The sequence below is a fragment of the Flavobacterium psychraerolatum genome (assembly GCF_025960985.1).
Classification (GTDB): domain Bacteria; phylum Bacteroidota; class Bacteroidia; order Flavobacteriales; family Flavobacteriaceae; genus Flavobacterium.
Genome location: NZ_JAOQMX010000001.1, coordinates 56,820 through 114,490, shown reverse-complemented (window position 1 = coordinate 114,490; position 57,671 = coordinate 56,820). Strand labels below are relative to the sequence as shown.

Here is a 57,671-nt window from a genome sequence, read left to right as displayed (position 1 = left end):
CTTTTGTTGCTTTGGTTTGTGAACGAAATCGCGCTAATTTAGCCCCGATTGAAGCGGCATCCTTGTGGGGGCTTGGCTTTTGCCCCCACAAGATACAGCGTAAAGCGGGAGCCCAACTTTCTGATGAAAACAAATTTTCTGCTCCTAATTTTGATCAAATTATAAAACACAAAACCCCGTTAAGTCAGACCTAACGGGGTTTGTTTATTGTAATGACTCAGAGATTATGCAAGCATAGTAACTGGGTTTTCAATGTATTGTTTCAATGTTTGTAAGAACTGTGCTCCAGTTGCTCCATCGATCGTACGGTGGTCGCAAGCTAGTGAAAGCATCATAGTGTTTCCTACTACAATTTGTCCGTTTTTAACAACTGGTTTTTCAACAATTGCTCCAACAGAAAGGATTGCAGAGTTTGGTTGGTTGATAATTGAATTGAATTCAGTGATACCAAACATACCTAAGTTAGAAACTGTAAAAGTGCTTCCTTCCATTTCTGCAGGTCCTAGTTTTTTGTTTTTAGCTCTTCCAGCAAGATCTCTTACACTAGCGCCAATTTGAGATAAACTCATAGCGTCCGTGAATTTCAATACAGGAACAACCAATCCGTCTTCTACAGCAACAGCAACACCAATATTTACATGGTGATTGATTGTAATTGCATCAGCAGACCATTGTGAGTTTATTTTTGGGTGTTTTTTCAATGCTAATGCACAAGCTTTTATTACCATATCGTTGAAGGATACTTTTGTATCAGGCAAGCTATTGATGGTAACTCTAGATTTCATTGCATCATCCATAGTCACTTCGATTACTAAGTTGTAATGAGGTGCTGTGAATAATGATTCAGCCAAACGCTTCGCAATGATTTTACGCATTTGCGAGTTTTTAATTTCTTCGGTAACTACTTCTCCAGCAGGTACGAATAATTTTGGTGCGGCAGCAGCAGGAGCTTCAGATTTTGCAGGAGCAGGTGCGGCAGGTGCGGCAGCAGCAGCAGGAGTGAAGTTTTCGATATCGCTTTTCACGATACGTCCATTTTCACCTGAACCTTTAACTTGTGCTAAATTAACACCTTTATCACTTGCGATTTTCTTAGCAAGAGGAGAGGCGAAAATTCTTCCACCATCAGTTGCGACAGTAGTAGCAGGCTCTTGAGCTTGTGCAGCGGCAGCAGGTTTAGCTTCTTCAGTTGCAGCAGCAGGAGCAGATCCTCCAGCAGTGAAACCTTGTGCAATTCCTGAGATGTCAGTTCCTGCAGGCCCGATGATAGCTAATAAACTATCAATAGGAGCAGAATCGCCTTCTTCAATTCCGATATATAAAAGAGTTCCTTCGTTGAAAGACTCAAATTCCATTGTCGCTTTATCTGTTTCGATTTCAGCAAGGATATCACCTTCAGCAATAACATCACCTACTTTTTTCAACCAAGTTGCAACAGTACCTTCTGTCATAGTATCGCTTAAACGAGGCATCGTTACTACGATAACTCCTTCTGGCAATGCAGCTGGAGCAGCAGCAGCAGTTTTAGTTTCTGTTGGTTTTGTAACCTCAGCAGTAGCTGCGGGAGCTTCAGCAGCAGCGGGAGTAGCGTCACCTGCAATAAGTGCAGAAACATCTTCACCTTCTTCACCGATGATTGCTAATAAAGAGTCGATTGGAGCAGTTTCTCCTTCTGGAATTCCAATGTACAAAAGAGTTCCTTCGTTGAAAGACTCAAATTCCATTGTTGCTTTGTCAGTTTCAATTTCAGCAAGGATATCCCCTTCGCTTATTTTGTCACCTACTTTTTTAAGCCAAGTCGCTACCGTTCCTTCCGTCATAGTATCGCTCAAACGAGGCATTGTTATAATTGTTGCCATAATTGATTTTATAGTTTATGAGGTAAAAATGGATAATCTTCTTGTGCGTACACTACATCATACAATTGTTGAACTTCTGGGTAAGGAGAACTTTCAGCAAAGTCAACACATTCTTGAACTCTGTCTTTTACTTTTTGGTCAATTGCAGCGATTTGTTCTTCTGTAGCGTATTTTTTATCCTTAATTACGTCTAATATTTGTGTAATTGGGTCAATTTTTTTGTATTCTTCAACCTCTTCTTTAGAACGATACAATTGTGCATCAGACATTGAGTGTCCTCTGTAACGGTACGTTTTCATTTCTAAAAATGTTGGTCCATCACCACGACGAGCTCTATCAATAGCTTCAGTCATTGCTTCGGCAACTTTTACAGGGTTCATTCCATCTACTGGTCCACAAGGCATTTCGTATCCTAGACCTAGTTTCCAGATATCTGTATGATTTGCAGATCTCTCAACTGAAGTTCCCATAGCATATCCGTTGTTTTCAACGATGAAAACTACAGGTAGTTTCCACAACATAGCCATGTTGAAAGATTCATGTAGAGAACCTTGACGGGCAGCTCCATCTCCAAAGTAGGTCATGGTAACTCCGCCAGTATTATTGTATTTGTCTCCAAAAGCCAATCCGGCTCCTACAGGAATTTGTCCACCTACAATACCGTGTCCGCCATAAAAACGGTGTTCTTTTGAGAAAATATGCATTGATCCTCCCATACCTTTGGAAGTACCTGTTACTTTTCCCATCAGTTCTGCCATTACTCTTCTTGGGTCAACACCCATACCGATAGGCTGTACGTGATTTCTATAAGCAGTAATCATTTTATCTTTAGTCAAATCCATTGCATGTAATGCACCCGCTAATACTGCTTCTTGACCATTATACAAGTGTAGAAAACCTCTAACTTTTTGTTGAATGTATAATGCTGCAAGTTTGTCCTCAAACTTTCTCCAAAGTAGCATGTCTTCGTACCACTTCAAATAAACCTCTTTTGTAACTTCTTTCATCTAGATTATTCTTTTGCTAAAGTTTTTATTGTATTGTCAATTGTGATCTTGTCGCAAAATAGTGTAATGGTACAGAATTGCGAATTGCAAAAATAGAACATTAGAGTTAAGAACTAAAATTTTAATGCTCATTTTTAGTATTATTACAACATGTTTTTGTTAAATAATAATGGGAGTAGGTTTTTTAACGAATCTGACTTGTAAATATCACCTGTTTCTCCTGTGAAATAAATCTCTATATCAGTATTTTGTCTAATTTCATATTCAGCAATAGATTGTCTACAGGCACCACAAGGAGGGATAGGAGTTGTTGTTGTATTCTGATCCGATGCTGCAGTAATAACAATCATTTTAATTATTGCTTCTGGATATAATGCTCCTGCTTGAAAAATAGCGACTCTTTCTGCACATAGTCCCGATGGATATGCTGCATTTTCCTGATTTGATCCTAAAACTACTTTCCCGTTGTCTAACAGTAGTGCAGCTCCAACTCTAAAGTTGGAATAAGGAGCGTATGCTTTCTTTCTAATGGCAATTGCTAGTTCTAGTAATTCTTGTGTTTTTTGTGGTATTTCTTGAATGTTTTCAAATACCGTAAATTCAGTATTTATGCTAATTTTTTTCATGCTTAAAGATATAAAAAAAATCCAAATTTCATTTTAAAGAAATTTGGATTTTTTATAATTTGTGAAATTAGAGACTAATATTCTTCGTATTTATCGCCAAAATTTAGTGTAAGAGAAAAACGTAACGTATTTTCTAATGGATTTTTTATTTTCGATGCAGAAAATAGATAGGAAACATCAATTTTAACTGTGGTGTATTTGAATCCTGCACCCAATGAGAAATATTTTCTATTACCTTTCATGGCGCTTTCGTTAAAATAGCCCATACGCATTGCAAACGAATCTTGGTAGGTATACTCAGCACCTGCAGCATATGTTATTTCTTTTAATTCTTCACTTACGCCCCCTGGAGCATCTCCAAAAGATTTGAAAATTCCAGAAGTCCAACTGATGTTGCGGTAATCTTCTTTTTTTTGATCTGTTTCTGCTTGTGTATCGGTACTTGCAAATTGTGGTGTTGGAACTAATAATTTGTTGAATTCTAAATTAAGGGCTACTTTATTATAGTCATCAAAAATAAAATCAAAACCACCACCTACTTTTAAGTTTGCAGGTAAAAAGTTCGAGCTAAGGTTATTATTGTCATAACTGATTTTTGGACCTAAATTTTGAATGTTAAATCCACCTCTCCATCTCCCGTTGAAATCGTTGTAGGCCATTTCTTCCGATTGATAAAAACCAGCTATATCTATTGCAAAGGTACTTGCGGCCGTTGCATCATTATTGACATCGGGTACTTTTAGAGCTGAGCGAATATATCTTCCGGCTACTGCCATAGAGAAAGTTTCACTTAATTTAAGAGAATAGGATCCGTCAAGAGCTAATTCACTAGGTGATACTTTTCTAGTTACTTCATTAGGGTCTCCGGTTTGTCGGAGTTCAATTTCACCAAAGCTAAAATAACGTAAACTAGTTGCAAAAGCTGAGCGTTCATTTATTCTATTATAATAGGTAAGTTGCCCAAGTGCAATGTCATTTGCCAAATCAGTTAGATAGGGAGTATAGCTTATAGAAACACCTTGTTGGTCTGTAGCAAAAGCATATTTAGCAGGATTCCATTGTTGAGAAAAAGCATCTGATGATGTAGCGACACCAATGTCAGCCATACCTGCAGCCCTTGCGTCAGCTGAAACCATTAAAAATGGTACTCCTGTCGTTATTACATTGTTGTATTGAGCTTTTCCGCTCCAAAATGCTAGTAAACAGCTAGTAAAAAGTATTATTTTTTTCATTTTTAACATAAAAATTTATTTGACAAATATAGTATTTTATTAAAGTATAACAAGTTTTTCTATTTTTTCAGCCTTTTTATTCGTTAGGCTTGATTTGACGGTCAATTTATAAACGTAAACACCTTTTCCTATTTTATTTCCAAAATCATCTTTTCCGTTCCATGTTATCTCTTTCGATAAAAAACCATCTGTTGTGATAATTTGGTTTTTTGTCCAAACTACTTTTCCAGTTATTGTGTACACTTGAATTTGAACTTCTAAAGGTTCAAAAGGTCTATTATGTGTAAACCAAAATTCAGTATAATTTACAAATGGATTAGGGTAGTTAAGAACATTGGTTAATGTTATTGCTTCGTCCCCTACCATTAAAAATTGAATTTCTGTTATGGTAGGATTATTGTATACATCCCAGGCTTTAAATGTAATTGTATGCAATCCAGGTGCAATATCACGTAGTGGAAATCGTAATGATCCCTTGGTGTAATCATCTAAATTGGTTTGGTAATAATCATTTAATACATAAGGTGCACTTTCGTTACCGTCCAAAACTGCTGTGATGTCATGTCCTATTCCACTTGCGGTATTTATTCCATTTTCATCTTCTAATATAGCAAGTATAATTGGAGATGAGTTGGTGATTCCGCCAGAGACAAACGTTTCATCATTCATATATAACTTTACAATTGGACTTATATTGTCCTCAGGAGCATCTTCATTTACTCCTCCAATCATGATACTTGTATTTTGACCTGCTTTATCTTCTAGTTCTAGATTTTTTGTTCCGTAAAAGCTGACTTTTCCATTGCCTAAAGGGATTCGGATATCACGAGGCACGATAAAACTAAATTCAAATTGTCCATTAGTGATGGTTGCATTTCCTCTAAAAATTGATTCCCCCAACATGTTGAAATTTATTGGTGGACTAAATCCATCATTGTTCAGTGTTGTTCTTGTGATTGTTTTATCGAAGATTCTAGTAGAAACCTCACCATTGTAGCTTGAAAGTAAATTATTACTTTCGTCTCTCACTTCACCTGTTAGTTTCATTTTTGATAAAGATTTGAAGTTATCAAATGTTTCAGTAATAGGTACGTCATTTACTTTAGTTAATAAAATGGTAGGTTTAGGTATTGCTAATGTAAGTGCTGGATCTCCTATGTAAAAAACAACATTTGAGGAAGAGCTAGGGGTGTGGTTTTTTGCTAGTCGTAATGCTTCTGCTATTGATGTGTATTGGTTTGAATCATAAGATAGTAAATAGGAGAAGAGGTTGTCATTGAAGTTTTCGGCTGGGGTTTGAGAAATCGAACGAATGGTTGTTATCATCGCAATGGCACCTCCTTTTGGGTTCCAATATACAAATTCACCAGCAGTTGGCTTGTTTGGGTTGTCAAAGCGAGAAAAGTCGCAAGTTATCGTCACAAAAAGTGGGTATTTGTATTGATTACTTAAGTTTTGCCCATCTGATTTTTCCCAAATTCGTTCTCCAGAAAGGCCGTCTTCTCCTCCATGTCCTAAGTAGTTTACAAACAAGGCTCCTTTTTCAAAGGCATTGAATAAATCTGTTCTTGCTTTTGGATATCGATTACCACCTGCTGATGTTTCTTGAGTGTACGAATCTAATAGTATTTTATCTGCATTTAGAAAAGGTTTTTTACTGCTGATTGTGTCTGATAATCTATTTTGCCTAAATTGTAAACTAGCATCTGATGATTTGTCTGAATCATCAGAAATCATCATGAAATTATTTCTCCAACTTCCATAAGAGCTGGTGTCGTAATACTCGAGTACTTTGTTAACCATTTCTTCGGCCTGTTTATTGTCTGCTATTAGCATTCTTCCTACTGCAATATCGATTCCTCCAAAAGAATTGGTGATATTACCTTCGTCTTCATCCATATAACAAAAAAAGTCGTCTGAAGCAAATGAAGACTCACCTAAGGTATTGCCTCGCAACGCATGATAAATAGGTACAATGTTTGTATTTGTGGCTACTTTGCTTTTATAATCATAAGAAGCATCTCCAAAAAGATTGACATATTTTACACATTTGTCTCGGACAGGAAAGGTGGAGCTGTTTTGAAAGATATATTTTACGCAATTTCGAATAGCAGCGATATCTTGCTTACCCGAGGAAAACTCTTGGTATATCTTTTCTAACGTTATGACTTTTGTATTTAGTTTAGAATAGGATCGGTGAAAAGCAGCAAGTTTTTCGGCTTGATTTACTAAGAAAGCAGGTGCGATAATTACATAATCAATATCTTGAAATTGGCCTTTATCATCATTGAAAACTGTTCCTTTAATGTCTTGATTCGCAACGTTAGTATTGTTTTCTTTTAAAGGTGTTAAGAAGTCGGCTGTGTCAACCGCCATATACTTTCTGGTTTCCCCTAGATTTACTTTAAAAGAAAATAAATCTAAATTTGGATTGGTATATTTAGTCGTATTATATATATCAGTGATGTCCCAGATCTCTGATACTGTTTTTGCACTTGATATAGTATATTGGGCGATTCCTAATTTAGAAGCTGCAGCATTGTATTGGAATTGGAACTGCTTGCCATTGGATTTTAGTTCTCTTGTAGCGGAAAGTTGAATGTAGTCAAGGTAGCCTTTAGAACCTGCTACACTATTGTTATCGAAGGTAAGTTTTATTTTTATGTTTTCTTTCCCTGTGAAGGTACCGCTAAAGTCGTTATAAGTATATTGGATATCGGTATTGGTAGTGGTTAATGGGGCTAAATTTAATGATCCAACCTCTATTTCGTTTGCTTGTATTCTGAAAGATGTTGGGGTAAAAGCTGCGGCTCCAGCGGCTATTTTTATGGATACTGGTACTGTTGTTTCAATATTAGGAAAGTCAAATGAAAATTCTTGAATGTTTTTTATCTCAAATGATTCTCCAAACCACTGTCTTCCTATATTGGCGATATTATAGAGGTCAACTTCGTGAAATTGAATATCATCAAATGTACTTATGGATAATGTTGAAGATCCGGTTGGTTGTGACTCTTCAGGGATTCGTTTTCCGTTATCTCCTTGTGTGGTTATATAATAATAGGACTTGTTTTCAAAAAGATTCACAAAGGTGTTGCTCTCTACGTTCCAAGTGTCAGTACCTTCAGCATAAAATAGTATGAAGTCTCCATTGTCAAATTTACCATCGTCTTCGCCAATAATTTGAATAGCGTTTTCTGTTAGATCGTTTGGATAGTATATTTTGTTTGATAATGGGAGCATCCTTCCTCCATTACCAAATATTTTTATTTTTTTTGGGTCAACAGTATTCAGATTTAAACCTAGTTGCTGTAAAAATGTTTTACTGATTTTATAAACACCCGATTTTTCAACATAGAATCGATACCAGTCGCCATTTGCTAATACAGAATTTGTAATTGCCTTCGTGGTGCTAGTTTTAGACGTTTGTTTGTACAGTGTTCTAATTTCATTTTGAGGAAATAGAATGTAAGTAAGGGATGTTATTCTTTTATATCCAAATCCATCTTTGATAATTGGTGATATTGAAAGAAACGACTGAGTTATGTCTCTTGATAGAGTTGTTATAATCTTAGTTGTTATTTTATTAGGGATATTTTTGAGGTCAAGCTGACCTAATTGTTCATTTGCGATAGCCTCGTATTGGATATTCGTTATTTGAGTGTAATTATCATCGTAACGTATGTTCTCTGGTAGAGGTAGAGTGTAATCGATGGTTTTGTTGCTAGTATCATACCTGAAGTTATTTCCAGAAAACTGCGGTATATTTATTTTTGTTGTTCCATAATTCATTTCAGTTTTGTCAAGCCAGCTGATCGAGATTTCTCCCTTAGTTTGAGAAAATAAAATGAAACTAGACGAAAGAATGAATAAAAAAAGTAATTTTTTCATTTTTGTACTAAATTGGATTGGTTTAATTAATATTTAAGGGTAAAAATAAATCAATTAATATGAAAATAAATAATAAATAGTATATTTTTGCGTTTGATTTGTAGAATATATTAAAATTTGAGTCGTGAATTTTTTTATTAATGGTGTTGTGCGTTAATGGTTAATTATTATATTGCACCACTTTAAATTATTACCTTATAAAAGAGTATGAAAGTAGTTAAAAATAACATTTTACAGTTTGTTTTGTCATTTGCAATTGTTGTGGTAGGTTTTTCTAGTTGTAGCAAAAAATCAAGTTCTAATGGTTCTTCAAGAGCAACAGGATGGAATGTAAGCGGTAAGAAAGCTGGAAGCAGTAAGACACAAGTTGCTGGTCCAGGGTTAGTTTTTGTTGAAGGAGGAACTTTTACCATGGGTAAGGTACAGGACGATGTAATGCACGATTGGAATAATACACCAACTCAGCAACATGTACAATCCTTTTATATGGATGAAACGGAGGTAACAAATTTCATGTATTTAGAGTACTTGGACTGGGTGAAAAAAGTTTTTCCTCCAACTGATGAAAGTTATAAACATATTTATACTGGAGTTTCTCCAGATACTTTAGTGTGGAGAAATAGATTGGGGTATAATGAAACCATGACTAATAATTATTTGAGGCATCCTGCATATGCTAATTATCCTGTAGTTGGAGTGAATTGGATTCAAGCTGTGGAATTTAGTAAATGGAGAACAGATCGTGTGAATGAAGCGATTTTAGAGAAAAATGGTTATTTAAAGAAAAATGCAAAATCAGATGAGGTAGATGGTGAAAGTTTATTCAGTACTGAAACCTATATTGATTCTCCAACTTCTACTTATGGTGGTAAAAATGAGGAAATTGCATTAAAAAGAACTAAAGGCCGTAAAGTGTCTTCAAGATCTAATGCGGCTACTCCTGCAACAAATGTTTATGCGCAACGTAGTTCAGGGCTAATTTTGCCAGAATACCGTTTGCCTACTGAGGCAGAATGGGAGTATGCGGCGGCTGCAGATGTTGGACAAAGAGAATATAATACTTATAAAGGGCAAAAAAAATATCCTTGGTCGGGTAGTTATACACGTTCAGGTAAAAGACAAACTAAGGGGGATCAGTTAGCTAACTTTAAGCAAGGTAACGGTGATTACGGTGGGATTGCAGGATGGTCTGATGATGGTGCTGATATTACTAATGCTGTTAAACAGTATCCAGCAAATGATTTTGGCTTGTATGATATGGCGGGTAACGTTGCGGAATGGGTAGCAGATGTTTATAGACCGATCATTGATAACGAAGCAAATGACTTTAATTACTATAGAGGTAATATGTATACCAAAAACAAAATTGGTGAAGACGGTAAAATTTCAATTGTTACTAAAGATAATATCAAATACGATACTTTGAGTAATGGTAAAATTATTTCTAGAAATTTTCCAGGTCAAATCGCTCAAGTTCCTGTTGATGAGCAAGAAACTTATTTGAGACAAAATTTTGATAAGAGTAATAATGTAAATTATAGAGATGGTGATAAGCAATCTTCTATCTATTATAACTTCGGAAATTCAGAATCGAATGATACTAAAGATGGTAGGAAAATGTATAACTCTCCTAAGCATAATGTAACTACAGATAGTTTGGGTCAAATGGAAAGAAAATTTGATAAGTCTAGTAAAAGAACAACATTAGTAAATGATGAAGTAAGAGTTTACAAAGGTGGTTCTTGGAGAGATAGAGCGTATTGGTTGGATCCAGCGCAAAGAAGATATTTTCCGCAAGATATGGCAACAGATTTTATTGGGTTTAGATGTGCAATGTCTAGAGTTGGTCCGAAGTCAAATAAAAAGAAGTCAGCTAGAAATTAAGTTAAAAATATATAATATTGTAAAAGCCCTTTGATTAGGGCTTTTATGTTTTTAAATCCTTTTGAAATGAATATTAGTGCAATTCATAATTTGTTTTTAAAATGTAGTTCGGTTTCGATAGATACCCGTAAAATTGAATTGAATTCGATGTTTGTGGCTATTAAGGGAGAGCGATTCGATGCTAATACTTTTGCAAAAGAAGCCTTAGATAGAGGGGCGTCATATGTGATAATTGATAATGATAGTTATTATATCGACGAAAGAACTATTATAGTTGAAGATAGCTTGATTGCTTTGCAAGAGTTATCAAAATTCCATAGACTTTATCTTAATCTGCCTATTGTTGCGCTTACTGGAAGTAATGGGAAAACAACTACCAAAGAATTAATTCAGGTTGTTTTGGCTCGAAAGTTTAAAACTAAGGCTACTGTAGGGAATTTTAATAATCATATTGGTGTTCCTTTGACTTTGCTTTCGTTTACTAAGGAAACGGAAATAGGTATTGTTGAAATGGGAGCAAATCACCAAAAAGAAATTGCTTTTTTATGTGAGCTCGCTATGCCGAACTTTGGATATATCACCAATTTCGGTAAAGCCCATTTAGAAGGTTTTGGAGGGATTGAAGGAGTGATTAGAGGAAAAAGTGAAATGTATCAATATCTTAATAAAGCGAATGGACTTACTTTTGTGAATTTAGAAGACCCTATTCAAGTGGATAAGAGTATGGGTTTAAGATCTTTTTCATTTGGGATTCAAAAAAAGTGTGCTGATATTACTATAGCTTCTGTTAACGCAAATCCTTTTGTTGAAATAGTATTTGATGATGTGGTTATTAAATCAAATATGATAGGGCTTTATAATGCTAATAACTTAAATGCAGCACTTGCGATAGGGAAGTATTTTAAAGTGGCAGATTTGGCTATAAAAGAAGCTTTAGAAGGATATGTTCCGGAGAATAATAGGTCTCAGTTGTTGACTAAAGGTTCAAGTCAAATTATATTGGATGCATATAATGCTAATCCAAGTAGTATGGCGGTGGCTATTGCAAATTTTGTACAACTTGATGGTGGTAATAAAGTGATGGTTCTTGGGGATATGTTTGAACTTGGTGAGGAAAGTTTACAAGAGCATAAGGCAATTGTTGAGTCGGCTGTTATTACCAACGATGTGAAGTGTTATTTCGTTGGGGAAGCTTTCTTTAGGAATAAGATCGAAAAATCTAATTTTGAATTCTATCAAAACTTTGAATGTTTTGCTGCAGCCTTTAAAGAATTAAAATTTGAAAATAGCATGTTATTGATTAAGGGGTCAAGAGGGATGGCATTAGAGCGAACGCTTGAATTCTTATAAGGTTTTTTTAAAAATATATATGCCATTTCGTTTATTTGAAATGGCTTTTTTTTTGGTCTTTTTTCAAATATTTGGAAGAAATTAGTCCAAAAAAAAAACTCCAACATTTCTGTTGAAGTTTTGTGGGCGATGAGGGGTTCGAACCCCCGACCCCCTCGGTGTAAACGAGGTGCTCTGAACCAGCTGAGCTAATCGCCCTATTTTACTAGGTCGCTATCATTTTGTGATTGCGAGTGCAAATATAAGACTCTTTTTTGATTACACAACTATAAAATGAAAAAATATTTAAATTATTTCTGCTACAACAAATGTACTGCCGCCAATATAAATAAAGTCCTCTAGGTTTGCTGCTAACTCGGCTGCTTTGTAAGCTTTTGGTATAGAGTTAAATGCGGTTCCATTTAATCCAAATTCTGTTGCTTTTTGGTGAAGTATATCCACTGGAAGTCCTCGTTGATTATCCGGTTTTGAAAAGTAATAAATAGCATTTTTTGGTAGTAAAGGTAGAATTGCTTCAAGGTTTTTGTCATTGACCACTCCAAAAACAATGTGTAGGGTATTAAAATTTTCTTTTTTAATTTGGTTGAAAACTATAGATAGACCTTCTTTGTTGTGTGCAGTATCGCAAATCGTTTTTGGATTTGCTTGTAATTGTTGCCATCGCCCTAATAGGCCAGTATTTTTGACAGTATTAGCCAACCCAGAGATGCAGTTTTCTTCTTTGATTTTTAAAATTCCTAAATCGTTTAAAACGGCAATTGTTTTTAAAACGGTTTTCTTATTTTGGAGTTGGTAATCTCCTAATAAGTCTGAAGGATATACATCAACTACGTCTTCAGATGCAAAGTAAATAGGTGCGTTGCACTCCAATGCTTTTTGAATAAAAACTGTTTTAGTCTCAGGAGTATATTCCCCGATGATTACCGGAATAGTTGGTTTTATTATTCCAGCTTTTTCAGCAGCAACGAGTTCGAGGGTGTTACCCAAAAAGTGCGTGTGATCCAAACCGATATTGGTGATTACTGATACTAGTGGTGTGATTATATTTGTAGCATCCAATCTACCGCCCATGCCGACTTCGATGATGGCGAAATCTACCTTTTCGGCTGCGAAATATTCAAATGCGAGTCCAACACTCATTTCGAAAAAACTAATGTCGTGGCTTTTAAAAAAAGGTTTGTTTTTTGATATAAAACTGCAAACAAAATCTTCGCTAATTTCTTGACCATTTATTTTGATGCGTTCGCGGTAATCTCTAAGGTGCGGGGAAGTGTAGAGTCCGATTTTGTATCCTGCTTCTTGCAAGATAGATGCTAGCATGTGTGATGTCGATCCTTTGCCATTTGTACCCGCTACATGTATGCACTTAAGGGCATGATGCGGGTTACCTAGGTGCGCTATGAGTTCCAATGTGTTTTGCAAGTCTTCTTTGTAAGCAGTTGCTCCCTGTGTTTGATACATGGGTAACTGATTAAACATCCACTGGGTTGTTTCTTGGTAATTCATTGATTGTAATTTTGAATTCAAAAGTACGATTTCTTTTGGTGGTGCTCAAATTCAATTTCAGGAAATAGATGCGAAATTTTTAGAATTGCCCCCGTTGAAAGGCGCGGGTCAGGCTTATCGTTCCTGCTTTTTTTATTTGGAGAAAAACCAAATAAAAAAAAGCTCCACTGTAAACGAAGCTCACTGAACTCCTATGAAAAATAAATGTAAAGTGAAGTAATTCTTCACGCAAAGTAGCGTGACAATTCAGTTTGTGATACTAAACGTGAATCAAGTTTAGTTTTGCATTTTTCATGTTTGGGATTCGGGTAATTTTCTCGATCTAGTTTGTCATGCTGAAAGTATCTCCTTTTTTGTCGAGCAACGTTGCTGTGATGCTTTCAGCGTGACAAATTGTTGTGAGTAGTATTTCTTGAATAAGAAAGAATTCGTGTCACTCCAGAGGTTTGCGTGAGAGATAGAAATAAAAAGCCCGCAGACAAGTGCAGCGGTAGCGGAACTTGTTGAGGAGAGTAATGGATAGCTCGACAGCAATACAAAAGGTTAGGCGGTAGCAAGATTTGCCTTTTGTATTGGTGGCACGCCCTAATTATTTTAATAAATATTATTCTCCTAATTTGAAATTGACGGTAATGAATCCAACTTGAGTTTCTGGTGCATTACTATCGGGTTGCCATCTGTATTTGCGGGCAGTTGCGATTGCTGGTTCAACCAAACACGGATTTGTGTTTGTAGTTCCTTTGGTGTATTTGGCGGCGATTACATTTCCATTTCGGTTTACTGTAATTTGTACGACTACGGTTCCAGATTCGTTGCATTTTTGTACCACTGATCCTCTTGAACTGATGCTTCGTCCATTAAGTCCCCATCCGCTGCCGTTGCCAGAACCAGTCCCAGATCCATAATAGGAGCTTGCGTAGGGGTCGCCATTTATGCTTCCTTTGTCACCTGCTTTGTTATCATTTCCTTCGCCTCCTTTGGATTTACCATCCGATTTTGGGCCATTAATCAAACTAGACAAAGCATCGGTGGTACTTTTGGAAGGTTTTGGACTTTCTTTTGGTTTTTGTTTTACTTCAGCTTCAGCAACTTGCTTGGTAGGCTGTGTTTTTTTGGCAGTTTTCATCACAGGAGCATCTTCTACGTCTTGGGAAAGTACTTCCTCTATTTTTGAAGCAGCAGGTTGAGCAGCAGTAGGTTTTGGTGCCGACTGGATTGCTTCTGTGGGTTGTACTTTTCCATTGCCAAATTCGGTGGTACCAAAATTGATAGCGATGCCGTTCTCGGGTGGTGGATCAAGTGAGGTTAGTCCTAAATAGAAGAACAATACAAGTAGTATCCCGAAAATGATCGCGGTGATAGCAAATGATTTTTTTTCTTCTTCTGTTTCTAAATATTTCATGTATAAAATGAATCTTGTGTTTTTAAAAGTAGTTGGCTTATTTTGGTCTTACCGCTAGTACCACTTTTATTTGATTTCGATTGGCAATATCCAAGACGTTTACCGCTTTTTCTATTGGTACTCCTTCTTCAGCTCTTAAGATGATCGCTTTTTCTTTGTCTGCCGTGAACATTCCCAATAATCTGGCTTCTAATTCAGATTCTTGAACAGGCTCTTTGTCAATAAAAAACTCTAATTTTTTGTTGATGCTTACAGAAATGTTTTTGTTGCTGTCTGTTTTTCCTTTTGCTTTGGGTAGTACCAAATCTAGTGCGTTGGTGGTAACCATGGTGGATGTAAGCATAAAGAATATCAATAACAAGAACACAATGTCTGTCATGGATGACATGTTGAACTCTGCGTTTACTTTGTTTCTTCCTCTAATATTCATAATTATGCGGGGTCGTTTAATAAGTCTAAGAAATCTACAGCATTGGCTTCCATTTGGTGTACAATTTTGTCTGTTTTGACAATAAGGTGGTTGTACCCAATAAAAGCAATAAGTCCAACTACCAATCCTACAACTGTAGTGGTCATGGCTGTGTAGATTCCTTCGGAAAGTGCTCCAACCTCGATTTGTCCACCAGCTGTTGCCATTTTATGAAAGGCTTGAATCATACCTACAACAGTACCTAAGAAACCAGTCATAGGTCCAGCTCCAGAAATGGTAGCTAGCATACTCACGTTTTTTTCTAATTTGTAAATTTCTAGTTTACCTGCATTCTCAATTGCTGTATTGATATCGTCTAATGGTTTCCCTATTCTCGAAATTCCTTTTTCAATTAATCGTGCCACAGGAGATTTGGAGTGCGCGCAGGTCATTTTTGCATTATCGATACGTCCATTACGGATGTTGTCTCTAATTTGGCTCATGAAGCTGCTATCTATTTTTGAGGCTTCGTTGATGGCCATTAATCTTTCAAAATAAAGATATAATGCTACAAAAAGCATTAAGAATAGTGCGGTCATAATGATTTGACCAGCAAGTCCTCCGCTAGTTAATAACTGTATGATAGAAAGGGTTTTTTCTACAGGAACTGCTTCGGCTAAATTTTCATTTGCAACAGATAAAGTGTCTGCTTGTAACAATAAGCTCATATTGATTTTTCTTTTTTTATTGAAACGCTAAGATATTATAAAAATTGTAAGTGTTGGTCAAAAATTTAGAATGTATTCGTTTAAGTTTGCATCCAGATCCAGTCCTATTTTTTTGCGCAATCGGTTTCTGTTCTTTTTTACGCTTTCGTTTGATATTCCAAGGATTGTAGCGATTTCTTTATTTTTCAGATTTAGCCTAAGGCATAAAAAAAGGCGCTCCTCGCCAGCTGTTATTTTTGGGAAATTATCGCGAACTTTCTTGATGTAATTAGGATACGCATTTTCAAAATAAGTCTTGAAAATAGACCAATCGGCATCGGTTAAGATTTTTTTATTTAAGAATGTTTCTGATGATTGCTCTTCTGTGGTGTCAAATTGATCATCCGATTTTTCTTGTAATACCGATTTATTTTTTTCGATCAACAAAGCGGTGACTTCATTTAGAGCGGCAATTTTTGTTTTCAATTGGTACCGCGTTTCTTTTTTTTGCTTTTTTAATAACAAGGTGATAGTGGCAATAGCGATGAACGAAATGGATAGCACCAACAATAATAGGATAATGCGTCGTTCAGACTCATGTAGCTTAATTTGGTTGTCCTTAATAATATTTTCTTTTTTCTCGTTTAAAAATTGTTTTTCTAGCTCAGACATCTTTTCATTGACTTCATTTCCCTCTATTTTGTCTTTTAATTCATAGTGTTTAATGTAGTATTGAATAGCTTTTTGATATTTGCCCCAAGACTCATATAGGACCGCTTGTGTGAGAAAGTTTTGAACTTGCCTATCTTTCCAATTATTATTTTTATTTTGAATTTCAAGCTTTTTGAACAAAATTTCTGCTTTGTCGTATTGCTTCATTTCGGTCCAAATGATCGCTTTATTATTCTGGTACATACTTTCAATGTATGGGTCTTTCAATTCTTTGATAACTGAAATTGCAATTTCGATATATTTTAAACCCGCTTTTTGGTCGTTTTGATAGCATTTTAGGTTGCTATAATTATTATACGCTTGTGCAATTTGCTCTTTATCGGCAAATTTAGGCATCATCTTTTCTGCTTGGGCAAAGTATTTTTCTGCTTCGGGATAGTTATCGATTTCTCCGTAAGTAGCACTTATTTGTTCTAGAATTTCTGCCATATATAAGCTATCCTTGGCAATAGCTGCTTTGTTGTAAGCTAATAAATATTCTTTGAGTGCTGCTTTTGAATTACTTTTTATATCGAATACCAATGCTTTTCGAATATGATAGGCGGCTTGCCAGTCAGGGCGATTGTATTTCGATATTAAAATTTCTGCTTGTAGTAAATAATCATTAGTGGCTAGATATTCACTGTTGTTGTAGTGGTCTGCAAACAAAAAAAAGTAACCATATAATTGGTGTACTTCGTTTTTTGAAGCTATAGCATTTTTGAGATAGGCTTCGTGAATTGTTATTTTTTGACTCGCGCTAAGTGCCGATTTTTTGGGTATAGGGTCCTCTTTCATCATTTCTCTTTTGAAGAAAGGTTGTGCTTTTGAATTTGAAATGGATAAAAATATTAAAAGCAGGTACAGGTGTCTAATCAATTGTTTATTAGCTATTTGTATTGTTTAATTATCGTTGTCACCCTTTTTGTCACCATACAAAAATAGTCTAAAATTGATGAAAGTGTACATTTGTATAAATATAATTTAAAACCTTATAAATAATCCAAAAAATGAAAAAAACATTACTTAACGTGGTCTTTGTGTTGTCATTTGTTGTGCAATTACAAGCTCAAACCGTTTCTTATTGGACGGAAGTGCAAACCTCAAAAGTGTCTAAATTGGCTCGAAAAATTACGAGCGATAAAAAAGAGGGTGAGAAATATTTTCAATTAAATACTGCTGTTTTACAACAGAAGTTAGCTGCGGTAACTGGTAAGGCGGTAAAACCTGCTGCTTTGGAAATTACAGTGCCAAACACTAAAGGAACAATGGAAAGTTATAAAGTGATCGAAAATTCTAATTTTGATCCAGAATTGCAAGCGAAATATCCAAGTATTCGTGCGTATGTTGGTCAGGGAGTTTCGGATAAAACGGCCACGATTCATTTTAGTATGTCTCCATTAGGTTTTCAATCTGTAGTTTTTAGAGGTGAGAATGCAACTGAGTTTATTGAAGGTTATGATAAATCGGCTGCAGCTTATGTTGTTTTCGATTCGAATAAAAGTATTTCTGGTAAAGCAGGTTTTAAATGTACAACGCCAGAAGCAAAAGTAAATACGAGTTCAAAAAGTAATACAAATAGAATAACCTCTAGCGCACAGTCATACAAAACAGTACGATTGGCTTTGTCATGTAACGGTGAATATGCACAGCATTTTGGGGGAACAGTTGCTGATGCTTTAGCGGGAATGAATGCTTCGATAACAAGAATCAATGGGATTTTTGAAAAAGATTTTGCAGTTCACATGAATTTGATTGCCAATAATGATCAATTGATTTATTTAGATGCTGCAACAGATCCTTATTCTGATGCTGCCATAGGAACAAAGAATGATGTTTGGAACAAAGAAGTCCAAAACACGATTTCGTCAAAAATTGGTAATGCAGCTTATGATATAGGTCACTTATATTGCAAAACTGGTGGTGGAGGAAATGCAGGTTGTATTGGTTGTATTTGTGTTGACGATGATATAAATAATTTGACAGATATTAATAAAGGAGGAGGATATACTTCACCAGAATCGGATACAGCTGCACCAGAAGGAGATGTTTTTGATTTTGATTTTGCAGCACATGAGTTTGGACATCAGTTGGGTGCCAACCATACTTTTAGCTATAATTTTGAAGAGTCAATAACGCAAGTTGAACCAGGAAGCGGATGCACTACAATGGGGTATGCAGGAGTTACTGATTGGGATGTACAACCGCACAATATGCGTAACTTTGCTTATGTGAGCATCAAACAAGTTCAAGAAAATTTAGCAACAAAAACGTGTCCAATTTCTATTCCTACTAGTAATACTGCACCAATAGTTAACGCGGGTACAGATTATACAATTCCAAAAGGAACTGCTTTTATTTTGACAGGAACTGGTACAGATGCAGATGCATCAGATGTGTTGACTTACAGCTGGGAACAAAATGATGCGAGTACAGACAATACAAGTCAAGCAAATAGTATGACCTATGATACCAAAGTAGAGGGGCCAACTTTTAGAATGCAAGAACCGTCTTTTTCTCCCGTGCGTTACATGCCAAAATTGACTAGTGTACTAATGGGTAAATTGGGTAGAACTATTAATGATGTAAAAGATGTAGAATATGAATCGGTTTCAAATGTTGCAAGAGATTTGAACTTTACTTTTACTGCAAGAGATAATCATCCAGGTGAAGGACAAACAAAAACAGCTTCAATGAAGGTTTCTGTAGTTACAACTGCTGGTCCGTTTGCGGTTACTTCTCAAAATATTGAGGGGCAATCATTTCCTGGTGGATCATCGCAAACTATTTCATGGGATGTGAATAATACAACTACTATAGCTGGTTCGGCTATGGTATCTATCATGATGTCAACAGATGGTGGAGTCTCATTTACTACAACTTTGGCTTCATCTGTTGCAAATTCAGGAACAGCAGTAGTTACTTTGCCAAATGTCAATGCTGCTAGCTGTCGTATTATGGTGAAGCCTACAGCAAATATTTATTATGCTGTCAATGCAAAAGCATTTGAGATTACAAATACCTTATCAACGGTTGCTAACGCATTAGACCAATTTGCTTTGTACCCAAACACAAACCATGGAACTTTTACAGTGAATTTTGATTCTAAAAACAGTGATGATACTTTAATTACAGTGTCAGATGTTTTGGGTAAACAAGTGTACAGTCAAAGTTTTAAAAATAATTCTACTTCATTTTCTGAGCATATTGGACTTTCAAGTGTTCAAAATGGTTTCTATTTTGTAACTGTTCAAAATGGAAAAAATAAAGAAGTAAGAAAGATTTTAGTTAATTAATATTTTTTTTATTTGTTGCTAAACCTCCAGGTAAGTGGTATTATCTGGGGTTTTTTTTGTGCTAAAAAATTACCCCAGCGCTATGGTCCTTGTATGCTCCTGTGACACTACTCAAAACATTAATTTCATTGCGAAGTTTTAAAACACCCAACAATCCAAATATCACGGCTTCCTTATATTCTAATATTTTATTCTCAGGGATAACGATTTCCATATTCGGTAGGTATGCTTTAATTCTTTCGATTAAAAAATCATTATAAGCACCACCACCAGTGACCAAGAGTGTTCCAGATTTTGTGGGTAATACACAACCAGTTTGAACAGCAATATGTTCTACAAAAGTGGCTAATTTATTTTTTGGCAAAATAGAGTAAGACTCCATAATAGGTAAAACAATTTCTTTTACAAATTCGAAACCTAGCGATTTTGGATAGGTTTTCTGGTAGAAATCCAAAGCATTTAATTCATCGAGTAAGGATTGGTCGATTTCACCTGTTCGGGCAATACTTCCTTTATCATCATAATCCAGTTGTAATTGGTTGGCATAATAATTAAGGATGGTATTGGTTGGAGAAATATCGAATGCCACTCGTTTGCCATTTTCTTCGAAAGAAACATTCGAGAAGCCTCCTAAGTTCATGCAATAATCATATTTTGAAAATAAGATTTTATCACCAATTGGAACTAGTGGAGCACCTTGACCACCTAAAGCTACATCTTGAACTCTAAAATCGCAAATTACGGTTTGGTTTAAAAGTGTTGCAATTTCGGGTAGGTTACCAATTTGCAATGTAAAACCATCTTGTGGTTGGTGCAAAATTGTGTGCCCGTGAGAACACACAGCATCAAGGTTATCGATCTTGTGTTTTGCTATAAAATCATTAATGATACCCGACAAGAGTTGTGTATAATCACGGTTGAGTTCTTTTAATTGAGGATGTGAAAATGTAATTGCATTTTTTAAGATCGAAAGCCAAACACCTTTATAATTTACTGTTTCACTCTGAAGTATTTCAAAATTCCATTGTCCATTATTGATTGTGAATGCTATTTCTGCTAAATCTACGCCATCCAAAGAAGTGCCTGACATGATTCCGACTACGTGATAATTCTGTTTGTGTTTCATTTTATAGCTATTTTTAGAAAATTAAAAATTATATGCACGCATAGTTGTTTAAGTCATGTAAATAGGTTAATTTTCTAATTCGTAAAATTAAGAATTCTAATTTAGAAATGTTATTTTTTTCGAAAGCCAATTTTCACATATTAACTATTACATTTTATGGATTTTAATTTATCAGAAGAACAGTTAATGATTCAACAAGCCGCAAGAGACTTTGCTCAAACCGAACTGTTACCCGGAGTTATAGAAAGGGATGAACATTCAAAATTCCCTATAGAACAAGTCAAGAAGTTGGCTGAATTAGGGTTTTTGGGGATGGTCGTTTCACCAGAATATGGAGGTGCAGGATTGGATAATTTATCCTATGTCTTGGCATTGGTAGAATTGGCAAAAGTTGATGCCTCGACAGCAGTAATTATGTCTGTCAATAATTCTTTGGTTTGCGCCGGAATGGAAAAATATTGTAACGAAGAACAAAAACAAAAATATTTGGTACCACTAGCCAAAGGAGAAGTTTTAGGGGCGTTTTGTTTATCAGAACCAGAAGCAGGTTCTGATGCTACTTCACAAAAAACGACAGCGATTGACAAAGGAGATTATTATTTGTTGAACGGAACCAAAAATTGGATCACAAACGGTTCGTCAGCCTCTACATATATCGTGATGGCACAAACAGATATTGAAAAAGGCCATAAAGGAATCAATGCTTTTATTATCGAAAAAGGTTGGGCTGGTTTTGACATTGGACCCAAAGAAAAGAAAATGGGAATCAGGGGATCGGATACGCATTCACTTATGTTTAATGATGTGAAGGTGCCAAAAGAAAATAGAATCGGAGCTGATGGTTTTGGTTTTCAATTTGCGATGCAAGTACTTAATGGTGGTAGAATTGGAATTTCTGCGCAAGCTCTCGGAATCGCAACTGGAGCCTATGATTTGGCTTTGGCCTATTCGCAACAGCGTAAAGCCTTTGGTAAAGAGATTTTTAAACACCAAGCAATTGCCTTTAAACTGGCAGATATGGCAACCCAAATTATGGCGGCCAAAATGTTGTGTTACAAAGCCGCTACCGAAAAAGATGCAGGTCAAGATATTACCCAATCGGGTGCGATGGCCAAATTGTATGCTTCGCAAACAGCAATGGACGTAACCATCGAAGCGGTGCAAATTCACGGAGGTAACGGATACGTATCTGAGTATCATGTGGAACGTATGATGCGTGACGCCAAGATTACGCAGATATACGAAGGGACATCAGAGATTCAGAAAATTGTAATTTCTAGAACTTTAATTTCTTAATTATAATTCATAAATTATTTACAAAATCCACCTGTACAATCGTAGGGGTGGATTTTTTGGTTTAATTTCACCTTTTATTACTTGAAGTGTACAATCAAAGTCCTTGCTTTCGATACGGAAAGAAGCAAATGAATAGGTTATTTTTGAAAATTATTTAAAAAGGCAAAAACAAAAGTTAATGGCAATTTATTATCGATGTAGTACGTTTTATTGTAAATTGATAATAATGATGTCTCTAGAGCTTTAATGGGGTAGGCAATGGATTGAATCATGTGTGTTGCTTTCGATCTGAGAAAACTACTATCTTCTTATTTTCGTATGTATAAGTTAAGATGCTAATTAATAGTAGTACAATAATAAAACAACTATCGAGTTATAAAATAAAACGTATGAAAAAAGTGATTTTCATTTTTGTGTTATGTCTGCTCACAACTTTTGCTTTCGCCCAAAAAGAAAGTCAAAGAAAAGCACTATTTAATTTAGACAAATCAGTCGCTATTCAAGGGTATGATCCTGTTGCTTATTTTACAAAATCGAAAGCATTAAAGGGGAAAAAAGAATTTACCACCGATTATAAAGGAGTAATTTACTATTTTGTAACAGTTGGAAATAAAGAATTGTTTTTGAAGAATCCCATTAAATATGAACCAGGATATGGTGGCTGGTGTGCCTATGCGATGGGGCTTTCTGGAGAGAAAGTATCAGTAGACCCTAGTACTTTTAAGGTGTTAGATGGAAAACTATATTTGTTCTACAATGCGTTTTTCAATAATACCTTGAAAGATTGGAATAAAGACGAAGCCAAATTAAAATTAAAAGCCGATGGTAATTGGACGAAAATCACTCAGTAAAAAACACTAAATTTATAAAATAAAAATTTTTGTTTCTTTTTTACTTGACGATTTGTCAGTATCAGGTATTTTATGAGACTATACTACAAGATTAAAAATACTACTAAGAAAATAATCCCCATATGCTTAAACAATCTGTAAATAATAGTTTGAATGAATTGGTTCACTTATTGGGTGAATTGACCAATGAAGAGTTTTCAAAGTCATGTGCTACTTTGAGCAACTCCAGCATTGGTGAACATACAAGGCACATCATAGAAATGTTTCAATGTTTGCAAAATAATTATGATTCAGGAATGGTGAATTATGATAATAGACTACGCAATCCTCAAATTCAGACCGACACTCAATTTGCTATTCTGCAAATAGAGCAGATTCAAAACGTGGTAGACAAATCTGATAAAAAAATGTTTTTACAGCAAATTATTGACGGTGAGGAACTTCAAATTGAAACCAATTATTATCGAGAATTGTTGTATAATTTGGAACATTGTATCCATCATCAAGCCTTAATCAAAGTAGGTGTACTGCAAACTTGTAAAATAATATTGAATGCAAACTTTGGTGTTGCTAGATCCACAATTGAATACAGACAACAATGTGCACAGTAAGTTTTGTAAAAACAGGAGATAAAGTTATTGTGACCTCCAACCGTGATGAAAGAGTTATTAGGTTGAGTGCTCTTTATCCACAGCAATATGCTGTCAACAATAAGAATGTTATGTATCCCAAAGATCCTCTAGCGGGGGGTACTTGGTATGTAGTAGATGAGAAAGGAACCATACTTGTATTACTCAATGGCGCCCATGAAGAGCACCAAATAAGTCCGCCCTATCGCAAAAGTAGGGGATTAATTGTACTTGATATGATTGGTAGCAATTCCCCTATTGCATTTTGGAAAGCAATTGATTTAGACGATATAGAGCCTTTTACCCTAGTTTTATATCAAGATAAAATGTTATATCAGCTACGTTGGGATGGTCAGAACAAGGATACACTTGTATTAGATACTGATAAAAGCCATATTTGGTCATCTGCTACTCTGTATCCTGCTGTTGTTAGAGCAAAAAGAGAAGTTCTTTTTCAATCTTTTTTATGTAAAAAAGATACTATTTCTGAAAAAGAATTATTTCAATTTCACCGCTATACTGAACCTGAGGATCTCCGAAGCGGACTGGTTATTAATATCAACAATGAACTTAAGACATTGAGTATTACCCAAACTGTTTTGGAAGCTGATCAGCTCAAACTTACCTATTATGATTTGATAAAAGAAGAAGAATATAATTCCTCTTTTGTCCTTATTTAAATTTTTCTCACATTGACTACCTATAATCGCTTGTCGCTTTCTATACACAAAATAACCCATTGGGAATATTGGCCGTACCAATTGGTGTACATTCCGATTTCATTTTTGTGGCTCTATTACATTATTAAAGCGAGATCTTTTTTCTTTTTCACAGCGTCCAATCCTACTATTAAGAATGGTGGTTTTGTAATGGAATCCAAAAAAGAAATTTATGATATTATTCCGCCACAGTTTTACCCTAAAACCGAATTGGTGAAAGAGGGTACAACTTGGAGCGAAATAGAAAACAGATTGCTCCAATCGGGCATTCAGTTTCCGTTTATTGCTAAGCCAGATATTGGCTTGCGCGGATCGGCAGTCAAAAAAATCGATACTATTGGAGATTTGGAAGCGTACGCTCATAAAGCTAATTTTGATTTCTTATTGCAAGATATGATTCCGTATGCAAACGAAGTTGGAATCTTTTACGTTCGTTACCCCAATCAAAAAACAGGTAAAATTACCGGAATCGTTTCCAAAGAATTTCTTGTCGTAACCGGTGACGGAAAGTCAACCACTAGAGCATTATTGAGTCAGAATCCTAGGTATGCTTTACAACTTACCGTTTTGCAAAAAGAATATGGCGATACTTTGAACGAAGTCTTGCCTGTTGGACAAAAACTAAATCTCGTTCCTTATGGGAATCATGCCCGAGGTGCAAAATTTGTAGACGGAAAGGAATGGATAAGTCCGGCCTTGGAGACTGTTTTAAATACGGTTTGCACACAAATCCCCGGTTTCTATTTTGGACGCTTGGATGTCATGTACCACAATTTAGAAGATTTACAGCAAGGAAAAAACTTTTCGATCGTAGAACTCAATGGCGCAGGTAGCGAGCCTACACATATATACGACCCAAAACATTCGCTATTTTTTGCTTGGAAAGAATTAGCGAGACATTTAAAATACTTGTACCAAATCAGTGTGCAGAACCACAAATCTGGAGTCGCTTATTTATCATACAAAGAAGGTATGCAGCAAATGCGATTGCATTTTGAGCAATCGTCCAAAATTGTAAATTTCTAGCCCATGCAAATTTTAAAAAATATTGCCATAGGTTTTACGGTCAGTTTCTTAGGCTCATTGCCATTGGGCTTCCTTAATGTTGTAGGATTAGAAGTCTATTCAACTTTGGGGTTACAGGCGGTTTCATGGTTTATTTTGGGTATTATAGCAATCGAATGCATCGTGGCATACTACACTTTGATTTTTGCCAATGAGTTGGTCCAAAATAAAAAACTCATGAAGTGGATTGACATATTTGGAATCTTCTTTTTTCTAGCCATAGCAGTAGTTTTTTATGAACAAGGCGAAGCAACGCAAGAGGGAGGTGGGTATTTGCAAGGATATTTAAACTGGCCCATGTTTTGGTTTGGTGTCTTTTTAAACTGTTTGAACTTTTTACAAATTCCGTTTTGGTTGGCATGGAATCTCTATTTCATCAATGGTAAGTTTATTGTGACAGATAAGGCCTTAAAGTTTTATTATGTTGGTGGTACAATGGTTGGGGTATATGTAGGGATGCTGTCTATAATTTATTTTTTAGACAAAATTTCAAAGCAAATTGCTTTTGTCACCGAATATTTACTTCCGATTGTTTTGCCAATTTTCTTCTTGGTTATGGCTGTCTATCAAAGCTATAAAGTGTATCAAAAATACTTTTCCAATAAAAATCAACTAGAAGCCTGATAAATCATTTTCAGATACATTCATTTTTGTATTTTTGTTAGATGAAGAATATTATTATCACAGGAACCAGTCGCGGAATAGGGTATGAGCTTGCATTGCAATTTGCAAATGCCGGACATCAAGTCCTAGCACTATCAAGAAAAACACCTCGCGTGTTGCTTGAGCACAAAAATATTAGTTGTTTATCTGTTGATTTATCTACAGAAGACGATTTAGAAAAAATCACCAATTTCATAAGCACTACTTGGGACAAAATAGATGCAGTGGTTCATAATGCAGGTAGTTTGGTCAACAAACCGTTTGGGGACTTAACCCAAGCCGATTTTGAGTACGTATACAAAGTAAATGTTTTTGGAGTAGCCAATTTGACTCGTATTTGTATTCCGTTTTTGCCCAAAGGGAGTCATGTAGTCACGATAAGTTCAATGGGCGGAATCCAAGGATCCTTAAAATTCCCAGGTTTAGCAGCATATAGCTCAAGTAAAGGCGCAGTAATCACACTATCAGAACTGTTGGCAGAAGAGTACAAAGAGCAAGGAATAGCATTCAATGTTTTGGCACTTGGCGCAGTTCAAACCGAAATGTTGGCAGAAGCTTTCCCAGGCTATCAAGCGCCAGTATCAGCAGATGAAATTGCCAATTATATTTGTGATTTTACCCTTACTGGAAACAAATTTTTTAACGGTAGAGTAATACAGGTTACGTCTTCAAATCCTTAAAAAGAGTTATGAATTATTAGTTATGAGTTATGAGTGACGGCATCGTTAAAAATAAGAGTTAATAATTATTAGTAATAAACTATGAGTGATAGCATCATTAAAACTAAGAGTTTTGAATTGGTTGTGAGTGGAGTTTTTTTCTACAAACATATTGTGAGCGAAAAAAAGGAATATGTGATGAGCAAACAGTTTTTGCGTTCCATAACCTCTGTGGGTGCAAATGTTCGTGAAGCTGTAAATGCACAAAGCAAACCTGATTTTATACATAAATTAGCTATTGCTCAAAAAGAGTGTGATGAAACCATGTATTGGCTCGAACTACTAAAAGCAACAGATTATATCTCTCAAGAAGAAGTTCAAAAAATTCATAATCAAAGTCATGAAGTACTTAAAATAATTAGAAGTATAATCATTACCACCAAAAAAAACTCGGTAAATAAAGACAACACTTAAACGCACCGCAACTCATAACTCATACTTCATAACTTATAACTCAAAAGTAACTTATAACTAAATTGGAAGGAACCTTAGCCAAATACATACCAGAATTCGCGGTCAGCCCAGCCTTTGAGTTGATCGTGACACATGGTGTGCATTTAAAAATCGTCAACGAGCGTGCCACGCGCCATGGCGATTACCGCAAAGCCCTCAATGGGAAACATGAAATTACCGTAAACGGCAGTTTGAATAAGTACCGTTTTCTGGTCACGCTCATACATGAAATCGCGCACTTGGTCGCCTTTGAGAAATACGGACGCAACATCAAACCACACGGAAACGAGTGGAAACACACCTTTCAACAATTGATGGTACCTTATATTCGACCAGAGATTTTCCCCAATCAATTGTTGCCACTTTTGGCTCGACATTTCAGAAATCCGTCTGCCAGCAGTGATACAGACACCACTTTGTCCTTGGCGCTCAAACAATTTGATGTACAAAAAGACAACGCAAATTACGTCTTCGAAATTCCGTATGGTACTGTGTTCCGTATCAAAAACGGAAAAGTATTTAAAAAAATGGCTGTTCGCACCAAACGCTTCGAATGCATCGAAATCAGTTCAGGCAAAACCTATTTATTCAATCCCAACGCAGAGGTAGAAATTATTCAAATGTAGTTTCTAGGAGCGAAAATCTTGGCTTTTTCAGGAGGTTTGAGTTCCTGCTTTCCGTTGCAAACTTTTGGGGGCAAAACAAAAGCCCCCAAAAGGATTTTCACTGCAATCAGGGCTAATTAGTGAATACAGTCTTTTTTTTGGAATTACAACTTTGCGGAGATTAAAGGGATTATTCTCCTTATTTTTGCGGGGAATAATTTTCTATTTTTTTTAGTAATCATAAAATCATTTTATTCCATTTGAAGCTAAAAATATAAAAATTTGTATTTTTAGTGTATAAATTTTAGCAACCATGAAAAACAACCTAGGCTCCATATCACTTCTAATCGCTTTCTCAGGCTTAGTACTGTTTGAGCTACTAGTTCGTATAGATATTCTAAGCCATCCAGCTTGGAAAATAGTGATTGCAGGATTTGAAGCGGCAACTATTGGTGGCTTTGCCGATTGGTTTGCGGTCAGTGCTTTATTTCGGGAGATTCCTATTCCGATCGTGCGGAAGCATACCAATATCATTGCCAAAAACCGAGCAAAACTAACGGAGGGAATTGTAGATTTGGTGACTACCAAATGGCTTTCGCCTGAAGTGATTTCAGGCAAGTTGAGCGAAATTAATTTGGTCGAAAAAATAATTCAGTTTTTGAAAAAGCCGGACAATCAAAAAAAGTCTATTGAAGTCATTCAAAAAATAGTTTTGGTGTTGGCGGATGATTTGGACAGTCCAAAATTGGCGGCGAATTTAAAGACCGTTTTTACGAAGCAAATTGGTCAGTTAGACTTAGGTTCCACTTTAGGGCAATGGCTAGAGAAATCAATTAAAAATGGCGACCACAACCAAATTTGGGAGCTAATGATTCAGGCAGGATCCAAAGCAATCAGCGATGAAGATACGAGAGAGAAATTGCTTTCTAAATTAGCTATTGCAGCGACCGAATACAAAGAAAAAGGATTAGTCAAGAAAATCACTCTGTTTCTAGCCGAATCAACAGGCGGAATAGATTTGGACAGTATAGCGGATTCACTTTTAGAACAAGCCAATGTTTTTATTGAGGAAGCAAAATCCAATCCTGAGCACCCGATTCGAGTAAAATTTGATGATTGGATTTTAGATTTCGCACACAAACTGGCTACGGGTGACGAAGACAGTAAAAAAATGATTGATAACTTTATCAATGGTTTTACAGAGAATGCCGATGCCGAAAGTATGATTCAGAAGTTGTTGGTGAATTTCAAATATACTTTGATAGCGCAACTAGAAAATCACGAAACGCCACTTATGAAGTTTGTGATTACAAAATTAAATGCCGTATTGTCCGATTTAGAGCAGAATCCAGAAACCCAAGCAAATGTGAATCGCTGGATAAAAGATACGATTTCAAACCTAATTACCGAATTTCATGGTGAGATAGGGAACATGGTGCGAGACAGTTTGGCAAAATTGGATAATGCAGAACTGGTGCATCAAATCGAAGACAAAATAGGGAACGATTTGCAGTACATTCGACTAAATGGTGCTGTTGTTGGTGGTTTGGTTGGTATCCTAAATGCCGTTGTTAAACTGGCCTTGGGATAAGGTAAAGGTTTGTTGGAAGTTTACCCGATAGTTAAAATTAATAGCAAAACATCAATTTCAAATTAAATCTGTCACACTGAGCTTGTCGAAGTGCAATCCAAATAAGCTTCCCTTTGACAAAAGTCTTCGACAAGCTCAGACGGACAAAGTGGTATTTCATTATAGTAGAAGATTAGGATTAAGTTATGAACCTGTTAGGGGAGCTTTGTTCAAAATAAATTAGTTTAAAGCAACAGTTTTGACCATTTAAAGTAATGAAATATTACTTTTATAAATACAAAAAAAGCACAGTCGCAGAAAACGTACTGTGCTTTTTTGATATGGAAATAATAAGTTGTTTTTTAGCCCCGATAGAAACGAAAATCCTTTTGTGACGGCCTTCCGTAACAAAAGATTGTAGTGAATAGCGGGAGGAATCGTAATTATAAATTCGAGTTTTCTGCTCCTAATTTTATTTCTTCAAATGCGCTTCGCGAACTTTTTTAAACAAGTTGGACGAATACACAAAAGTAGTTACAGCTTCGTTATCGGTATAGAAAATTTCTTCTTTGTTACCTTGCCATTCTTTTAGTCCGTTTTTCAGGAAAAGGATGTTGTCACCTATCTCCATAACCGAGTTCATATCGTGGGTATTGATCACAGTGGTGATATTGTATTCTTCGGTAATTTCTTTGATGAGGTTGTCAATCAAGATAGACGTATTAGGGTCTAATCCTGAATTGGGTTCATCACAAAATAAGTATTTTGGGTGATTTACAATGGCGCGAGCTATAGCAACACGTTTTTGCATTCCTCCAGATATCTCTGAGGGTAGCTTTTTGTGTGCGTCGATGAGGTTGACCCTCTTAAGTACAAATTCTACTCGATCGGCAATTTTAGCTTTGTCGTCTTTGGTAAACATTTTCAATGGGAAAGCTACATTCTCGCATACGGTCATGGAATCAAACAAGGCACTTCCTTGAAAAACCATTCCAATTTCGGTACGTAGTTCACGTTTTTCTTGATCTTCTAATTCAGAGTAAACTCTACCATCAAAAATAATTTGTCCAGATTCTGGAGTATGGATACCCAAAAGACTTTTTAATAATACTGTTTTTCCAGAACCACTTTGTCCAATGATGAGGTTGGTTTTTCCAGTTTCAAAAACAGTAGAGATGCCTTTGAGAATTTTATTTTCACCGAATGATTTTTCTATATTTTTTACTTCTATCATGAGCTCAGTAATAATTGTGTTAGAATATAATTGAAAAGGATGATGCAAACCGAAGTCCAAACGAAGGAAACAGTACTTGCTTTTCCTACTTCAAGAGCACCACCTTTCATGTAATAGCCATGAAAAGAGGGTATAGTAGCCAATAATAAGGCAAAAATTAATGTTTTGATAAAGGCATAGACCACATGAAAAGGAATGAATTCCATTTGTGCACCCATGACAAAATTATCACTAGTGGTGAAGCCGCCGTAAACACCAGCCATCCATCCACCTAGAATACCAAGAAACATGGCAATTCCGATAAGGAAAGGGTATAAAAGGAGTGCGATTATTTTTGGAAAAACTAAATAGTTCAAAGAGTTCACTCCCATTACTTCTAGCGCATCAATTTGTTCTGTAACGCGCATAGTACCTATACTAGAGGTAATGAATGACCCCATTTTTCCAGCCATAATGACCGAGATAAAAGTTGGTGCAAACTCCAAAATTATTGATTGACGTGTAGCAAAACCAATAAGGTATTTTGGAATTAAAGGATTCGTCAAGTTCAAAGCCGTTTGAATGGCAACAACACCACCAACGAAAAAGGAAATGAAGGCTACAATACCAAGTGAATCTATAATTAAGTCATCAATTTCTTTGAAAATAAGGTTGCGCATCACCGACCATTTGGTCTGTTTGCTGAATATTTCCCTTATCATAAGAAAGTACTTCCCTATTTGTGATATGTATCGAATGAGCATCATAAGTATGTGAATATTGTCAAAATTAGTTATAAGTTACGAGTTATAAGGTATGTGCTGCCACTTTTTCTACTAACTAGCATTGCCAAAAACTTTTGCTTTCATTTTTTTTATTCGATAGTTGCGAATAAATTTAGCTTGTTCTGAAGTAACTAATAGTGGAGTTTTGGCATTTTTGGCATTCATGAATCCAATAATGTAATCGATAAAAAGTCTTGGCTTTTTTTTCATCATTGCCAACTTTACTGAGGCGATCGCTGTAATAATAAAGCCATATCCTAAGGTGTAAAAGGCTTCTCCTTGCTTGTATCGCGCCGTTTTGTTATAGTTTGCTCCAGTAGGTTTTAAGTGTTTTACTTTTAAAGTTTGGTCTGTAACTACTTTCCAATTATAAAATTCACAAAGTAATTCATCTACCGTATCCCAACCCATGGCTGGTTTTAGTCCGCCAATTTGTTTGTAGGTTTCTTTTCGGTACGCTTTCAATGCGCCACGAATATGGTCTTTGTCTGTTAAATTTTCGAGTACAAAATCACCATTTTTTTCGATATAACAAAATCCACCCGCCATTCCTATTCGGTCATCCGATTTAAAATGGTTGATGATAGTTTCGAAATAATTAAGTGGAAAAATTAAATCAGCATCGATTTTTACTAGAATATCGTAATTGTCATCAATGTGTTTTTCTCCTTCATGAAAAGCCTGAATCACCTTGCTCCCAGGCATGTGTGCCGCCGATGATTTTTTGTTAACCAAAGTGATATACGGATGTTTTGCGGCGTATGATTTCACGATTTCCTCGGTTCCATCAGTAGAATTGTCGTTGACAACTACTATTTTGGATGGAGTGATCGTTTGATTGACTAAAGAATCTAATGTTAAAGATATAAAGGCTTCTTCGTTATGTGTAGGAATGACTAAGTAGTAATCCCCCCAGCCCCCGAAGGGGGAGTTTGATATACTTTGTGAAATGGGATTGTTCATTTTAAATTAATTTTACGATAATTACATTCCCCCTTTAGGGGTTAGGGGGATTTTCTCAGCACATACAATATAATATCGTGGTGTGAAGTAACGCAATAGAGGTCTAAAACCTATTTTCTTTACAGGATGTGTGAATTTTTCTCTCGCAGTAATTTTCCAGCCTGTTTTTTCCAGTAACCAATCCAATTGCCAGTCTTCAAATTCATGATAATGTCTGTCCCATATATCTGTTTTACTTCTGTAAGCTGGGGAAAACCAAAGGCGTAACGGAATAGAAATTAATAATTTATCACATTTAATATTTTCTAATACGGTATAAGGATTTAGTAGATGTTCAAATATCTCAAAAGCCGTAAAAACAGTGTACGTTTCTGTTTGTAATGCGGTTTGGTCTTTGTCAATATCTTCACCAGTAGTGTTTTTTACTGTAAAGCCATTCTCGACCATAATTTTTGAAAACGGATTGGGTACACCCAAATCAAAAATGGTCTCGGACGTAGCAACGTGTTTTTGTAAAAATTCTAACGTGTGTTTGAATCGCTTATTTGGAAATGTTTTTTCGTACATAGTTATTGCGAAGAACAACGATTTTGTTGTTCATTGATTTATAGTTGAATTTACGTTCTTCCAAAGTTGAATGGAATTTGGTGCTGCAAATATAGTGATAATTGTGTTTTGTGACGATTTTTTAGCCCAGATAGAAACGAAAAGCCCGAGGCTTAAAAAAGTAGTTTTTCTTGTCTCAAAAAAGCGACCGGAGGAAGCTCTTTTTGAGTGATAGAAAAACACTTTTTTAAGGCTGGACTTGTAGTGTATAGCTGGATTGGCTCCTAATAAACAATATAGTTCTTCGGTTTTATTTCGAAAAGAGCTTGTCGAAGTGATATTCGTCTTATCGAGCTTTTTGATAGGCTCAGACGGATGATTTTTTAAAATTACTTTAATACCCAGAAACAAATTTTGTAGGTCGTCGAAATCAGTTTTATAGTTGTATTAAATGTATCAAAAAGCGCTTCTCTAAAAAAAAATATTTAAAACGAGATCTTCGACGGGCTGAAATTAGGAATTACAAGGGGTGTTTTAATATCTGTAAACGAATGCATTAATATTCATTCCTGCTCCAACAGAAGCGAAAATTACGACATCTCCTTTGTTAATTTCGTGGTTTTCTATTTGACCATTGACCAATAAATCAAACAGAGTAGGTACTGTTGCAACACTGCTATTACCAAGTTCATGAATGCACATAGGCATGATGTTCGCTGGAGTTGATTGGTTGTATAGTTTGTAAAAACGGTCAACTATTGCCTCGTCCATTTTTTCATTAGCTTGGTGAATCAATATTTTTTTAACGTCGGTAATGGCGAGTCCGCTTTTGTCTAGACAGCTTTTCATAGCAGCAGGTACATTAATCAATGCAAATTCGTAGATTTTACGACCGTGCATTTTGATGTAGCGAATGTCTGGATCCAATTCAGGATTGTATGATTTTCCGAAAAATAAATATCCGGATTCGTCGTAGGCATAGGTTGCACTTTCGTATGCTAATAGTCCTGTTTCATCTTCCGAAGCTTCGATTATTGTTGCTCCAGCACCATCAGAATAAATCATGGAGTCACGATCGTGATCATCTACTACTCGAGATAACGTCTCAGAACCGATAACCAAACAGCGCTTGGCCATTCCAGATTTGATAAAGGCATTGGCTTGCAAAACTCCTTCGATCCATCCGGGGCATCCAAACAATAAATCGTAAGCGACACATTTTGGGTTTTTAATTTGAAGTTTATTTTTGACACGTGTAGCCAAACTTGGAAGCATATCCGATTGTAAAGCCCCTTTTTTTACATCACCAAAATTGTGTGCAAAAATGATATAATCTAATGTTTCGGGATCAATATTGGCATTTGCAATTGCTTTTTGAGCAGCAAAAAAGGCTAAATCAGATGATGTATACTGGTCTTCAGCATAACGTCTCTTTTCTATTCCTGTAATTCCTTTAAATTTATGAATTATGACATCATTTGGGTATTTAAAAGGTGTTCCGTCTTCGTTTAAGAAGTGATGCTCCGAGAAATCGGCATTGTTTATTGTGTTATCAGGGATATAACTCCCTGAACCTGTTATTTTTATGTTCATGATGTTGTTGTAAAATAATTAAGGCAATGTAAGGATAAAATAAAGAAATGAAATATTATGCATGCATAATTAGTAATTTGGAATTCTTTGGGTCTATCCAGCTTGTTTTTTTGATAAATTGTTTGTGTTTTCCTTAATTTGTAATATTATTCAAATAAGTTTTCCGAAATAATAAGTTTGAAAAAAAAGCAAAACGTCCCGAATAATCGGGACGTTATCGCTGTATCGACATGGTTTTTAACTTTCCATGTAAGCTTCAATTGGAGCACAGCTGCAAACCAAATTTCTATCTCCATACGCATCATCGGCGCGACGTACAGATGGCCAAAATTTGTTATCAGCAATATACTCCAATGGGTATGCTGCTTTTTCTCTGGAGTACGGTAACGTCCAATTTTCAGCTGTTAGCATTGCCAAGGTATGAGGTGAATTTTTTAGCACATTGTTTTTGTCCTCAATGGTAGCTTCTTCGATCTCTTTTCGAATCGAAATCATAGCGTCACAGAAACGGTCCAATTCTTCTAGGTTTTCACTTTCTGTAGGTTCGATCATCAAAGTACCTGCTACTGGGAAAGAAACTGTAGGCGCATGAAAACCATAGTCCATTAAACGTTTGGCGATATCTGTTACTTCAATTCCTTTTTCTTTAAATGGACGACACTCCAAAATCATCTCATGTGCCGCACGACCATTTTCTCCAGAATATAAAGTTTCGTAATGACCGCTTAGTTTTTCTTTGATGTAATTGGCGTTCAAAATAGCATATTCTGTAGCAGATTTTACACCATCAGCACCAAGCATTTTGATGTATCCGTAAGAAATCAAACAAACCAAAGCAGAGCCCCAAGGTGCTGCAGATATCGCAGATATTGCGCTATCTCCACCTGTAGGAATTAATGGGTTGGTTGGTAAAAAAGGTGCCAATTGTGGAGCAACACAAATAGGTCCTACTCCAGGTCCACCACCACCGTGAGGGATCGCAAATGTTTTATGTAAATTCAAGTGGCAAACGTCAGCCCCAATAGTTGCAGGATTTGTCAATCCCACTTGAGCATTCATATTGGCTCCGTCCATGTAGACTTGCCCACCATTATCATGAATAATTTGAGTGATTTCTTTAATTGCGCTTTCGTACACACCATGTGTTGATGGGTAGGTCACCATTAAGCAAGACAAGTTGTCTTTGTGCAAAATAGCTTTTTCACGTAAATCATCTACATCTATATTTCCGTTTTCAAGTGTTTTAGTAACCACAACTTTCATTCCTGCCATGGCAGCAGATGCCGGATTGGTTCCGTGTGCCGAGGATGGAATCAAAGCAATTTTTCGGTGTTCGTCACCTCTAGATTCGTGGTACGCTCGTATTACCATTAATCCAGCATATTCTCCTTGTGCACCTGAGTTAGGTTGCAAAGTTGTAGCTGCAAAACCAGTAATTTCGTTTAACTGCTCTTCTAGTTTTTTCAGCATTTCTTGGTATCCTTGCGCTTGATCTAGTGGAGCAAACGGGTGAATACTGTTCCAGCTAGGTGCACTCAATGGCAACATCTCAGCAGCTGCATTTAATTTCATCGTACAAGAACCTAACGAAATCATCGAATGGTTCAAGGCCAAATCTTTGCGCTCCAACATTTTGATATAACGCATCAAAGCAGTTTCAGAATGGTATCTGTTAAAAACTTCGTGTTGTAAAAAAGTTGACGTTCGAACTAAACTTTCAGGAAAATGGTTGGTAGTTGATAATTCAGCAACTACAATAGTTTTTACTCCTTTTGCTTCTGCAAATATCGCAATTACCTTATTCAAATCAGCAAAACCAATTGTTTCATTCATCGAAATTGAAACCGTATCTGCTGTAGGGTAGTAAAAATTCACCTCATTTGCTTCGGCAATTTCTCTTATTTTTTTAGCATCGGCTTTGAATACTACAGTGTCAAAGAAAGCCGTGTTTGTTTGCTCAAATCCTAAAGTTGCTAACGTATTTGCCAAGGTCACTGCCGAGGCATGAACCTTGTTTGCAATATATTTTAAACCTCTTGGTCCATGATAAACAGCATACATACTCGCCATTACAGATAATAAAACCTGTGCAGTACAAATATTAGAGGTTGCTTTGTCACGCTTTATGTGTTGCTCACGTGTTTGCAACGCCATACGCAAGGCACGATTTCCGTCTGTGTCAACAGTCACACCGATAATTCTACCTGGCATTGAGCGTTTGTATTCGTCTTTTGTAGCAAAGTATGCGGCATGTGGTCCACCGTACCCTAACGGAATTCCGAAACGTTGTGTGGTTCCAAAAACTACCGCAGCGCCCATTTCTCCTGGAGGAGTCAGTTTTGCCAAACTCAAAATATCAGCAGCAACAGCTACTTTAATTTCGTTTGCAGCTGCCGTAGCAATAAACGATGCGTAATCATAAACTTGTCCAAATTTACCTGGATATTGAAGAACGGCTCCAAAAAACTCAGATGAAAAATCAAAAGTTTCATGGTTTCCTATAACCAATTCTACGCCAATTGGTGTAGAACGAGTTTGCAAAACAGATAGAGTTTGTGGTAAAATTTCTTCAGAAACAAAGAACTTACACACATTAGCTTTCTTTTGGTCTCTTGTTCGAACATCAAACAAAAGTGCCATCGCTTCTGCTGCTGCAGTAGCCTCATCTAGTAACGAAGCATTTGCAATTTCCATTCCAGAAAGTTCAATTACAGTTGTTTGAAAATTCAAAATAGCTTCCAATCTTCCTTGAGCTATTTCTGCTTGGTAAGGCGTGTATGCCGTGTACCATCCTGGACTTTCAAAAACATTTCGTTGAATTACCGCCGGAACGATTGCTTGATTGTACCCCAAACCAATATAGGTTTTGAACATTTTGTTCTTGTTTCCTAGCAGCGTTATATGTTTTAAATATTCATATTCCGTCATTTCTGGATCCAAGTTCAACGGAGCTTTTAGACGAATTTCATCAGGTAACGTCTCAGAGATAAGTTGTTCAACAGAGTCTACCCCGATGGTTTTTAGCATGTGTTGTAGGTCTGATTCCTCAGGTCCAATGTGTCTTAAAGCGAAAGCATCTGTTTTCATTTGTAGCTAATTATTGTTTTATATCTAAAGAATGTGCTGTATTCTGATTTTAAATTGTCAAAAAACAAGCTGATATCAGAATTGGTACATTTTTCAGTAAAAATAGTTGTGTTTTTCGTGATGCAAAAATAAACATAATTCATTGGAAATGATTCTTTTTTAGATTTGATTTTGTTAAAATTAAGAAGATAAATGCGAGCGCTTTATATCAAATTAACTAACCAAATAATTTAGCCGGAATTTCATTGTATTCCTCCTTATCGTAAGCAGAAATTGTAGTTTTATTTACCACAAAAATTCTAAGGCAATTAGTGAATAAAACATCCAAAATGTGAGAGGAGATCAGTACAATGCTATATTGGGCCTTTTCTTTTAGGTAATTCATTAATATGTAGTTAGCCTCAATATCCAGACCGTTGAATGGTTCGTCAAGAATGTAAACAGGATAGTCTTTTTGAAAGAGAGCATTCAAAAAAGCTTTCTTTTTCATACCTGTCGAAAATTCTTTGACTAATTTGTCCTCGGGCACATCAAAAAGTTTTGGAGATTGGTTGTTTTCGATACCCAAAATAGAACAGTAAAAGGTATAGAATTCGGCCGGACTTAACTCCTCATATATTGGTGACTCTGCCGGACACCAAGCTACATCTTGTAAAACGATTTTTTTATTATCGAATGTGCAGCTGCCTTCAAAGGGCTCGAATCCTAATATGCATTTGAATAAAGTTGTTTTTCCTTGGCCGTTTTTTCCAACGATACCATAAATTCCGTTTTGAAGAATATGAAAATTAGCCTCTTTCAAAACTACCTGATCTTTATATTTTTTTTCGACAATATTAATTTGAAGCATAGTGCATGAGTTGAAGGTTGGTAACAGCTTTTTTGTACAAGTACGGCAGTAATAGTAAAATGACGGGAGCCAAATAAATTTGAATACAACTGCCTATTACAAACACAAAATAAATTTGCTGTATAAACTGGTTTTTGAAATACGCATATTTTAATAGCATATTGATAATCGGAAAAATAAATAATAACGGTACAAATAGCAATAGCTTTGTTTTTTGTAAAATAAGTAAAACAAGTACAGTAGGAATGATGATCATCAAACTATTGATGGCACTGTTTTTAATAATGTGTTGTAGGTATTTTTTTGGTTCGAAAACCGTGGCTTTAATGAATTGAATGGGTTCTCTATTATTAAAGATACTACTCGAAAGTAGTGCGCTAATACCAAAAGAAACCAGAATCAAATTGTCATTTTTGTGTGTCGCGCCCATGTATAAGAGCAATAATGGAAGCGGTAAAACGAACCATAATTTATTTTTTCGAAAAGAAATATGTCAAAAAGGATCAAACAGTCGAAATGGATATTTAATTTTTTTGGTTTGTGCCCTTGGAGTATAGATAGCGGCTGCGATCATGATTAGGTACAAACTGAGTTGTATGTAATTTAGGTGCAGCACTAAAATCAGTAAAAAAGGCAAACTATAGCAAAGGTATTCGATAAAAAGAATGCTTCTGTATTTTTTATTGAGTTGTAATAATTCTAAATCGGTTCTGTTGGTGTGATAGGTAAATATTTCGATAGCGAATAAAAAAATATAATTCTGGAGCATTTCATATTTTGAATTCAAAAGGTAAGCTAAGGAGAAGTACAAACCTATAAATAGAACAATGGCGGTTTTATCTTTGGGAGGTAAAAATTTACGCAATCGTATTTCAATCAGTCTGGTGACTATTTGGAACATCTGTTTCTGGGTTATTTTATAAATGAAATAAAAATAAGCATTATTAATCAAGCGTAATTCTATTAAAGACTGAATTTACTAGATTTTAATATATCGCGGTTGATATTCTAAGCAATTCCTTATTTTTGTCAGATGAACCGACTGCAAGGCTTTTTGGATTTCTAAATTTAAGGGAGTTTAGGTTTTGGAATGAATTTAGAAAAGGTAGCTTGAGCTAGGTGACATTTATATATTGAATTTGTTTACTGTTTGTACCACTTGATACCGTATCAAAACTAAAGCAAATTAAAAAAGAAGTTGTTACTATGAGTTTGAAATTAATAAAGTTCATTTTTTTTGGAAATTTCTTTATCGGACTACTAGCCATAGCTCTGAATATCGAAGCGACTTTAAGATTAGGAATTCCGTATAATTCATTGGGGTATTATATTTTAGTTTTTTGCGCACCAATTGTGTATTACAACTATGCGTATATGGGAGCGATAAAATTTGGAAGTGCTACAAACCCAAGATCAAAATGGTTCATTAGTAATGCTAAATTTCTAAAAAAAAATCAATTTATACTAGCCCTTATAAGTGTTGTTATAGTAGTTTATCAGATCGTAGTTAATTTTTGGAACATTGTCAACTTACCACTTTATTATTGGCTAATTGTGTTTTTAATGCTTGGTCTAGCTGCTTTGTACTATGGTTTGTTGCCTACTACGTATTTCAATCTCAACCTGCGTAATACGGGTTGGCTAAAGCCTTTTATTATTGGATTTCTATGGGCAAGTACGGCCAATATTCTACCAATCATAATGCTAAGCATTGAATCGAATTTTATAGAAGAAAATACCTTTTTATGGATTTGGTTGTTTATTCAAAACTGGATGTTTTGTACTGTAAATGCAATAATGTTTGATATTAAGGACTATGAAATTGATGTAAATAGAGAATTAAAAACCTTTGTGGTTCGAATTGGAATTCAAAAAACAATTGGTTTTATTTTACTGCCGCTATTAATTATCGGAATGATTTCTTTTCTTATTTTCGGGTACATTCAAGATTTGAGTCCCATGAAAATCGGAATCAATTTGATTCCGTTCTTGCTCACCATCATGGTTGCTTTTTTCATGTATACCAAAAAAAACATTCTCTTTTATTTAATTATTATTGATGGATTAATTCTAGTAAAAGCCATTTGCGGTATCTTGGCTGAGCTAATTTTGAAAAATCACTGGTAAAATATAGCCGATACAATAGCAGCATAAGTAAGATTTGGTCGAAAGCAAGAATCAAGTGGTGCAATCGGGGTTTTCAAGAACAAACAAAGCCATTCTATTTCGCATTCAAAAACTAATATGAGCTACCTATGAAAACCAATAATTATGATTTTATCGCTTCGTGGTACGATGGTCTTAGCAGAATTGTATTTTTGAAATCTCAGGTCAATGCGCAAAAAGAGCAGTTGTCTTATATCAAAAGCGATCAAAAAATATTGATTGTCGGTGGTGGAACCGGTTGGATTCTCGAAGAAATAGCTAAAAGTCATGATAACCTACAAATTACTTTTGTAGAAATTTCGGCTAATATGATCCAGCTAGCCAAACAGAGAAAAATTAGAAACAACAAGGTTTCGTTTGTCCATCTTCCGATAGAAAATTTTATCGATCACGAATCTTATGATGTACTAATTACTGCTTTTCTATTTGATAATTTTGCAAGACAGCGAGCTGAAATTGTATTTGAGCGACTACATAATACATTAAAAGAAAACGGACTTTGGTTGTTTTCAGATTTTAGTAATAACCACACCACGAGCCGTTGGCAATATTATTTGCTAAAAACAATGTATTTTTTCTTCGAAAAAGTAGCAAGTGTTGAGGCAAAAGAATTGGTTACGATGTATCCCTACTTTATAAAAAACAACTATGCTGTCCTCCAAAAAAAGCAGTATTATGGTAGGTTCATCGACGCATTTGTCTTTGAGAAAACAATATGAAATACCAGGTTTGAATTGCTTTTCTATATTTTAGGTTCATTCTTCAAACTGCTTCTATTTATGAAAATAAATTCTATTCTGCTTCTTTTTGGGTAGAAAGAGAGTTGATTTTGAGGTAGAGCCTCGTTATTTTTCTTTAATAATTGTAATATTGGTGAATACGTTCACCGAAAATAGGGTAATATTGGTGAATACGTTCACCAAAAACACTATAATATTGGTGAATAGAGTTTTTTGTATTATCTTTGGTTTAAATTTAAAGTCATGATTTTTAGAGATTTAACCCGTAGAATTAAAGGTAATCTGAACAAAGGCAAGGTTGTTTTACTAATAGGACCAAGGCAAGTTGGTAAAACTACATTGGTAAATAGCTTATTAGATGGAATTCCGTTCTTATTTTTGGATGGAGATGACGCTGTTGTGGTGGATACTTTGTCAAATGCTAATACCGAAACACTGAAAAGTATTATAGGGACTTATAAATACGTTTTCATTGATGAGGTACAGCGAATACCAAATATTGGATTAAAACTAAAAATCATTGTGGACCAAATCAAAGAGGTGCAAGTGATTGTGAGTGGATCCTCTGCTTTCGATATTAATCTTGTTACCCAAGAGCCGCTTACTGGTAGAAAATTTGAGTACCACTTATACCCAATTTCATGGAACGAATTCGAAAATAATGTCGGTTACATCAAAGCACAGCAGCAATTGGAGTTGCGCTTGCTCTACGGAATGTATCCGGATGTAATCAATAATTTTGGAAATGAGTATGAAATCTTAAAAAACTTAGTTTCAAGTTATTTATACAAAGATGTGCTGAGTTTAGCAGGCATTAGAAAGTCAGAAGTTTTAGAGAAGATTCTACAAGCTTTAGCATTGCAAGTAGGAAGTGAAGTAAGCTATAACGAAATTGCGCAACTCGTTGGTGTAGATAAAAATACGGTGAGTAATTATATTGATTTGCTCGAAAAAGCTTTTGTGATTTTTAGATTGAATAGTTTTAGTAAGAACATTCGAAACGAAATCAAAGCCAATCGTAAATTATATTTTTATGATAATGGTGTTCGCAATATGTTGATAGGTAATTTCAATTCTTTAGAATTTAGACAAGACAAAGGCGCATTGTGGGAGAATTTCTTAGTTTCGGAGCGGGTGAAAAAATTGTCATATGCAAATAGTTTGGCAAAACCTTATTTTTGGAGAACAACTGCTCAGCAAGAAATTGATTATATCGAAACCACAGCTGATGCAGTGAGTGCTTTTGAGTTCAAATGGTCTCCTTTAAAAAAAGTAAAATTACCAAAATCCTTTGAAGAAGCGTATCATCCGGAATATTTGGTGGTGACCAAAGAGAATTTTAGGGAGTTTATTAAATGATTTTTCTAACTAAATAACCGATACTGCATCAATAATTACGATCCTTTTTGTATTTATAGCTTTAGAGTTTGTCTAATTGATTAATGAGGAAATGTTATAGTTCAACGCCTTCTATTTTTGCAAAACAGACACAATTTTTGCTATGTTTACGGACTTAATCCAAAAACATATTTAAAATGAGTACAGATTCCAAAACAAATTTGTCAAACGGTGCAGTATTTTTTACCACGATCAATGCGCTCACCAAAGGAGAATTAATAAGTCCGTCAACACAAACTACGGTAGCACCATTACCACCCTTAGTTAGCGCTAAGTACAACGAAGCGCTTACCACAGTTACCGTGAGCGGAACTGTTTTTATTGACGCATCAGACGCTATTGCTTCATTGGATATTTATTTGGCGCATCAAATTTTGGGCGCACATACGCAGGAGTTGTATATCGCTTATGATTATAAAGAAGTTGTTCCAACTAGTTTATATCCATACTATTTTAGCTTTGAAATGCCAATTCAATCTCATGGTCATACCATCAAAACGCTAGAGTCGTATTTATGGAATATTGACCCAATATCATCAAGAGGAACAGAAACAACAGTGCAAAACGTTTAGTTTTTAAAACAATAAGATCCTCATTTCAAAAGAGTTTTACAAATTTAAAAGTTTGTAAAACTTTTTTTTTGGATACATTTGTCATTCAATCATTAAAAGAAAGATGTTGATTAAAATTAGACTTTACCTTGGTGTTTTGCTGTTTTTTATATGCTTATCAAGCACTGCTCAACAAAAACAGATTGATACTTTGCTTGGAAGAGAGTTACTGCAAAAAATCAAAGTTTTTAAAGCGGAAACTAACTTATCCCAAGCAGCTCATTTTTTTGTAGAAAAAAAATGGGATTCAACCTTAGTTCATGCAATGAAGCAGTTGAGCATGGCCAACAATAATAAACTAGTTGTTGATTATTGTCATTTTTTTAGGGCTTATTCTTTTTATCAAAAAAAATTGATGAATGCTGCTGAAAAAGAATTTAGTCAGGTATCCAAATCATTCGGTTATTACTATTTGGTCAAAATTTATCTTGGAAACATAGCCTTAGGCAAAGAGAAATATGAGGATGCCATTTCATATTATCAGGATATTGAAAACACAGAAAAGGGAAAGAATTATATTTATAATAAAAGTGGTTTAAAACATAATATTGGTATATCGTACTTACATCTTGAAAAGTTTGACGATGCCGAAAAGTACCTACTCAAGAGTATTGACCTGCAAAAGTTGTATAGCGATCCAATGATGTTAAGCGGTTCTTATGGTGATCTAGGTACTTTATATTATGTACAGTTTAAGGATGCTATGGCGATTCCGTATTTTGTAAAAGCGTATGAACTTTCGAAAAAAACTAGCGATTTTGATTTAAAAAGAAGGACAGCCCTAAACATGGCGGTTGTCGAAAAAAACAGAAGTAAATTTGACAAAGCCTTAGCGTACAGAGAAGAGTCAGATACGTGGAAAGATTCTCTAAACGATCAAAATAAGATTTGGGAAGTAGCCAAGCTTGAAAAACAATTTGCCGTCAAGCAAAAACAAAAGGAAGTTAGTCTACTGCAAGCCGAAAATAAAGTAAAAATTGCAGAAAGAAATGGATTTCTATATTCAGCACTGTTTTTATTGCTGTTGCTGGGAGCTGGAATTTATTTGTACCGAGAAAAAATAAAAACCAACAAAATTATCTTGGCTCAAAAAGAAAATCTAGATGAGTTGAATGCCACGAAAGATAAATTATTCTCGATTGTGAGTCATGATTTGCGCTCATCTGTGAATGCTATGAAACGTAGTAACGCCAAATTAATCAAAAAAGTAGCCACAAAAGACCTAGAAGAAATAGATCAACTATTGCACCAGAACAGCGGTATTGCAAACAGCACCTATAACTTACTCGATAATTTACTTAATTGGGCTATTTTGCAAACAGGTCAGTCTTTTTTCGAAATTACCTCTTTGCGTTTGTTTTTTATGGTAGAGCAGGTGGCCTACAATTATATCCCTTTGATGGAGGAGAAAAATATGCTGTTCGAAAATAATATTGCTAAGAAAGACCTTGTTTTGTTCGATCAAGAATCCCTTAAATTAATTCTTCGAAATCTATTGGATAACGCAATTAAATTCTCAAACGATTCGGGGACTATTAAAGTCTACACAAGAAATGATGATTTAGATTTTTGCACCTTGGTAGTAGAAGATAATGGGCTAGGAATGACAGCAGAAACGCGATCGAATTTGGTGAAATCTACGTCATTACTTTCTAAAAAAGAGAACGAAAACATAATAGGAACAGGTCTTGGAATGCAGCTGTGCAAGTCGTTGGTCACAAAGAACAACGCTGTTTTTGATGTGGAAAGCGAATTAGGAATTGGGACGAAAATCATCATTAAGATCCCAAGAGATCAAGCGAACGACTAGGGTAATTTTGATTTTGTATCTTGTTCGGACAGTTTTTTTACTATTTTATTCCTTTCAATCAAAAACTGGCTGAGATGATCTTTCAATAGCATTTTGTCAAACAATTTTCCGAAAATCCCAAACGGAGTTTCGTATTCCATCACATCTTTCATAATCGTTTGTCCATCTATTTCTTCAAAGAAATGTTGGTGCTTGAAGGATTTGAAATGACCTTTTAATTGTTCGTCTACAAAATAGGAGTACAGCTCCATTTGCGATATAATGCTTTGATGCTGTAGGAAGAAGCCAAAATGTTTACCTCTCCAAGTTACGGTTTCTCCTTTATTGATCAATCCGTGTGTTGTTCCTGCTATGGCAACCTCACTAGTTTTACTTGCAGATTGTTGGTGCGTATCAATATTACGAGCATGATCAAAAACGATGTATATTGGTGCCTTAATTACGGTTGTTAAATGTATCGTTGTCATTTTGTTAGATTTTTTAAGGCAGTTTCTAAAGTTTTGTATTCGAATACAAATCCGTTTTCTAAAAGTCGATTTGGAATCACATTTCTGCTTTTTAAAACCAATTCGGTTTCGGTTCCAATGATTTTTGCTCCAATTTTTAAAATAAACTCAGGTGTTGGTATTCCGATGAAAACGTTCAATTGTTTTCTCAAAGTTACCATGAAATCTTGGTTTGAAATCGGTTGAGGTGAAACGATGTTTACAACGCCTGTCATTTGTCTTTCGATAATAAAATCAATGGCTCTAGCAAAATCTTCGGCATGAATCCAACTGATGAATTGGTTTCCTTTCCCCTGTTTACCTCCCAGTCCTAATTGTGTTAATCGTTTTAACGGTATAAAAGCACCACCATTTTTACCCAAAACTATTGAGGTACGCAAGGCTGTTTTTAAGGTATTAGGTGTTGCAGTTTTAAAAAATGATTTCTCCCAAGATTGCGCTACATTCATAGAGAAATCATTGCCAATTTCTCCATTTTCCTCGCTCATTTGTTTGTCTAATGAAAAACGGTAGATGGTTGAGGTTGATGAGTTCAACCAGTGTTTTGGTGGATTTGTACAAGCAAGTACGGCCTGGTTAAGCACTTTGGTACTTTGTATACGAGAAAGTAATATTTCTTTTTTATTCTTTTCGGTATAGCGACAATCCACAGATTTGCCCGCCAAATTGATTAGTACATCTGCGTTTTCTAATTCTTTTTCCCAACCAGATAAAGTTTTGGCATCCCAATTGACCAATTTTATTTTACCGGTTCTGCTGTTTTGTCCTCGTGTAAGAATGACGATTTCTTCAAATTTATTTTCGAAATGATTCACTACAACTTCACCTAAAAATCCTGTTCCTGCTGCTATAATTAGTTTTTTCATGATGTTAAAATTAAAAATTTAAGATAATTGCCAAAGCTAGTATTCGATACAAAATCCATGTTAGAGTTAGATATTTGGGTAATTCGAGTAAACTGATTCTTCTATAATGTTCGTAAATCATAAAGTTTACGATTAATCCAAACCAAGCTATAATAAAATATTCATTTAAATTAAAATAGCAGTTTAAGAATAGTATCGGTATCAAAAGTAAACTTCCTATTATAGAAACGGTGACTAAATTCCCAATGTAATTCAATTGTTTATGTTTGTCTAATTTTTGAATAAAAAGCGCTTGAAAACCTATTTGTCCAGTTGCTAGAAGGATTTCTCTAACGAAAGTAGCTTTTGGTAAAAAGACAATCAATTCTGCGTATTGAAATAAAACCAATGCGGTAAATAAAGTTGCAAATGCAATATAAAACAAACGATATTTTATATTAAAATCTGGAATGCAATTTATCTTGTGTTCTATTTTCAGTTTACTAGGTACTATTACTTTTCGGTTGTAAGAGATGAATTTGTACAGCTTTTTCAAAAAGTAATTTATAGGTTTCCAATTGCCCAGTTTCTCCATCCATGGAAAAGAATTCCCTATTACTTTTAATAGACTTTCAATACCGTAGTAAACTCTTTTGTTTTGGGTGTCAACTAAGGCTATTTCATTTTTGGCTCTTTGTATATCAATATAGTTTTCTTCTTCAGTTGTAATATTTACAAATGGTTTTCTACCTTGATTATCTAACATGTTTGCTTTGATAAAACCTGCAGTGTAGAGGTTGCACATTGGGCATTCTTCGTCGTAAAGAAGGGTGTGGTCGGCTAGGGTTTTCATCTTCTTGCGTTTTTGTTTAGTATGAAAGTAAAATACAAAGCGAGTAGTATAGGTATAGAAACTCCTACACACATCATTATGCTTTCAATTACTGATTGATTTATAAAAGAGTTGTGTAATAATGAAATGGCGAACATTAAAAAGAAATAGCATAAAACACCTTTGAAATAATTAGTCACATCTTTGTTATTAGTTTCGTTTGTCAACCAAATGAGTCCAGATAATAGCTGATAGGCTGGCATTATAAATAGTCCAGTGAAGAAAACAATAAGTCCGCAATCTTTGATGAAAGGACTTAATATTCCAGTTATTACTACAGTTAGAACAATCGCTAGGTTTAAAAAATTCAGTATTTTCATAATTCTTTTTATTTTTAAACTTTCAGAAAAAAATGAAAGTTTTGATTAAATTTTTTTGATTTTACTTCATGAATTTCACAACGAGCTTAGTCAACCAATTGTCTTTGTATTCGGTGATTTTGTCTAAAACATTATCGGCTTTTAAAACGAAATCATACAATTTGGTTGTTTGATCTACAAAATGTTTTTCTTCTGCTGTTTGATTCGCACTAATAGAGGAAACTTCTTTTAAAACTTTCAAAGCAGGTTTGATTTCTCTTTTACTGCGTTCTCTAGCTATTTTTACGGCTAATTCGTCTAGGTCTTTTTCAGCGGTAAAAAACTCTCTACGTTCTCCCGCTTTGTATTCTTTGTAAACAATTCCCCAATCCATCAAAGCGCGTAAGTTCATACTAGCATTACCACGGGAAATTTGCAATTCTTCCATCACATCTTCCATAGAAACCGGTTCTGCTGAAACCATCAAAAGCGCGTGAATTTGCGCCATGGTTTTATTAATTCCCCATTGCGATCCTAGTGCTCCCCAGGTTTGTACAAACTTATTTTTTGCTTCTTTGAATTTCATTAGACGCTTTTGTTATTTTTAATGCAAATCGGATAATTGCTCATTGTCATAGTACAAATGTATGTAAAAGTTTTTAAACTTTCAAAAATAAATGAAAGTTTGTGTTTTCATAAATGTAAAACATAATCGGGTATGTAAGTATGGGATAAGTAAGTTTTATTAACTTTAAGCTATTGGCTTACTTAGTTTAGCAATTCAGTCAATTTTTTATAAAATCCGCTGTAACTGTAGCGTGAATACTGCTTCAAAGAAATCTTTAATTTTTCGGTATTTACGTTTTTAACTAAAAATTGAGCTAGACTTTCAATTTCTTCGATTTTGTCATAATAGTTGTAATCAAATGATAATAGTGTTCCAATTAGCAAGTTTTCGTTTATACCAAACGCTATTTCTTTATATTTATTAAGGAAGGATATGTTTCTACTATTTTTTAGCATCTCAAACAAATCATCTTGTTTTTCGTCTAGTTTTTTAATCTCAAAATAAAAATTAAACGCTTCCAAATCACCTGATTGATAACTATTGCGAGCGTGGCTAAAAGCAGACATCCTATATTTTTTAAATTCATCTACAGGTAAATTTTCTTTTATAAAATTATAGACCTTAATATCATAAATAAATTTTCCGTAAACACTATACAATTTGGCTAACTTTTCATTCTCATTGTTGGATTTATATATAGCAACCAGAAATCTAATATAAGGAACATTGTATTTTTCTTGATAATTACGTTCTATAATTTCAGTACAATATACTTCAACAGAATCATAATATTGTAGCTCCATTAATGCATCTAACAATTTAATATTATAGTCGTTTTGAAACAATCGCGGTCTAAATTTGTTTGCGTGTTTATGGAATAAATTATTTTCTGTGAAAATTTTAAAAATAAAAGTAGTCATCTCGTGACCATAATCATAATAATGGAGTTTTGATTGTTCGAAATTTACCTCAACGTTTTGTTCAATGAATTGTACTATGTAGTTTTCTTGGTTCTTGTTTATTTTTGAAAACTCATATATTTTTTGGCACTGTTCAAATTCATGTGTTAAAAATTTTTCTTGAAATATTTTCGAGAAATAGAATTTTACGCTTTGTTCCCAAACATCAATATCTTTTAGGGTAAATAGATTTTTGATTAAATCGGCTAAAATAGATTCGATAAAACGGTTTATTTTAATGCTGTTTATTTGATACTCGTAATGTATAGCCTCTAATTTCTCAATTAAAAATAGTGTTAATTTGTATTTTTCATCTGTTATTGGAGCAAAACATAAGTGTTCTAATAACTCCTTTGAAGCCAGCGTTAATGCGTCTACAATTTTTTTGACTTCTGCAGTTTCTATTTTTCTGCGTTTACCAATTACCGATTGTAAACTTTCTTTGATGATTTTTTCGATAAAGTCGGTGTCAAAATCTTGTTGCTTAACTTCAAATTGATTTTTAAATAAAAATGCTAATTCTTTATTGGTATTTAAAACCTCAGAAAGCCAAAAACGTAAGTTTTCATTGTCTAGAGAATTTAATAAGATATCAGTGTCTGTTAGTTTTTTTGCTCTTGGTTTTTTAAGGGTTTTTTCTGTTTTACTTTCTGAAATATGTAAAACTAAGGCAAAAACATGGTTACAGATGCCTCCTTCTTGGCAATCACAAATGGTGTCAATAATATTTTTGCGACTATCAATCACAATTTTCACATCATAACTTTCATTTTTATCATCAACATAGGCAACTGTCGAAAACGCATCTATTTTGTCTAAATCTCTCACTTTTAGTTTTTGAGTTGTTTTTAGTTTAGAATGGTTTTCTTTTAAAAAAGCTGTTATATTCATTGGATTATGGTTATATTTTACATCGCCCTCTTTAACATATTTTAGAGGTCAGTTTTTGTTCTCTTAAAGTGTTTGTAGTTACTGTTCTTTATTTTGAACAGTATTGATTCGTATAATAATTTATTCTATCTAAACAATTCCTTCACCTCATTAATATCAAACGATTTTTTCTCCTCGTCTATTGAAATAATACTCGATGCTACATTTTTCTTTTTTTGCTGTAAGGAAACAATTTTTTCTTCAATAGTATCTTTACAAATCATTCGATAAGCCATAACTTTTTTCGTTTGTCCAATGCGGTAACAGCGGTCGATAGCTTGGTTTTCGACTGCGGGATTCCACCATGGGTCAATGATGAAAACATAATCTGCTTCGGTAAGATTGAGTCCTGTTCCTCCCGCTTTCAAACTAATTAAGAAAACTCGAACATCAGCATTGTTTTGAAAATTTTCTACACGGTCTTGTCTATTGGTGGTTTGTCCATCCAAATATTCAAAAGTAATATGCTCTTCCTCCAAACGAGTTTTTACAATTTGAAGCATTTTTACAAATTGTGAAAAGACTAGAATTTTGTGATTTCCTGTTTTTTCTTTGATATTTTCTATTAAGGTTTCCAGTTTTACGGAGTAATTTCCGAAATCTTCTTCTGATGGAATCAGGGCTGTCGAGTTGCAAATTTGTCTTAATTTGGTCAATCCATCCAAGATATACATTTGCGATTTTTCTACTCCATTCTCGTCTATTTTGTTGAGTAGATAATCGCGGTATTTATTTTTGAACGTATCATATACTTTGCGTTGTTCTTTTTCCATTTCGCAAAAAATGATGCTTTCAGTTTTTTCTGGCAGTTCTGTAGCGACTTGCTCTTTTGTTCTTCGCAACATAAACGGAGCGATGATTTTACCTAATATTTGCGATGCATCAACGTCTTTTTCTTTGTCGATCGCATCAGAAAAATTGGTTTTGAAGTGGGTCATATTACCCAATAATCCAGGATTCAAGAAATTAAGCTGCGCATACAAATCAAAGGTATTATTCTCGATAGGCGTACCTGTAAGTGCAATTTTATTGTACGAATTCAACAATCGTACAGCTTTATAACGTTTGGAGTTTGGGTTTTTTATCGCTTGACTTTCGTCTAAAATGATATAATTAAATTTAAAATCCTTGAGGAACTCAATATCATTTAGCAAGGAGCCGTAAGTAGAAATGATTAGATCGTACTTATTGAATTTGTCTTTGTTCTCTGAGCGATTCGCACCAGTAAAAGTTAAGATTTTTAGCGTTGGGCAAAACTTTTCAATTTCGTTATTCCAATTAAAGATTAGCGATGTAGGTGCAATGATTAGCGAAGGCTGCCCTTTTGGGTTTTTTAACTTAAGGTGTTGCAAAAAAGTGATAGTTTGCAGGGTTTTCCCCAATCCCATATCGTCAGCCAAACATCCACCTAATTGGTTTTTATCTAAAAATGCCAACCAATTTAAGCCATGGTGTTGGTACTCTCTTAATGTAGCTTTGATTCCTTTTGGAATTGCAATAGTTTCGATTTCGGATATATTTTGCAAACGCATTTTCTTGTTGTACAACTCTTCTAGAAACGCTGGTTTAGTTTCTATTTCTTCATACAGTTCATCAATTATTCCAAATTGATAATTGGAGATCTGAATACCATTCTTCTTTACTTCTCCTGTTTTAAAGTAATTGGCAAACTTTTTCATCCATTCCTCCGGAAGAATCCCTAAAGTACCATCGCCAAGCGTCACATAATTAGACTTCTTTAAAAATGCTTTTTGCAAGTCTTTTATATTGACTTTTTGATTTCCAAAACTAATGTCAATTTCAATATCAAACCAATCAATATCCGACTTTAGATTTACCCTAATAACGGCTTTGTTTAAGTTGAATTTGAATGATTTTAAATCGTTTGCACCAAAAACATTAATTCCCATTTGTTTCATTCGCTCAATAGAATGCAACATCCAGTAGTTTTCAAAAAGCTGATCAGGACTTAGGAAAAAGAGCTCTTCTTGTTGAGAAAATTCAGGATGCAATTGTTTGAATTCCTCAAGGAAGTTATCTTCAAAAGATTGATTTCGGTCTTGGTATTTGTCTGTTTTCGGATCGTACAGCATCTCAGAGGACTGAAGTTCGACAAGTTGGTCAGGGTACTTTATAGCAAGTGTAAATGTGATATATTCGCCAAGATGGTCTGTTAAATAAACCTGTTTCTCTAAGCCGTTTTCGTTGATTTGTTCTTTTGCTTTTTTGAAAAGCTTCGACTCAACTTTAAATTTTTTAGATAACGGTTTTATTATTTTTTCAAAAAAATCAGGAGTGTCTTTTTTGAGATAATTTATTTCGGCTAAATCCTTATAATAGTTTAAATATATCGATAAACGGCTGTCTTTTAAGGGAATCACGACCTCGTCTGCGAAAATATATAAAGGTGTTATTTGTATTGCTGTAGCATTCAAGTTGTAGTTTTTGTCATTAATTGAGATTTTGGCTTTCAAGGTATAGAAATAGGTAGTCTCAGTTAGAATGAAAAATAAAGTGACTATTTTATTTTCAAAAACGATTGGCTTTAAATTCTTGCGTACAAGAGTGTTTCTAATGTTGTAACTGTAGCACAATTTATTTCGTGCAATCTTAATAAAATCTTGATTGGATGCAAAAGCTTTTTTTAAAAAAGTAATGTCTCTGGTTGATTTGTACTTTGCTAAGGCTTCATTTATTTGTATTGATTTTGCAATCAAACTGTGTTCCTCGTTTGAGTCGTATATTGTTAATGCATCTACAAAGTTATAACTTGTTATAGGAGCTATTGTTGAGGCGAAATCTGTTTTTGTTTTGTTATACTTTGCTTGAAAAAGGCATGTTGTTTCAAACTTTTTACCTTCAAACTCAAAGCAAATACCCAGTCCGAAATTGCTTTCTTGATTTTCAGGTAGGGGTAAATTTAATGTAGTGTAATCTTCATCGTCTTCAAATAATTTAGAAAAATCTCTGGAATCTGTAGTTATATTTTTAAATTTTGGTTTAGCAACAAATCCTTTTGGGGTGATGCTAAAGCTGAATACGCTGTTATAATCGTCATTAGTAGTAAATCCTTGAGCAGTAATTGCTTCAACAGTTTTTTCTTCAAAATAAGTTTTCGAAAATAAATTATCTCCAAAAACCGCTACTATTTCGTTAAGAGCAGTGCCAATATGCTCACATGTTTTTGTTGTTTGCACGCAATTACAATCATATTGAAGAATCTCTGTTTCAGAGGTGTATTGAAAGTGTTGTTCGTGAGGATCCCAACCCGATGATTTGACAATCACTTCGGTTAGCGAAGCAGATTTTATTTCCGGGTTATTAAATTGGTACCCTCTATAGTGAGAAGCCACCGTCCATTTGTTGATTATTGATGGGCTGATAATTCCGTTAGTTAACTTTACTTGATTGGGTTTCAATTTTTCGGTTTTATTTTCGTATTCAAGATTTTCAAAAAGGGTTTGGATTGTAGCTTCCGTGACGGATTGAGTTTTTTCTTTTAAATGCTCTATAATAATGGAGTTTAAAGCTGCAATTATATGTTTACAAATACCAGGGTAATTTGTTTTATAAAGACAAGTGCAAGAACTACTTATTGGCTCCTGTATGTCAATGTTTATTTGGTAATAGTCGCCATAGCTTCCTAAGCATTCAAAATTAAAAATCCTGTCATCTTGGTCAAGATTGTAAAGTTCAACTTGTCTAGAATTACTTCTTGAATTGGGATTACTATTGTGCTTAATGTATTTTTTAATTGCAGAAACGTCCATTGATAAGGCCTTTTTTATCCAAATATACTGATAAGTTTTTTTTCGAAACTTTTTTTGTATAAAAAAAACCGAAGCATCACTACTTCGGTTTGATATCTGCAATCAATCCCGGAACCATCGGGACGCTAATCAACAATCGAAAATCTATAAAAGCCCCGCTCTTTTCAATAAAGCATCCGGCTTCGGTTCTTGTCCTCTAAAGCGTTTGTACAATTCCATTGGTGGTTCTGTTCCTCCTTTTGAAAGTACATTGTCTTTGAATTTGGTAGCAACTTCTCTATTGAAAATACCTTTTTCTTGGAAAAATTCAAAAGCATCTGCATCTAGTACTTCAGCCCATTTATAGCTATAATATCCTGATGAATAACCACCTTGAAAAATATGCGAGAAAGCCGTACTCATGGCGTTTTCGGCAACCTCTGGGTATAATCTAGTAGATTCAAATTGCTCTTTTTCGAATGCTTTTACAGACGTGATTCCCGTAGGGTCTTGTCCGTGCCATCCCATATCTAAAAGTCCAAAACTCAATTGACGCATCGTTGCCAATCCTTCGTGGAAACTCGCGCTTTCTTTAATTTTCTCTACATATTCTTGCGGAATCACTTCACCAGTTTGGTAGTGCGTTGCGAACAAAGCCAAAGCTTCTGGCTCGTAACACCAATTTTCCATCACCTGACTTGGTAATTCTACAAAATCCCAAAATACGGATGTACCAGACAAACTCGGGTAAATAGTGTTGGCTAACATTCCGTGTAAACCATGTCCGAATTCATGAAACAAAGTCGTTACTTCATTAAAAGTTAGTAACGAAGGTTTGGTTTCTGTTGGTTTGGTAAAATTACAAACGTTAGACACATGTGGTCTTTCGTTGATTCCGTTTTTTACATATTGCGATTTGAACGAAGTCATCCAAGCACCGTTACGTTTTCCTTTTCGAGGGAAAAAATCAGCGTAGAAAATAGCAACTAAATCCTTTTTCTCATCGGTAACTTCGTAGGTCATTACCTCAGGATGGTATTTGTCAATGTCAAATACTTCGGTAAAAGTCAAACCGTATAATTTATCAGCGATTGTAAAAGCACCGTTCAATACTTTCTCCAACTGGAAATAAGGCTTCAATTTTTCGTCATCCAAATTGAAAAGTTGTTGTTTCAATTTTTCGGCATAATAACCACCGTCCCATTTTTCTAGTTGTTCGATTCCGTCTAGTTTTTTGGCGAAAGCTGTTAACTCTTCAAATTCTTTCAATGCTGCAGGTTTTGCTTTGGCTAGCATATCATTCGAAAAAGAAAGTACTTTTTCTGGACTTTGCGCCATACGTTCTTCCAATACAAAATGAGCATGGGTCGCATAACCTAATAATTGTGCTCTATTAAAACGAAGTTTAGCAATTTTCAAAACAATTTCTTGATTGTCAAATTCGTTATTTTGAAAACCTCTGGCACCAAAGGCAATCGCTAGTTTTTTACGCAATTCACGATTGTCTGCATACGTCATAAACGGAACGTAGCTCGGGTGATCTAATGTAAAAATCCAACCCTCTTTTTCTTGAGCTTTGGCCAAAGAGCGCGCGGCTTCGATAGTTCCTTCTGGTAGTCCAGCCAAATCCTTTTCGTCGGTTAAATGCATTTCGAAAGCATTGGTTTCAGCCAAAATATTTTCGCCAAACTGCAAACTTAATTTAGATAATTCTTTGTCAATTGCACGCAATTGGTCTTTTTTGTCTTCGGCTAGATTGGCTCCATTTCGAGAAAAACTTTTGTATTTTTTGTCTAATAAAGTGCTTTGTTCTGGTGTAAGTGTCAATGTAGCTTTAGCATCATAAACCGCTTTCACACGTGCAAACAATTCTGGGTTCAATGTAATATCATTCCCAAATTCAGATAGTAACGGCGAAGCTTCCTGAGCGATTTTTTGCATTTCGTCATTCGTCTCTGCCGAGTTCAAATTAAAAAAGATGCTTGACGCTCTATCCAAAATATCACCGGTGTAATCCATGGCGACAATTGTGTTTTCAAAAGTCGGTGCTTCCAGATTATTAGCAATAGCATCAATTTCAGCTTTCGCCAAAGTAATTCCTTCTTGTATCGCAGGCAAATAATCTTCATTTTTAATCTGCGAAAAAGGCGCCGTATTATGTTTGGTTTTGAAATATTGTGTTAGGATGTTCATGTTTTATTTATTTAACTCGATCAGGTTTTTAAACCCTGATCGGGTATTTTTAAAATATTTTTATTTTTTCAAATTTTCAGAAGCGGTAATCACTGCTTCTTTCAATTCTAGTTTATAGGCAATGATGCGATCAAGAATTTCCTTGTTGCTGCTCCCAATAATTTGAGCGGCTAATATTCCAGCATTTTTGGCACCGTTCAAAGCGACAGTTGCAACAGGAACGCCACCAGGCATCTGTAAAATTGACAAAACAGAATCCCATCCGTCAATAGAATTACTAGATTTTACAGGAACACCAATTACAGGTAGGGGAGACATTGAAGCCACCATTCCAGGCAAATGCGCTGCACCGCCCGCACCCGCTACAATAACGGATATCCCACGTGTATGAGCGTTTTGACTAAAATCAAATAACTTTTCAGGTGTTCTGTGAGCAGATACTATATCAACTTCTACTTCAATGTGGAATGATTTTAATATATCGATGGCATCTTGCATTACAGGCATGTCAGAGATGCTTCCCATGATTACGGCTACTTTCATTTTTATGTTTATTTTGGTTGGGGGATTAAATCCCAAATATTTATATTGAATTCTTCTTCTAAACTTCTAATGAATTTAAGCTCAGATATATTCTTTTGAACAACTTTGCTAAAATATATGGTTGGGCTTTCATAGTATGACATTAATTCTAAAGTTAAATCAATGTATTTTCTTCGTTCAATAGATAAGTCGTAATCATCTAATTTCAATAGTTTGACTAGAAATATTGCTTCATGATCATTTTCATCTGCAGCCTCAAAAAATTTTAATTCTTTGTTGTAAGAAATTCTCTTTTCAAAGTCATCATTAAACGGAGACAAGACTGGTTGAAAATCAGCCCATTTATTTGATTTTTCTTTATTCCATTGGGACTTACATAAAAAAATATTTAAGTAATTGTTTCTTTTTTCGTAATCTTTTAATGGATTAAAATGGTCAATGTCTTTTTGGTCTGTTCTTCCTAAGTAAGTTTCAGTGTAAGCACAAAATCCTTTTTGTTCATTAAAAAGCATTTCACGAAGAACTGAATTGTCTCCGCCAGGCAGATACTTAATGTCTTTTGCTACTGAATTAGCATTTTTAATTTGCCTTTTCATTAAAATTTATAGTCATTTGCTAATTGAAGAATTTCTGTCAATAAAGTATCTTTCACTATTTCATTTTCTTCAATAGCAATCTGCTTTTTTAAACTTTTAAATTTTTCAAAAGCAGCAAGACCTTTTTTGTTCATTAAAAATTCTAATCCAAAATCATTTTTAAGTATATCATTAGGGTCGTCACCAATAGGAGATTCACCTCTACGTACTGCTACTTTTCCTTCTGCATCGAAATAAAGAATAAAACGTTCTT

Annotated in this window: 49 protein-coding genes and 1 tRNA gene (1 of these 50 only partly in view); 18 read left to right on the top strand and 32 right to left on the bottom strand. The window is 34.9% G+C overall.

Annotated elements, in window-relative coordinates; genetic code table 11:
• Positions 1–224: 224 nt before the first annotated feature.
• The 5 genes from M2326_RS00580 to porU form a co-directional block, all read right to left on the bottom strand.
• Complete coding sequence (locus M2326_RS00580; RefSeq protein WP_264617617.1) at positions 225–1,859, bottom strand: dihydrolipoamide acetyltransferase family protein; 1,635 nt, start codon at positions 1,857–1,859, stop codon at positions 225–227.
• Between the two features lie 8 nt (positions 1,860–1,867).
• Positions 1,868–2,866, bottom strand: a complete 999-nt coding sequence (gene pdhA, locus M2326_RS00575) for a pyruvate dehydrogenase (acetyl-transferring) E1 component subunit alpha (protein ID WP_264617616.1) — start codon at positions 2,864–2,866, stop codon at positions 1,868–1,870.
• A 143-nt stretch (positions 2,867–3,009) separates the two neighbouring features.
• On the bottom strand, positions 3,010–3,492 hold the full coding sequence (cdd, locus tag M2326_RS00570; protein ID WP_264617615.1) for a cytidine deaminase: 483 nt from the start codon (positions 3,490–3,492) through the stop codon (positions 3,010–3,012).
• Between the two features lie 74 nt (positions 3,493–3,566).
• Positions 3,567–4,724, bottom strand: a complete 1,158-nt coding sequence (gene porV / locus M2326_RS00565; protein WP_264617614.1) for a type IX secretion system outer membrane channel protein PorV — start codon at positions 4,722–4,724, stop codon at positions 3,567–3,569.
• Positions 4,725–4,763: 39 nt separating this feature from the next.
• On the bottom strand, positions 4,764–8,615 hold the full coding sequence (gene porU, locus M2326_RS00560; protein WP_264617613.1) for a type IX secretion system sortase PorU: 3,852 nt from the start codon (positions 8,613–8,615) through the stop codon (positions 4,764–4,766).
• Positions 8,616–8,822: 207 nt separating this feature from the next.
• Here porU and gldJ point away from each other — a divergent pair, with 207 nt between their 5' ends.
• Entirely contained in the window at positions 8,823–10,499 is a 1,677-nt protein-coding gene (gldJ, locus tag M2326_RS00555; protein WP_264617612.1) for a gliding motility lipoprotein GldJ, read from the top strand.
• A 66-nt stretch (positions 10,500–10,565) separates the two neighbouring features.
• Positions 10,566–11,849: a UDP-N-acetylmuramoyl-tripeptide--D-alanyl-D-alanine ligase gene (locus M2326_RS00550; RefSeq protein ID WP_264617611.1), complete on the top strand. Its 1,284-nt coding sequence runs from the start codon at positions 10,566–10,568 to the stop codon at positions 11,847–11,849.
• Between the two features lie 123 nt (positions 11,850–11,972).
• Here the strand turns inward: M2326_RS00550 and M2326_RS00545 are convergent.
• The 6 genes from M2326_RS00545 to M2326_RS00520 all read right to left on the bottom strand — a co-directional run bounded on the left by M2326_RS00545 (position 11,973) and on the right by M2326_RS00520 (position 17,385).
• Positions 11,973–12,047, bottom strand: a tRNA-Val gene (locus M2326_RS00545).
• Positions 12,048–12,134: 87 nt separating this feature from the next.
• On the bottom strand, positions 12,135–13,355 hold the full coding sequence (locus M2326_RS00540; RefSeq protein ID WP_264617610.1) for a bifunctional folylpolyglutamate synthase/dihydrofolate synthase: 1,221 nt from the start codon (positions 13,353–13,355) through the stop codon (positions 12,135–12,137).
• A 604-nt stretch (positions 13,356–13,959) separates the two neighbouring features.
• Positions 13,960–14,757, bottom strand: a complete 798-nt coding sequence (locus tag M2326_RS00535; protein WP_264617609.1) for an energy transducer TonB — start codon at positions 14,755–14,757, stop codon at positions 13,960–13,962.
• A 37-nt stretch (positions 14,758–14,794) separates the two neighbouring features.
• Positions 14,795–15,187, bottom strand: coding sequence for an ExbD/TolR family protein (locus M2326_RS00530; RefSeq protein ID WP_264617608.1), 393 nt, complete (start codon positions 15,185–15,187; stop codon positions 14,795–14,797).
• A 2-nt stretch (positions 15,188–15,189) separates the two neighbouring features.
• The gene (locus M2326_RS00525) at positions 15,190–15,894 is read right to left on the bottom strand and encodes a MotA/TolQ/ExbB proton channel family protein (RefSeq protein WP_264617607.1); all 705 of its coding nucleotides are present in this window, start codon (positions 15,892–15,894) and stop codon (positions 15,190–15,192) included.
• Between the two features lie 57 nt (positions 15,895–15,951).
• Positions 15,952–17,385, bottom strand: a complete 1,434-nt coding sequence (locus tag M2326_RS00520) for a helix-turn-helix domain-containing protein (RefSeq protein WP_264617606.1) — start codon at positions 17,383–17,385, stop codon at positions 15,952–15,954.
• 209 nt (positions 17,386–17,594) lie between these two features.
• Between M2326_RS00520 and M2326_RS00515 the strand changes: the two genes are divergently transcribed.
• Entirely contained in the window at positions 17,595–19,880 is a 2,286-nt protein-coding gene (locus M2326_RS00515; RefSeq protein ID WP_264617605.1) for a zinc-dependent metalloprotease, read from the top strand.
• Between the two features lie 61 nt (positions 19,881–19,941).
• On the opposite strand, the gene M2326_RS00510 is transcribed toward M2326_RS00515, so the two are convergent.
• Positions 19,942–21,006: an anhydro-N-acetylmuramic acid kinase gene (locus M2326_RS00510; protein WP_264617604.1), complete on the bottom strand. Its 1,065-nt coding sequence runs from the start codon at positions 21,004–21,006 to the stop codon at positions 19,942–19,944.
• Positions 21,007–21,162: 156 nt separating this feature from the next.
• Here M2326_RS00510 and M2326_RS00505 point away from each other — a divergent pair, with 156 nt between their 5' ends.
• From M2326_RS00505 to M2326_RS00460, 10 genes are all read left to right on the top strand, one after another.
• Complete coding sequence (locus M2326_RS00505; RefSeq protein WP_264617603.1) at positions 21,163–22,302, top strand: acyl-CoA dehydrogenase; 1,140 nt, start codon at positions 21,163–21,165, stop codon at positions 22,300–22,302.
• 389 nt (positions 22,303–22,691) lie between these two features.
• Positions 22,692–23,153, top strand: a complete 462-nt coding sequence (locus tag M2326_RS00500) for a YHS domain-containing (seleno)protein (protein WP_264617602.1) — start codon at positions 22,692–22,694, stop codon at positions 23,151–23,153.
• Between the two features lie 122 nt (positions 23,154–23,275).
• A complete protein-coding gene (locus M2326_RS00495) occupies positions 23,276–23,764 on the top strand; it encodes a DinB family protein (RefSeq protein ID WP_264617601.1) in 489 nt (162 codons plus the stop codon).
• Positions 23,752–24,462 carry an NRDE family protein gene (locus M2326_RS00490; protein WP_264617600.1) on the top strand — a complete coding sequence of 237 codons (711 nt, stop codon included), beginning with the start codon at positions 23,752–23,754 and terminating at the stop codon, positions 24,460–24,462. The genes M2326_RS00495 and M2326_RS00490 overlap by 13 nt, the downstream gene beginning before the upstream one ends.
• A gap of 12 nt (positions 24,463–24,474) precedes the next feature.
• Positions 24,475–25,527, top strand: a complete 1,053-nt coding sequence (locus M2326_RS00485) for a D-alanine--D-alanine ligase (protein ID WP_264617599.1) — start codon at positions 24,475–24,477, stop codon at positions 25,525–25,527.
• 3 nt (positions 25,528–25,530) lie between these two features.
• Positions 25,531–26,190 carry a hypothetical protein gene (locus M2326_RS00480; RefSeq protein ID WP_264617598.1) on the top strand — a complete coding sequence of 220 codons (660 nt, stop codon included), beginning with the start codon at positions 25,531–25,533 and terminating at the stop codon, positions 26,188–26,190.
• 41 nt (positions 26,191–26,231) lie between these two features.
• Positions 26,232–26,909: an SDR family NAD(P)-dependent oxidoreductase gene (locus M2326_RS00475; RefSeq protein ID WP_264617597.1), complete on the top strand. Its 678-nt coding sequence runs from the start codon at positions 26,232–26,234 to the stop codon at positions 26,907–26,909.
• Positions 26,910–26,990: 81 nt separating this feature from the next.
• Entirely contained in the window at positions 26,991–27,362 is a 372-nt protein-coding gene (locus M2326_RS00470) for a four helix bundle protein (protein WP_264617596.1), read from the top strand.
• Positions 27,363–27,424: 62 nt separating this feature from the next.
• Entirely contained in the window at positions 27,425–28,027 is a 603-nt protein-coding gene (locus M2326_RS00465; protein ID WP_264617595.1) for a SprT-like domain-containing protein, read from the top strand.
• A 292-nt stretch (positions 28,028–28,319) separates the two neighbouring features.
• On the top strand, positions 28,320–29,597 hold the full coding sequence (locus M2326_RS00460) for a DUF445 domain-containing protein (RefSeq protein ID WP_264617594.1): 1,278 nt from the start codon (positions 28,320–28,322) through the stop codon (positions 29,595–29,597).
• A gap of 451 nt (positions 29,598–30,048) precedes the next feature.
• Here the strand turns inward: M2326_RS00460 and M2326_RS00455 are convergent, their stop codons facing one another.
• From M2326_RS00455 to M2326_RS00415, 9 genes are all read right to left on the bottom strand, one after another.
• The gene (locus M2326_RS00455) at positions 30,049–30,810 is read right to left on the bottom strand and encodes an ABC transporter ATP-binding protein (protein ID WP_264617593.1); all 762 of its coding nucleotides are present in this window, start codon (positions 30,808–30,810) and stop codon (positions 30,049–30,051) included.
• A complete protein-coding gene (locus tag M2326_RS00450) occupies positions 30,807–31,556 on the bottom strand; it encodes an MlaE family ABC transporter permease (RefSeq protein WP_264617592.1) in 750 nt (249 codons plus the stop codon). The genes M2326_RS00455 and M2326_RS00450 overlap by 4 nt, the downstream gene beginning before the upstream one ends.
• Before the next feature lie 69 nt (positions 31,557–31,625).
• A complete protein-coding gene (locus M2326_RS00445; RefSeq protein WP_264617591.1) occupies positions 31,626–32,537 on the bottom strand; it encodes a glycosyltransferase family 2 protein in 912 nt (303 codons plus the stop codon).
• 21 nt (positions 32,538–32,558) lie between these two features.
• A complete protein-coding gene (locus M2326_RS00440) occupies positions 32,559–33,104 on the bottom strand; it encodes a methyltransferase (protein WP_264617590.1) in 546 nt (181 codons plus the stop codon).
• 513 nt (positions 33,105–33,617) lie between these two features.
• The gene (locus M2326_RS00435; RefSeq protein WP_264617589.1) at positions 33,618–34,676 is read right to left on the bottom strand and encodes a 3-oxoacyl-ACP synthase III family protein; all 1,059 of its coding nucleotides are present in this window, start codon (positions 34,674–34,676) and stop codon (positions 33,618–33,620) included.
• A gap of 237 nt (positions 34,677–34,913) precedes the next feature.
• Positions 34,914–37,763, bottom strand: coding sequence for an aminomethyl-transferring glycine dehydrogenase (gcvP, locus tag M2326_RS00430; protein WP_264617588.1), 2,850 nt, complete (start codon positions 37,761–37,763; stop codon positions 34,914–34,916).
• 217 nt (positions 37,764–37,980) lie between these two features.
• Complete coding sequence (locus tag M2326_RS00425; RefSeq protein WP_264617587.1) at positions 37,981–38,613, bottom strand: ATP-binding cassette domain-containing protein; 633 nt, start codon at positions 38,611–38,613, stop codon at positions 37,981–37,983.
• On the bottom strand, positions 38,600–39,043 hold the full coding sequence (locus tag M2326_RS00420) for a hypothetical protein (protein WP_264617586.1): 444 nt from the start codon (positions 39,041–39,043) through the stop codon (positions 38,600–38,602). Before M2326_RS00420 ends, M2326_RS00425 begins: the two co-directional genes overlap by 14 nt.
• A 63-nt stretch (positions 39,044–39,106) precedes the next feature.
• The gene (locus M2326_RS00415) at positions 39,107–39,514 is read right to left on the bottom strand and encodes a hypothetical protein (protein ID WP_264617585.1); all 408 of its coding nucleotides are present in this window, start codon (positions 39,512–39,514) and stop codon (positions 39,107–39,109) included.
• A 305-nt stretch (positions 39,515–39,819) separates the two neighbouring features.
• Here M2326_RS00415 and M2326_RS00410 point away from each other — a divergent pair, with 305 nt between their 5' ends.
• The 5 genes from M2326_RS00410 to M2326_RS00390 all read left to right on the top strand — a co-directional run bounded on the left by M2326_RS00410 (position 39,820) and on the right by M2326_RS00390 (position 45,338).
• A complete protein-coding gene (locus tag M2326_RS00410) occupies positions 39,820–40,740 on the top strand; it encodes a UbiA prenyltransferase family protein (protein WP_264617584.1) in 921 nt (306 codons plus the stop codon).
• A gap of 128 nt (positions 40,741–40,868) precedes the next feature.
• Positions 40,869–41,498, top strand: coding sequence for a class I SAM-dependent methyltransferase (locus tag M2326_RS00405; RefSeq protein WP_264617583.1), 630 nt, complete (start codon positions 40,869–40,871; stop codon positions 41,496–41,498).
• Positions 41,499–41,762: 264 nt separating this feature from the next.
• Complete coding sequence (locus tag M2326_RS00400; protein ID WP_264617582.1) at positions 41,763–42,878, top strand: ATP-binding protein; 1,116 nt, start codon at positions 41,763–41,765, stop codon at positions 42,876–42,878.
• 176 nt (positions 42,879–43,054) lie between these two features.
• Positions 43,055–43,489 carry a hypothetical protein gene (locus M2326_RS00395; RefSeq protein WP_264617581.1) on the top strand — a complete coding sequence of 145 codons (435 nt, stop codon included), beginning with the start codon at positions 43,055–43,057 and terminating at the stop codon, positions 43,487–43,489.
• Positions 43,490–43,592: 103 nt separating this feature from the next.
• On the top strand, positions 43,593–45,338 hold the full coding sequence (locus tag M2326_RS00390) for an ATP-binding protein (protein ID WP_264617580.1): 1,746 nt from the start codon (positions 43,593–43,595) through the stop codon (positions 45,336–45,338).
• On the opposite strand, the gene M2326_RS00385 is transcribed toward M2326_RS00390, so the two are convergent.
• The 11 genes from M2326_RS00385 to M2326_RS00335 form a co-directional block, all read right to left on the bottom strand.
• Positions 45,335–45,805 carry an SRPBCC family protein gene (locus M2326_RS00385; RefSeq protein ID WP_264617579.1) on the bottom strand — a complete coding sequence of 157 codons (471 nt, stop codon included), beginning with the start codon at positions 45,803–45,805 and terminating at the stop codon, positions 45,335–45,337. The two genes, M2326_RS00390 and M2326_RS00385, sit on opposite strands and share 4 nt — an antisense overlap.
• Positions 45,802–46,710, bottom strand: coding sequence for a TIGR01777 family oxidoreductase (locus M2326_RS00380; RefSeq protein ID WP_264617578.1), 909 nt, complete (start codon positions 46,708–46,710; stop codon positions 45,802–45,804). Before M2326_RS00380 ends, M2326_RS00385 begins: the two co-directional genes overlap by 4 nt.
• Positions 46,711–46,720: 10 nt before the next feature.
• On the bottom strand, positions 46,721–47,542 hold the full coding sequence (locus M2326_RS00375) for a DUF393 domain-containing protein (protein WP_264617577.1): 822 nt from the start codon (positions 47,540–47,542) through the stop codon (positions 46,721–46,723).
• The gene (locus tag M2326_RS00370; protein ID WP_264617576.1) at positions 47,539–47,901 is read right to left on the bottom strand and encodes a hypothetical protein; all 363 of its coding nucleotides are present in this window, start codon (positions 47,899–47,901) and stop codon (positions 47,539–47,541) included. The genes M2326_RS00375 and M2326_RS00370 overlap by 4 nt, the downstream gene beginning before the upstream one ends.
• Before the next feature lie 61 nt (positions 47,902–47,962).
• Positions 47,963–48,466, bottom strand: coding sequence for a GbsR/MarR family transcriptional regulator (locus M2326_RS00365; RefSeq protein WP_264617575.1), 504 nt, complete (start codon positions 48,464–48,466; stop codon positions 47,963–47,965).
• Positions 48,467–48,648: 182 nt separating this feature from the next.
• Positions 48,649–50,298: a hypothetical protein gene (locus M2326_RS00360; protein ID WP_264617574.1), complete on the bottom strand. Its 1,650-nt coding sequence runs from the start codon at positions 50,296–50,298 to the stop codon at positions 48,649–48,651.
• Between the two features lie 125 nt (positions 50,299–50,423).
• Positions 50,424–54,107 carry a DEAD/DEAH box helicase gene (locus tag M2326_RS00355; RefSeq protein ID WP_264617573.1) on the bottom strand — a complete coding sequence of 1,228 codons (3,684 nt, stop codon included), beginning with the start codon at positions 54,105–54,107 and terminating at the stop codon, positions 50,424–50,426.
• A 144-nt stretch (positions 54,108–54,251) separates the two neighbouring features.
• On the bottom strand, positions 54,252–56,279 hold the full coding sequence (locus tag M2326_RS00350) for a M3 family metallopeptidase (protein WP_264617572.1): 2,028 nt from the start codon (positions 56,277–56,279) through the stop codon (positions 54,252–54,254).
• Between the two features lie 60 nt (positions 56,280–56,339).
• Positions 56,340–56,822, bottom strand: coding sequence for a 5-(carboxyamino)imidazole ribonucleotide mutase (purE, locus tag M2326_RS00345; protein ID WP_173856672.1), 483 nt, complete (start codon positions 56,820–56,822; stop codon positions 56,340–56,342).
• A gap of 8 nt (positions 56,823–56,830) precedes the next feature.
• Positions 56,831–57,418, bottom strand: a complete 588-nt coding sequence (locus M2326_RS00340; protein ID WP_264617571.1) for a hypothetical protein — start codon at positions 57,416–57,418, stop codon at positions 56,831–56,833.
• Positions 57,418–57,671: the end of an AAA family ATPase gene (locus M2326_RS00335; protein ID WP_264617570.1), read on the bottom strand. It continues 1,063 nt past the right edge of the window; only the last 254 of its 1,317 coding nucleotides appear in the window; its start codon lies beyond the right edge, outside the window; the stop codon is at positions 57,418–57,420. The genes M2326_RS00340 and M2326_RS00335 overlap by 1 nt, the downstream gene beginning before the upstream one ends.

Excerpts from the sequence above, each read along its gene's own strand:
- M2326_RS00580 (WP_264617617.1), bottom strand. The coding sequence starts at position 1,859 with ATGGCAACAATTATAACAATGCCTCGTTTGAGCGATACTATGACGGAA.
- pdhA (WP_264617616.1), bottom strand. The coding sequence starts at position 2,866 with ATGAAAGAAGTTACAAAAGAGGTTTATTTGAAGTGGTACGAAGACATG.
- cdd (WP_264617615.1), bottom strand. The coding sequence starts at position 3,492 with ATGAAAAAAATTAGCATAAATACTGAATTTACGGTATTTGAAAACATT.
- porV (WP_264617614.1), bottom strand. The coding sequence starts at position 4,724 with ATGAAAAAAATAATACTTTTTACTAGCTGTTTACTAGCATTTTGGAGC.
- porU (WP_264617613.1), bottom strand. The coding sequence starts at position 8,615 with ATGAAAAAATTACTTTTTTTATTCATTCTTTCGTCTAGTTTCATTTTA.
- gldJ (WP_264617612.1), top strand. The coding sequence starts at position 8,823 with ATGAAAGTAGTTAAAAATAACATTTTACAGTTTGTTTTGTCATTTGCA.
- M2326_RS00550 (WP_264617611.1), top strand. The coding sequence starts at position 10,566 with ATGAATATTAGTGCAATTCATAATTTGTTTTTAAAATGTAGTTCGGTT.
- M2326_RS00540 (WP_264617610.1), bottom strand. The coding sequence starts at position 13,355 with ATGAATTACCAAGAAACAACCCAGTGGATGTTTAATCAGTTACCCATG.
- M2326_RS00535 (WP_264617609.1), bottom strand. The coding sequence starts at position 14,757 with ATGAAATATTTAGAAACAGAAGAAGAAAAAAAATCATTTGCTATCACC.
- M2326_RS00530 (WP_264617608.1), bottom strand. The coding sequence starts at position 15,187 with ATGAATATTAGAGGAAGAAACAAAGTAAACGCAGAGTTCAACATGTCA.
- M2326_RS00525 (WP_264617607.1), bottom strand. The coding sequence starts at position 15,894 with ATGAGCTTATTGTTACAAGCAGACACTTTATCTGTTGCAAATGAAAAT.
- M2326_RS00520 (WP_264617606.1), bottom strand. The coding sequence starts at position 17,385 with ATGATGAAAGAGGACCCTATACCCAAAAAATCGGCACTTAGCGCGAGT.
- M2326_RS00515 (WP_264617605.1), top strand. The coding sequence starts at position 17,595 with ATGAAAAAAACATTACTTAACGTGGTCTTTGTGTTGTCATTTGTTGTG.
- M2326_RS00510 (WP_264617604.1), bottom strand. The coding sequence starts at position 21,006 with ATGAAACACAAACAGAATTATCACGTAGTCGGAATCATGTCAGGCACT.
- M2326_RS00505 (WP_264617603.1), top strand. The coding sequence starts at position 21,163 with ATGGATTTTAATTTATCAGAAGAACAGTTAATGATTCAACAAGCCGCA.
- M2326_RS00500 (WP_264617602.1), top strand. The coding sequence starts at position 22,692 with ATGAAAAAAGTGATTTTCATTTTTGTGTTATGTCTGCTCACAACTTTT.
- M2326_RS00495 (WP_264617601.1), top strand. The coding sequence starts at position 23,276 with ATGCTTAAACAATCTGTAAATAATAGTTTGAATGAATTGGTTCACTTA.
- M2326_RS00490 (WP_264617600.1), top strand. The coding sequence starts at position 23,752 with ATGTGCACAGTAAGTTTTGTAAAAACAGGAGATAAAGTTATTGTGACC.
- M2326_RS00480 (WP_264617598.1), top strand. The coding sequence starts at position 25,531 with ATGCAAATTTTAAAAAATATTGCCATAGGTTTTACGGTCAGTTTCTTA.
- M2326_RS00475 (WP_264617597.1), top strand. The coding sequence starts at position 26,232 with ATGAAGAATATTATTATCACAGGAACCAGTCGCGGAATAGGGTATGAG.
- M2326_RS00470 (WP_264617596.1), top strand. The coding sequence starts at position 26,991 with ATGAGTGATAGCATCATTAAAACTAAGAGTTTTGAATTGGTTGTGAGT.
- M2326_RS00460 (WP_264617594.1), top strand. The coding sequence starts at position 28,320 with ATGAAAAACAACCTAGGCTCCATATCACTTCTAATCGCTTTCTCAGGC.
- M2326_RS00455 (WP_264617593.1), bottom strand. The coding sequence starts at position 30,810 with ATGATAGAAGTAAAAAATATAGAAAAATCATTCGGTGAAAATAAAATT.
- M2326_RS00450 (WP_264617592.1), bottom strand. The coding sequence starts at position 31,556 with ATGATGCTCATTCGATACATATCACAAATAGGGAAGTACTTTCTTATG.
- M2326_RS00445 (WP_264617591.1), bottom strand. The coding sequence starts at position 32,537 with ATGAACAATCCCATTTCACAAAGTATATCAAACTCCCCCTTCGGGGGC.
- M2326_RS00440 (WP_264617590.1), bottom strand. The coding sequence starts at position 33,104 with ATGTACGAAAAAACATTTCCAAATAAGCGATTCAAACACACGTTAGAA.
- M2326_RS00435 (WP_264617589.1), bottom strand. The coding sequence starts at position 34,676 with ATGAACATAAAAATAACAGGTTCAGGGAGTTATATCCCTGATAACACA.
- gcvP (WP_264617588.1), bottom strand. The coding sequence starts at position 37,763 with ATGAAAACAGATGCTTTCGCTTTAAGACACATTGGACCTGAGGAATCA.
- M2326_RS00425 (WP_264617587.1), bottom strand. The coding sequence starts at position 38,613 with ATGCTTCAAATTAATATTGTCGAAAAAAAATATAAAGATCAGGTAGTT.
- M2326_RS00420 (WP_264617586.1), bottom strand. The coding sequence starts at position 39,043 with ATGGGCGCGACACACAAAAATGACAATTTGATTCTGGTTTCTTTTGGT.
- M2326_RS00415 (WP_264617585.1), bottom strand. The coding sequence starts at position 39,514 with ATGTTCCAAATAGTCACCAGACTGATTGAAATACGATTGCGTAAATTT.
- M2326_RS00410 (WP_264617584.1), top strand. The coding sequence starts at position 39,820 with ATGAGTTTGAAATTAATAAAGTTCATTTTTTTTGGAAATTTCTTTATC.
- M2326_RS00405 (WP_264617583.1), top strand. The coding sequence starts at position 40,869 with ATGAAAACCAATAATTATGATTTTATCGCTTCGTGGTACGATGGTCTT.
- M2326_RS00400 (WP_264617582.1), top strand. The coding sequence starts at position 41,763 with ATGATTTTTAGAGATTTAACCCGTAGAATTAAAGGTAATCTGAACAAA.
- M2326_RS00395 (WP_264617581.1), top strand. The coding sequence starts at position 43,055 with ATGAGTACAGATTCCAAAACAAATTTGTCAAACGGTGCAGTATTTTTT.
- M2326_RS00390 (WP_264617580.1), top strand. The coding sequence starts at position 43,593 with ATGTTGATTAAAATTAGACTTTACCTTGGTGTTTTGCTGTTTTTTATA.
- M2326_RS00385 (WP_264617579.1), bottom strand. The coding sequence starts at position 45,805 with ATGACAACGATACATTTAACAACCGTAATTAAGGCACCAATATACATC.
- M2326_RS00380 (WP_264617578.1), bottom strand. The coding sequence starts at position 46,710 with ATGAAAAAACTAATTATAGCAGCAGGAACAGGATTTTTAGGTGAAGTT.
- M2326_RS00375 (WP_264617577.1), bottom strand. The coding sequence starts at position 47,542 with ATGAAAACCCTAGCCGACCACACCCTTCTTTACGACGAAGAATGCCCA.
- M2326_RS00370 (WP_264617576.1), bottom strand. The coding sequence starts at position 47,901 with ATGAAAATACTGAATTTTTTAAACCTAGCGATTGTTCTAACTGTAGTA.
- M2326_RS00365 (WP_264617575.1), bottom strand. The coding sequence starts at position 48,466 with ATGAAATTCAAAGAAGCAAAAAATAAGTTTGTACAAACCTGGGGAGCA.
- M2326_RS00360 (WP_264617574.1), bottom strand. The coding sequence starts at position 50,298 with ATGAATATAACAGCTTTTTTAAAAGAAAACCATTCTAAACTAAAAACA.
- M2326_RS00355 (WP_264617573.1), bottom strand. The coding sequence starts at position 54,107 with ATGGACGTTTCTGCAATTAAAAAATACATTAAGCACAATAGTAATCCC.
- M2326_RS00350 (WP_264617572.1), bottom strand. The coding sequence starts at position 56,279 with ATGAACATCCTAACACAATATTTCAAAACCAAACATAATACGGCGCCT.
- purE (WP_173856672.1), bottom strand. The coding sequence starts at position 56,822 with ATGAAAGTAGCCGTAATCATGGGAAGCATCTCTGACATGCCTGTAATG.
- M2326_RS00340 (WP_264617571.1), bottom strand. The coding sequence starts at position 57,418 with ATGAAAAGGCAAATTAAAAATGCTAATTCAGTAGCAAAAGACATTAAG.